The organism is Lentilactobacillus parafarraginis DSM 18390 = JCM 14109 (assembly GCF_001435895.1).
Taxonomy (GTDB): Bacteria; Bacillota; Bacilli; order Lactobacillales; family Lactobacillaceae; genus Lentilactobacillus; species Lentilactobacillus parafarraginis.
Genome location: NZ_AZFZ01000023.1, coordinates 1 through 41,551, shown reverse-complemented (window position 1 = coordinate 41,551; position 41,551 = coordinate 1). Strand labels below are relative to the sequence as shown.

The following is a 41,551-nucleotide window of genomic DNA, read 5'->3' as shown; positions in this document are numbered from 1 at the left end:
AAGTGTCCAACTTGCAGGGTTCACTTCACGGTTGGTTCCAGGCTATTTTATTAGGTGTAAATACTCTCTATAACTCACCATTTTCTTGGTAACTGTACAGAACGTTATTAGGATCCTTCTTCGGATCAAAATCGACGGTTAAATCATAGCCCTTGAAGAACCATTCGTCACCCTCATCAACAAAGTATTTAACCCCATCCGTATCCGTTTCGGTATAAACTTCCTCAGGATGGTCATCACGAGTTAATGCGAGCGAGAATCCGTCGTGAACGGGCGTTTTCCCATAAACTTTGCCATAGAAACGAACGCCGGTACCGTCCGAAAGCCCCATTTCATCTTGGAACCATTTGCTTGCTGAATCGCTAATGTTAATTTTCATGATTATCGCACGCTCCTCAAAAGTTTTCAGTGAATTCGCTTACATCATATTATATCATCGTTTGTGAAATTAACAAAGAAAGAGCAAACGGGCCAGGAACTTAGCCTTTCACTAAGTCTCTGGCCCGGCCGACAAATATGCTGTCAATGACGGTTATTCAACCTTTAAAATTTTCACCTGCATGTCGCCGGCTGGAATCTTAATGGTTACTTCTTCGTTTAAACGGTGACCTAATAAGCCCTTTGCAATCGGTGAATCATTAGAAATTTTTCCAGACATCGGGTCAGCTTCAGCGGCACCGACAATTTTGTAAGTTTCAGGTTCTTCATCCGGAAGCTCTTTAAAAGTCACTGATTTGCCAACGCTAATTTCATCCTTATCGGTCGCATTGGAATCGATAATTTGCGCGTATTGGAGCATGTGTTCAATCGTCGTAATCCGACTTTCAAGCATACTCTGCTCATCCTTAGCTGATTCGTACTCTGAGTTTTCGGATAAATCACCGTAACTGCGCGCGATCTTAATTCGATCAACAACTTTTGGCCGTTGGTTAACCTTTAAGTCTTCCAATTCGGCTTTTAATTTGTCCCGACCTTCCTCGGTCATTGGATATGATTCTTGTTCTGCCATCTGAAAATTCCCCTTTATTATAAATTAATCTAAATCGTTGCGTCCTGATTGTCATCGATTTGATGACCTCCCCGGCGCCGCAAAATTGAACGGGCCTTGGTCGTCAACAGATCGATCGCAACCTGATTTTGCCCACCTTCCGGTACAATAATGTCCGCATACCGTTTGGTAGGTTCAACGAATTGATGATACATCGGCTTCACGGTTGACAAATACTGGTTGATCACACTATCAAGTGATCGGCCACGTTCATTCATATCACGGCGAATGCGGCGGATCAATCGAATATCATCATCCGTATCCACGAAGACTTTAATATCCATTAAATCACGTAATCGGGCATCGTCAAGTATTAAAATGCCTTCCAAGATAATGACCTCCCGCGGTGGCTGATCAATTGTCCTGCTGCTGCGGGTTTTAGACTGGTAATCATAAACCGGTTTTTTAATCGTCTGATAAGCTAATAGCTGTTTCAACTGCTTGATTAACAAATCATAGTCAAAGGCCATGGGATGATCGTAGTTAACGGCATCCCGTTGCGCCATGGTCATATCGGCCTGATCATTATAGTAAGAATCCTGCTGCAAAATCATGATTGAATAGGCGGACAACTCATCGAAAATTTTCCGACTAACAGTCGTCTTTCCGCTGCCGGATCCGCCGGTCACGCCAATCACAATTGGCCGTTTGTTAGGCTCATTCATGAATAATGGGTCCCTTCACATTAAATAATTTAATTATTTGAAGCGTGTCTGTCAATCTGCTGCTGATGCTGCTCGTAAGTCTGTGAGTAATAGACTTTTTTGGTCTTGGTATTTGCAACGAAATACAAATAATTTTTCGAGCGGGCTAATGGATGCAGGACCGCTTTAACAGAGCTAATGCTTGGACTGTCAAATGGTCCGGGGCCGTATCCCGCGTATTTATACAAATTGTAAGGCGAATCATTCTGCAAATCCTTAGTGGTGAGGGCCTTGTTGTTTCGATGAATGGCATACAAAACGGCAACATCAGACTGTAACGGCATGCTGATATCAATGCGGTTTAGCAGGACGCCTGCCATTTTACGGCGGTCCGTTTGGTTGACGCCTTCACGTTCGATTAACGACGCCAAGGTCATAAACTCCTGCATTGTCATTTTCGATTTCTTAATTTGTTTATAGTAAGGCGTCATCATCTGATTGGTTTTAGCAACCATTTGGTTAACAAGACTCTTTAGAGACGTGTTCTTCTTAACTTCATAAGTTGCAGGGTACAAATAACCTTCGAGCCGGTACCGAACATCCTTAGCCTTCATGGCTGACGTTAATAATTCTGGATACGCGGCCCTTAATCGTGCCATGAAGGCTTTGTCCTTCATGACGTTGATAAAGTCCTGCTTGGAAAAATCAGTTGTCGCCTGAACTTGAGTGGCGATCTGATCAATATTAGCGCCTTCGCGTACCAACACTTTTCCCTTGGTACTCTGAATTGGCTGATCGGAACCACCCCGTTGAAGCCGCTTGGCAATGGTTTTGAGTGCCATTGACGGCTTTAATTGATAGTATCCAGCCCGAAAATCGCTCATGTTGTTGGATTTAACGTAGTAATCAAAAACCATCCCGCTTCTCACAATTTTCTTGTTTTGCAGAATCGATCCGATTTGCTTGTTTGACGCTCCCAATGGGATGTGAACCTGCGTCACATTCGTGTTCTGCGGGTTCATTGGCTTGAGCGCTTCTTGGAAGTAATGATATCCAAGAAGGCCAATTGCCACGGCCAATAACACTAAAATGGAAATAACGGAAATTATAATTTTTCGCCCTAAGCTACGGTTGGGTTTAGGGGCCCGTTGATTTGAGTTGTCACTCATGGAAAGCTCCTCCTATCGTCCGTCTTTATTATAAATTCGAAATTAACGAATTTCCGCATTTAGTTCATCAGTTAAGTGTTTTTTAACCTTTTCAAAAGCCGCTGTGACAACTTCATCCTTAAGCGTTTCCCGCGGATTGACATAAACGAGTGAGTAAGCCATTGATTTCTTTCCATTAGGGACGTTCTTGCCTTCATAAACATCAAACAACTGAATATCGTGAAGGAATGCGCCGCCACGTTTGTTCATCAATTCAACAACCTGGTCATTTGAAACCGAAGTGTCAACTAATAAGGAAATGTCCCGTTTAACAGATGGGTATTTGGAAATGGCCTGGTACTGATCGTCGGTCTTTGGCAAATCAATCAGCGTTTGCATATTCAGTTCAAAGGCGTAGGTTTGTTTAATCTTAAATTGCTTGGCAATCTTTGGATGAACCTGGCCAATAAAGCCAACGTAATGGCCGTGAACCGCAATATCAGCGGTTCTGCCTGGGTGCATTTCGGGATAACGATCGGTTGACGTATACGTGATTGCACCATTAACACCAAGATTCGTAATAAACTGATCAACAATGCCCTTTAACTGATAGAAATCAACTGGTGAAACGTGGTTATTCCAAGAAGGATCGGTTAAATTACCGGTTAAAACGCCCGCAATATGTTCAACTTCTTCTGGACGAACCTGATCATCACTGTCCTTGTAAAAGACCCGGCCAGTTTCATATAAGGCAACGTCATCGACCTTGTGGGCATGATTGTATGCGACATCGTCGAGCAAACCGCTTAAAATATTCATCCGCAACGTTGAATGATCCTGCGTCATTGGTGACATCAGTTTAGTCAGCTTACTGTCCCGCATCAAAAACATGCTGGCTTTGGCCTCGGTGGTTAATGAATATGAAATTGCCTGCGTGAGACCCAATCCTTCAAGAATCTGGCGGGATGCGCGTTGAATTTTTTGAGTGGGTGTCAGTGTCCCAATGGTTTGCCGGCCAGTTGGCAAGGTTGCCGGTAAGTTGTCATATCCGTATATTCGGGCCACCTCTTCGAACAGATCGGCCTCGATATGAATGTCCCAACGGCGAGCCGGAATTGTGACGTTTAGCCCATCTTTGACCGATTCACTTGAAAAACCAAGGCGATCGAAAATTTGCTTGATATCCTCTAAACTCAGATCCGTTCCCAACACGTGGTTGGTACGTTCAGCCGTGATAAAAATGGTCGGTAATTCCGGATGATACTCGCTTGCCGTCACGATTCCCTGAGCAATATGGCCGCCAGCAAGCTGTTGAATCATGTTAGCAGCCTCATTGACCGCCGCTTCAACCGTGTCCGGGTTAATTCCCCGCTCAAAGCGCTGGGAAGCCTCTGAGTGAAGAACGTGGCGCTGGGCGGTTTTACGAATGTGGAATGAATCGAAAATGGCGGACTCCAACACAACGTCTTTTGTGTTGTCATCAATTTGGGTGTTAAATCCACCCATGACCCCGGCAATTGCAATCGGCTGTTTCTGATCGGCAATCACCATATCCTCAGTGGATAACTCCCGCTCTTCTTCATCTAGCGTGGTGATCTTTTCACCTTGGTTAGCCAAACGGACGGTAATATCACCATCAATCTTATCCTGATCAAATGAATGTAGTGGTTGCCCATACTTCATCAAAATATAATTGGTAACGTCAACCACGTTGTTAATTGGGCGAACGCCGGCATTCCATAAGGTGATCTGAAGCCAAGCCGGACTTGGGGCAATTTTGACACCCTTAATTACCCGCAATTTATACGTTTTGGCGAGCTGGTGATCTGCAGTTGCATGAATTTCATCGTTAGCCCGAAGCGAGGGATCCTCGTTGACAACCGGGGCTTTAATTTCTGGATGCTGATTGTAAATAGCGGCTAATTCATGCACGGTTCCCAAAATGCTCAGCATGTCACCACGGTTAGGGGTCACATCCAAGTCAATGATCGGATCGTCCATTCCTAAATAGTGGTATACCGGTTCGCCAACCGGCACATCGTCATCGAATACATAAATGCCGTCAGCCCATTCCTTTGGAACGACATCCTTGCTAAACCCGATTTCATCAAGGGCACAGATCATCCCCTCGGATTCGACACCGCGCATTTTAGAACGTTTGATTTTGACATTGCCACCAATTCGAGAATTTGGCAAAGCAACGATCACTTTTTGCCCCGCGGCAACATTGGGCGCCCCGCAAACAATTTGCAGTGGTTGATCTTCACCAACATCCACTGAACAGATGTGTAAATGATCTGAATCGGGATGGGTCGTCATCGATAAAATGTGGCCGATCACGATCTTCTTCAGACCGTTATCTCCACGGGTCACCGAATCAACTTCAACGGCGGTCCGCTCAATTTTTTCTGCCAGGTCCTTGGCCGGCATATCAAGGTCCAAGTACTTTTTAAGCCAACTGTATGCTAGTCTCATTCTTTAAATACCCCTCTTATCAAATTGATCAAGGAACCGAACGTCATCTAAATAGAAGTCCCGGATATCATCAACCCCGTACTTCAACATTGCAAACCGGTCTGGGCCGACGCCGAAGGCAAACCCACCGTATACTTTAGAATCGACACCGGCCATTTCGAGAACGTTTGGATGAACCATTCCGGCACCAAGGACTTCAATCCATCCGGTGTGTTTACATACGTCACAGCCTTTACCCATACAATTAAAACAGGTCACGTCAACTTCCACTGATGGTTCGGTAAATGGAAAGTAGCTAGGCCGTAAACGAATATCAAATTTATCGCCAAAAATCTTTTGAGCCATTGTGATCAATGTGCCCTTTAAATCAGCCATGGTGATGTGCCGGTCAATGACTAAGCCTTCAACTTGATGAAATTGATGAGAATGGGTCGGATCATCAGTATCGCGGCGGTACACAATCCCTGGTGAAATCATTTTCAACGGTCCCTTTGAAAAGTCATGTTTTTCAAGTGCTCGAGCCTGCATTGGTGAGGTCTGTGACCGCATCAAATACTCACTGCTCAAGTAAAAGGTATCCTGCATATCCCGGGCAGGATGATTTTTGGGTAAGTTCATCATCTCAAAATTATACTTATCGGATTCAACTTCTGGACCCTGGAGAACTTGATAGCCCATCCCAAGGAAGAGATCGACAAATTCATCAATAATCTGTTGGATCACATGGGGCTGCCCCTGAGCAACGGGTTTTCCTGGTAGGGTCACGTCAATGGTTTCAGCAGCTAACTGCTTATTTAGGACCGCATTCTCCAGATTTTCACGATGATCGGCGACCGCCTGAGTAATTGCATCGCGAATTTTATTGGCATAGCTCCCAACTTCAGGCCGTTCGTCAACGGGAAGATCCTTAATGCCACGAAGGGCTGCAGTAATCGGGCCCTTCTTTCCCAATAAATGAACCCGAATCTCGTTGAGTTTCTTCAGATCAGTCGTCGAATCGATATCGGCTAATCCCTTTTGCTTAATTTCTGTTAATTGATCACGTAACGACATATTATTCCTCCACATTTTGATTTAAGATGCGTTCTTCAAACAACCCAAATTATGTAAATCAAGGCACAAAAAAAGCTTCGCCCACCCAGGGACGAAGCTTCGCGGTACCACCCTAATTTATCATTTTATAAAAAATGACACACTTAAGAATCATTAACGGTGATCACCGGAAAATTTTTGTGATGCTTAACTCCCATTTTCTGCTCGAAAAATGAATTCGCACTGTCAGCTTCCGTCACTCTCACCAGCCGCGACGTCTCTGAACAAGCCAATAGCCTACTACTTTTTTCTCAAACGCATTTACTTAATGAATGATAATCTAAAATAAAAAAATGGTCAAGCTATCTTTCAGCATTTGGATACCATTTTTCAGACCATGAATGAATTTCATGCATGATTGGGGCTAATTCTTTTCCCTGCTGGGTTAATGAATATTCGATCAACGAAGAATCCGGATATTCCTTTCGAACGACAACCCCGTCTTCTTCAAGTTCCCGCAGTCGTTCAACCAGCACGCGGTCACTACACTTAGGAATTTGACGAGCAACCTCCCGAAAACGGAGAGCCCCCTCCTGCAATAACACGTCAATAATTAATCCGTTCCACTTCTTCCCCAAAAATGAAAAGGTTTTTTCAAATTTAGGACACAGGAAGTAATCGACTTGTTCTCGTAATCCAATACTTTCTTTCATAAACTTCCCTCCTAATATTAGGTATCTCTTCAATCTCTTAATAATGATTATTTCGTGGTAACCATCCGTTCAAGACGACTCTTAACCTTTGTCCGAAACGGATTCATAAATTCCCGCACGGCTTCGTAGTCATCAACTAACGACACGATCACACTTTCTTCGTATTTGGGCCGGGCAAGCGTTAACCCCCACATATGCTTCAAAATAATATCCTTCTCAACGGGTGACAAGGTTGTGATTTTTTCTGCATTTCTAAGTGCAACCCGTGGGTGAATAAACGCATGCGAGCCAAGGTCAAACTTGGTTGTGCGCCAATCATAGAAGAATAGATCATGGAGAAGCCCTGCACGTGCAACTGCTCGATAGTCCAAGTTTCGGCGCTTAGCAATTCGATAACTGTCAAAAGACACAGCTAAAGAGTGTTCCAATCTGGTAGAATGATGGTGTTGCTTATAGTTCGCCATTTTTTGAACGGTTGGGTTTGCCAGTAAATCTCCAACTAGTTGAACGTATTCAGAATCATTTTTCCATTCATCTTTGCGCATATTGTACCCCTTTGCCCTTTATTACAAGACATCATACTAGATATTCGCCCAAATATCAACAAAATTGACCATTAGTTAACAAAATGAAAAATAACGATCCCGGTTGCCACGGCAACGTTTAGTGATTCTGCCTCACCCTTCATGGGAATGTATAAGTTCTGATCGGTTTTGGCAAGCAATTCGCTTGAAACGCCGTTGCCTTCGTTTCCAACAATGAGGGCAAATTGCTTGGTGGGCGCAGCTGAACTGTATGGAATGGCCTGGGGATTCAGTTCCGTCCCATAAATGGGCACGTTGTGCTTGGAAAAAGCTGTCAGCCACTCAGCTAAATCGCCTGAATACAGGCGAAGATGAAATTGGCTTCCCTGCATCGAGCGAACCACCTTTGGATTATAGATATCGGCCGACCCCTTGCCAAAGATAACCCCGTTCATGCCCGCAGCGTCAGCGGTTCTCACCATCGTCCCAATATTTCCGGGATCCTGAATATTATCCAACAGAAGCCAAGAACCACCCAGTTTTTCTGGAATCGATTCATGGTAATCATCCGTTTTGAGAACGGCAAAGACGCCTTGGGGGGTTTCCGTTGCGGAAATATGCTTGGCAACTTCAGGGGTTATCAAATAGGTTTCCGTCGTAGTAGAATCGATATTGAGTTCATCAAGGTAATTTGCGTCGGTCACCATGACTGCGTCAAGGGGCTTGTCATGACGAATTGCTTCGTCAACAATGTGCCAGCCCTCGATGACGTACTTACCGGCTTTTACGCGGCCCTTTTTGGTTTGCATTTTTCGCCATTCTTTAACCCGATTATTTTGATTTGAAGTAATATTTTGCATACATGTCTTCCTTACTTATAAAAATTGACGAGGTGATATCTGTGAATATAAGTAGCACCAAAACACTGGCGATCGTCGTCACCGGCATCGTTCAAGGGGTTGGCTTTCGTTGGGCCACTATCCAAATTGCCAATCAGCTGGCCATTTCCGGGTGGGTTAAAAACGAACCCGACGGCTCAGTGAAAATCATCGCCCAGGGCGACGACGATCAACTGACGCGTTTTATTGGTCAAATAAAAAAACCGCCAACCCCTTACGCTAAAATTAACGCTGTCGAGTCTCATTATATAACGAATTCACCGCTAAAAGGGTTTAAGGTAAAATATTAGGAAACTTAATCAAGATTAAATTGAAAACTTGGGCGGTTTCGAGTAAGATTTAGAATGTCTATGGATTAAACAAGAAAGGTCTTATTTGATGAAAAAACTTAAGCATATTGGAACGCTGGGGTTACTATCCTCATTAGCGTTACTCCTCAGTGGTTGTGTCCAGACAACCAAATCCGGCAAGCCTTACGGGGTCGTCTATGATTATCTGGCAAGACCGGCGCAGTCCATTATGGAAGCAATTGCGCAAATTGTCGGCAGTTATGGCTGGGCAATTGTTGTCTTGACCGTTCTGGTTCGGATGCTCCTATTGCCAATCATGGTTCGTCAGCTGAAAAGTTCCACCATTCAACAGGAACGCATGCAAATGATTCGCCCACAAATGCGCGAACTGCAGAAGCGCCAGAAGGCAGCCAAGACGACTGAAGAACAAACTGCCGCAAGTCAAGCGATGATGGCCCTATACCGTCAAAACGGGATTTCAATGACCGGCGGCATTGGCTGTTTGCCATTGCTGATTCAGATGCCGGTCTTTACCGCCCTGTATGCCGCAATTCGGTATTCGCCCGAACTTTCCCATACCGTCTTCATGGGCATCCAGTTGGGCCAATCCAGTTGGCTGCTTGCCGTGCTTTCATTTTTGTCCTATCTTCTTCAAGGATATATTTCACTTCTTGGCACCCCAGCAGCGCAAAAGAAACAAATGGGGGCCATGATGCTGATGAGTCCAGTGATGATTCTACTGTTTACCATTTCGGCACCGGCAGGACTGGGAATTTACTTCTTCATCGGCGGACTATTCGCCTGTGTTCAGACTTTGATCATCAATATGTACCGGCCAAGGATTCGAAAGAACATTGCCGCTGAAATGGCGGATAAAAAACCGGTAACCGTTGAAGATTTAATGCCAAGCCAACCGACTGCTGATCCGCAGAAGCAAGCTAGTCGAACCATTGATCACCGCAACCGACAACGAAATGCTGGCAAGCAGCGCAATGCCGGCCAACAACGGAATCCGCAAAAATTCGCCGAAAATGATCCTAAGAAACAGGTACCAGAAAACGAGTCGCCAAAGCCCAAGAATCAATCAACTAAACATAACCGGGGCCGCAATGCCGGCAAGCAGCACCGCCATCATTAAAAAGCTGTTTAACAACACTGCAGCTAAAAAGGGAACTTCAAATTCGAAGTTCCCTTTTTAGTATCATGATTTCGGCGTTGGTGAATCATCACTTGGATGGCCATCGCTTAAATGGTCATCAGATTGGTCATTAGGCTGGTCATCATCTTCCTGAGGCATATGTTGCATAATCGGTAGATTAACTTGAAAAATCGAGCCATACCCCAGTGAACTTTCAACCGTAATGTTGCCGTGATAGGCTTCAACCAGCCGATGGGCAATTGATAATCCCAAACCATTACCGCCCTTGTCACGGCTACGGGCCTTGTCAACTCGATAAAACCGATTAAACACTTTTGCCATGTCTTCTTGAGAAATTCCCTGGCCGAAATCTTGAATCGCAATATTGACGGTTGCCATTGACGTTGATAGCGACAAATGAACTTCCTTGCGTTTTTCAGAATACTTGATCGCATTATCCAGCAAAATGACCAGAACTTGTTCGAGATGATTACGATATATCTTAACGTAGATATCATCATTTGTGTCATCATCAACCGTGAATGTGAAGTCCGGATGAATCATTTTGAAATCGTTATAAACCTGATTGAAGACCTCACTGACATTGGTGATTTCCTCACCATAGTTCAGTTCAATTTGTTCAGCACGGGACAGATCCAGCATTTCTGAAACCAAGCTCTTCATCCGCTTGGTTTCTTGCAACGATGCCTTCAGTGACTCTTCCAAAACCTCAGGGTCATCCTTGCCCCATCGCAGGAGCATATCAATATGGCCCTGAATAACTGCCACTGGTGTTCGCAACTCGTGCGAGACATCTTCGACAAACTGCTGTTGCTGATCAATATAACGTTGCGTTTGATCAAGCATGCCATTCAATAGATCGGCCAAATCAGCCAATTCATCATGACTTTTAAGGTCAGGCACGCGGGCATCGGAATCAGGATCGGTTTTCACTTTATTGATTGTTGCCTGAATTTCATTGATTGGGCGTAACAACTCGGCAACCAATAAGTAACCCATGATCATCGCACTTAAAACGGCAATCAGAACCAGAATAATTAAGATAACCAATAATTTCCTGGAAGTCGAGTGATAGCTCCCAAGCTTATCGGTGACCTGCACATAGCCAATTAATGAACCGTTCTTCTTGGAGGATAGCGGTTCAATCCCCACTAAAGCATCCTTACCACTAATTTTGGTTGTCTCGATCTTTCGCTTGGCTGCCGTCTTAAATTTGACCGCGTTCTTTCGGGATTCGAAAAGTCGATGGCCCTTCAAGTCGTAAACGTTAACCAAAATGTTGTCTCGCGAAAGATTGACAATCAACGAATCAGAATAAATATTGTTGTCATTACTGCCAGTGACTTCGCTGGATAACTCGGGTCGTAAATATTTTTCAACATCCCCCTTCCTCAGGGGTGACGAATAATTTCCCAACCGCGAAGAAACCGTTGAAAGTGTATCATCAATGTGGATTCGCTCCTGTTGAAGCAAAACATTGGTAAACCGATTAAATAACAGCACAGAAAAAACGATCACAATAGCCAAAACGCCAATTGACGTGAAAAAAGCCCATTTCCACTTTAATGAAACCCTGCGTTTCTTAGATTTGTAATCGAATAATTTCATGACCGCATCACATACCCGGTTCCTCTGACTGTCTGAATGTAGCTGTTTTCGCCGGGACGATCAATCTTGTTACGCAGATAACGAATATAAACATCCACAACGTTGGTTTCAACTTCGGAATCGTAGCCCCAAACTTTGGTTAAAAGCACGTCCCGAGCCAACACAACGTCGACGTTCTCCATTAACGTGAGTAACAGTTCGTATTCCCGCTTCGTCAGGTTGATTACTTCATCGCCCCGGCGAACAATCCGGCTTTCCTTTTCAATGGTTAAGTCCTTAAAAGTGACCGATTTTTTACTACTCTTTTGCTGGTCATTTTCAATTTGAATCCGCCGTAAGAGTGCCCGAATTCGAGCAAGTAACTCTTCAATTGCAAATGGCTTCACAATGTAATCGTCGGCACCATGATCGAACCCAGAAACTCGGTCAATCACAGAATCCCGAGCCGTCATCATGATAATCGGAGTATTCTTCTTTTCGCGAAGCCGCCGGGCAACTTCCATTCCGTTTAATTCAGGCAACATTAAATCAAGTAAAATCACACCAAAATTATCATCCAATGCGGCCTGTAAACCAGTCCGTCCGTTGAGTTCAACCTGAGTGTCGTATCCCTCATGTTTTAGTTCCAATTCGACGAACCGCGCCAAATTCTTTTCGTCCTCAATTATCAAAATTCGACTCATAAATAATCAGCTCTCCTATAAATTATCTTAATTTGTTTATTATTATGCCTCAAAACATTTTAACATATTTCTCATTTTACCATAGTTATGGGAAAATTAGTGTAGTTCTTTCATAAAACGATAGAAACTTAAGTATTGAAAAAGGTTTTCACATTTTTTATTTTTGTGTAATTTTTCACTTGTAATAAACAGGCTTCGTGCTTATAATGAACTTGTTTGAAAATATATTACAAAAAGGATGATTTTTAAGATGAAAGCAGCTGTTGTAAGAGATCCCGTTGACGGATACGTCGACATTAAAGATGTTCAGTTACGCCCAATTCATCAAGGTGAAGCCCTTGTAAAAGTTGAATATTGTGGATTATGTCACACAGATCTTCACGTTGCTGCGGGTGATTTTGGTAAGGTTCCCGGCCGAATTATTGGTCATGAAGGCGTTGGCAAGGTCATCCAAGTTGCAGATGATGTCACAAATCTGAAATTAGGCGACCGGGTATCAATCGCTTGGTTCTACCGTGGCTGTGGCCATTGTGAATATTGTACAACTGGTCGCGAAACCCTTTGCCGAAACGTTCAGAATTCTGGATTCACGGTTGACGGTGCCATGGCTGAACAGGTCATCGTTCCCGCTGATTATGCCGTTAAGGTCCCTGAAGGTCTCGACCCAGTTGAAGCAACATCATTAACCTGTGCGGGCGTCACCATGTACAAAGCTTTAAAGGTTGGCCGCACGCGTCCAGGCCAATGGGTTGAAGTTGTTGGTGCCGGTGGTTTGGGTAACTTAGCCGTTCAATATGCGCACAACGTCTTTGGTGCCCATGTCATTGCCGTTGATGGCAATCCTGACAAGTTAAACGCCGCCAAGGAAAACGGTGCTGATATCACCATCAACCGGCATGATCCCGACGTTGCCGAACAGATTCAAAAGAAGGTTGGCGGGGTTCATAACGCTCAAATTACAGCGGTTACGACCGATGCCTTCACAACTTCTGTTAATGCTCTCCGTCCAGACGGCCGTTTAGTTGCCGTTGCCCTTCCTAAGGGAGATATGGCCCTGAACATTGACAAGACTGTTTTGGATGGTATTCAGGTTGCTGGTTCCCTTGTTGGAACTCGTCAGGACTTGAAGGAAACCTTCCAGTTCGGTGCAGAAGGCAAGGTTAAACCAATCGTTCAGACTCGGCGTCTCGACGAAGTCAATGATATCATTGATGAAATGAAAGCTAACAAGATCGTTGGCCGAATGGTTGTTGATTTCACCAAGTAATTAATCAATCCAGAACTAAAAAGATGGCTGGCAGTGAAAATTGTCAACCATCTTTTTTATACACCCTCATGAGCTAAAATGGAGGCACAAAAAAACAATTTAGAATCCATGGCGTTCTAAATTGTTTTTTAAATTACTTGTTTTTTAAAACCTTGCGGCCCTTGTACATTCCAGATAATGATACGTGATGTGGTAATGTATATTCGCCGGTCTTTGGGTCGAGACTCAAGTTAGGAGTCTGCAACTTAATGTGTCCGCGACGCATCCGCTTTCTTGCTTTTGAAGTTCTCCGTGCTGGTGTTGCCATAATTATCCCTCCTCTTACCTAAAAATATCCACTAGTGAATTTTTAAGTCCAGCTAATTAGAGCCTTGATCTTTAAAAAAGTTCTTTAACTTTGCTAGACGTGGATCAACTGTTTTTAACTCTGCCTTCTGATTTTCATAGTCATCAACCGAAAGGACTTCCCAATCGTGACCGCTTGGCATTTCTTTGCCGGCTTTTTCTTCAGGAGACAGAATGTGCATCGGAATGTGCAGAATCACGTTGTCAATCACTGCTGAACGAATATCAACTTCATCTTCCTCACCCAGAATGAAAACAACATCGTCCTTATCATATCTGGATTCGGCGGCCTTTGAAGGAACATAGTATTCCTCAATCGAGAAGTCTAATGGCAACTCAACGGGCGCCAATGACCTTGAAGATGGTACAACCAACTTACCAACAATGTGGGTATCAATAATGACGTCCCCACGATCCGCAAAGGCCGTCCCGTCGATTTGAAAATCAGTTGCGTCAATCACCTGATCTGCATAACGTTTGAGCAGCTCATCCTTAATGGCGAGGCGCTCATTAAACGTAAATGGATCTGTATCGGAGTACTTTTGCAAATCCTTAAAATACCATTTCAATGTAATTCCTCCAATGCAACAAAATTCATTATACCGGCAACAAAAACGCTTGTCAAGGTGTTTTCCTTGATAGGATCAAAGCTATTTTTCAAGAATAATTGGATGTCTATAAAAATCTTGATGAGCGCCGGTTACCATCTCCATCAACATCCCGGATTTAAAATCCATATTCAGATAATCAGTCACAACATCCTGATTAACCTTAGAAATCACCGGTAAGCTAAGGTCGCCCTTCACCTGGTTCAGGTATCTACGACCCACTTCAGTGAAGCCCAGCGGCCGAATATATTGCGGGGTGACCTGCATATCAGAAGTGACCGCATGCATCAACACGTAACTGCACAGCCGCTGAATTCTAGTGTAAGTATACCGCTTTGTTTTCACTAAATGTAAAAAATCTGAAAGCGTGGCTGCCGAGATTGCTGCTTGTTTCAGGCGATACTCAATACCCTCGGTCATCTGGTAAATCTTTTGAAGCTGACTAATTGGCGCTTCAATTAACTCAAAGCGCAACATCGGCCAAAAACGTTCGGCAAAAACCGGTTGATTAGTAGAAATCATTTCCCATGATGCCGTCGGGACGAAGTGCTTCAGTGAAGAAACTGGCCCCGCTTTAATCGCCGTCCGGATCGAAGATGCACTCGTTACGTTTCCAGCCGTCAATTCGTTATCGTTATGAGCTCCCCCAACCCGTTGAATTGGCATTAACTGTAAGGGAGATCCCAGCTGATGATTCGCATTGGCGTAACCGAAAGCCAAGATATCGTTTGGTTGATTCAATCGGATTCCGGTTTTTTCGTAGAGGTAATCCTGAAAAATTGAGGCATAGGGGCGGTCAAATTGCTTAAACGATGGGTCATGCCGTGGTTGATTATCGATCAGCTCCTGATAATTCATCGTTGGGTTTTCAGCCCCGAATGCTAACCACTGGCACTTTATGGCGGCAGCTAGTCGAACCGCACCGGCTGAAAATAAGTGTGACGGCTGAACGGCCGCGTAAAAAGGCAGCTCAATCACCAAGTCAACCCCGCTTAGAAGCGCTGAGCGGGCCCGTTGCCATTTATCATAAACGGCCGGCTCGCCGCGCTGCAGCCAGTTGCCACTCATAATCGCAATCACCACGTCCGCACCAGTGATTGCTTTGGCCCTTTCTAACTGATAGCGATGCCCATTATGAAATGGATTATATTCAGAAACGATCCCCACTGCGGATAACACCTTATCAAGACTCCTTTTTGGCCTCAAAGAACCACCGTTTGACATTTGGTTGATAGTCGGCGGCCCCAAAATCAGTCGTTACTCGAACATTTTCAAAGCCGACATCCTTCAATTGCTTTAAATAAGTTTCAACTGGATAGGTGCGCTCATGATGAAGCTCATGATACACATCATAAGCATCCTTTCCGGCGTTATACAAGAAAAAGCTGAGCTCATGTTCAACGGTGTGAGGGATTGTGTCGCCAGCGTAACTGGTCCACATAAAGGCCCGATCATCATCTTGAAAGTTATACATGTACCCGGGGTAAACCTGATCCGTTTGATACGGGCTAATAACGTCAAACAAGAATGTACCGCCGCCTGCTAAATGGTTGGATACCTCAGAAAACGTCTGGGCCAGATCTGCCGGGGTCTCCAAATAACACAGTGAATCGTCAAAACACGTGATCGCGTCATAGTCGCCCAAAATCCCCAAATCACGCATGTCAACCTGAAAAAACGACATCTGAACATTGGCTTGCTGCGCCAATTGATCAGCCATCGTTAACATATCTTCCGAAAGATCCGCCCCGGTAACTGAATAGCCACGATCTGCGAGGCGAACCGCCAACTTTCCAGTTCCACAGGCAAGATCCAAAACGCGATCGTTCGGTGATGTCCGCTCAATCGTGTAGGTTAACCACCGATCATACAAAGTATCATCGAAAAGATCGTCGTAGAACTTGGCAAATTCATGGTAAATCATGCTTCAACCCATGACGCAATGTTGACCAATGGCGCATCTGACCACAATTTTTCAAGATTGTAAAAATCACGGGTGTCCTTTTGGAACACGTGAACCACAACGTCGCCCAAATCAATCAAAATCCAGTTAGCCGTTTCCTTACCGGACACACTATAAACGTGAACGTCACTTGCCTGAACCTGGTCGACAATTTCGTCAGCAATCGCCTTAACCTGCCGATTAGAATTAGCATCAGCAATCACGAAATAATCAGCCATCAGGCTCACTTTTTCCATGTCCAGAACAACAATATCATGAGCCCGCTTACTATCGGCGGCTCGAACAACAATTTCTGAAATTTCTTTACTATCCATACTTACTCCTTATTTCAAATCAAATTGAGGAACCCAACTATTATAGGTCAAAATGGTCTGCGGAAAGACCGGCTTATTATGCTGTACTAAATACGAAAGCGTCTGCTTGGTTTGAAACGCCACGCCTTCTTGTAAATTGGCCTTTGTCACCCGTCTTGCTTCGTCGATCCCCGGAAAGTCACGGGCAGGTTCAATATAATCGGCCATGTAAACAATCTGTTCCAACGGCGTCATATATTGGTGGCCGACCGTATGGTAACGCACGGCGTTCAATACCTCAATATCATTAATTCCCAGTTCATTCTTTACGAATAACCAACCAACGACACCATGCCAAATTGCGTTGCCATAATCTAACAGAATCGGGTCCAAATGATATTGCTTGATCGCGGCAATAAAGTCCTCATCTGGCCGCTGTTTGGCGTAATCATGGACTAAGCCGGCGATGCTGGCCCGTTCGGGATCAACGTGGTTTAACCCCGCCAACTCTATGGCTGTCTGTTCCACTCGTAACACGTGGGAAAAGCGGCTATCACTTAAAGCCTCGCGAAGCTTTTCGACCAGTTCTGCTCGTGAAAATGGCACAATTTGTTCATGGTACGTTAACTGCTTATCTTTCATAAAGATGATGCTCCTTTATATATTTCAAAACAGCATCCGGGACTAAATAACGAATGGATTGATGCTGTCGAATTTTGGATCTGATTAGGGTTGACGAAATATCGATGTAGGGAACGTCTACCCAAATTATAGGATATTTTGACGCTGGCGTGTACCCGTCGCGTTTAACGCCGACAAACGACACCAGCTTGACCAGGTCGTCTATTCGGTGCCACTTCGGCAAATAGCTCACCATATCGCCGCCAATAATAAAATAATATTGATTTTCAGGATGTCGCCGAGTTAATTCCAGCATCGTATCGTAAGAATAACTGACACCGCCCCGAAAAATCTCGGTCATCTCAATGGCGAACTTTGGGTTGCCATAAATGGCAGCGTTCACCATGGCAACGCGATCGCGCGAATCAATCGCCAATTTTTGATCAACGTGGGGCGGATTGGCATCCGGCATAAAATAAACCTGGTCGAGACCTAATTGACTGCAAACCTGATCAGCAATGATCAAATGACCATTGTGGACCGGATTAAACGTTCCGCCAAGAATACCAACCCGTTTACGTTTATGGGTAGAGATAACCTTTGTTTTTGGAAGAATTTGGACTGTCCGACTGACATTCACCATGTTCAGATACCTCGAAACTACTTTAGATTGAAAAAACTTGTGATGACAACGCCCGATTATCCTCGTTAGAAGACTGCTTAAATAAAACCACTGTCTTACCTAACTTCTGGACAACCGTAATGTCACTACGGCTCATAACAAATTCCGCAACGTCACTGGGAGTGACCGACGCGTTTTGAAGAATATTAACTTTAATCAGTTCGCGACTATCCAGAGCTTTACTAATCTCATCAAGCCAAACCTTTGATAAACCGTTTTTACCAATCTCAAAAATTGGCCGCATCCGGTTAGCTGATGCGCGTAAAAATCGTTTTTGCTTTCCTGTTAATTCCATAAATACCTCTTCATTTTTAAATCATTGCGGGTCTGAGTAAAACAGCAACCCCTTTTGGTGCCCACCCGGCAACAACCACCCCAGCCGGAACGGTCACCCATCCCAAGCCTTCAAGGACAACGTCGCTTTTTTGGGTGGTTTTAAATTCGTGACGTTCTAAAGCCGGAAAATCAGCTTTTCGTTCCTCACTTGGTGGATTTAGTAATCCGCCCAGATGATCGGCATAGAAACTATCGGCGTTCTCAAGTTTCGTCCGGTGAAGGTACAGGTTATTTTCAGCATAAACTGTGAACCCTTCGCGATCATCACCGGTCACGTAATCAAAACGGGCAACTCCCGCGAAGAAAAGCGTTTGGGCCGGATTCAACTGGTAACCCTTTGGTTTGATTGTCTTTTGAGGGGTAACTAGATTTAATTCCTTGCCAACTAGATGATGAGCCATCTGCTCAGGCTGAATAATCCCGGGCGTGTCAACTAACGAATGGCCATCATCCAGCGGAATATCAATTCGATCAAGGGTTGTCCCAGGAAAGCGGGACGTGGTAATCAATTCCTTGATTCCGGTTGATTGGCGAATAATTCCGTTGATCAGGGTTGATTTACCAACGTTGGTCACCCCAACGACGTAAACGTCCTTACCATTGCGATACTTTTCGATCTGATCTAATAAGTGATCCACATCGTAATTTGTCTTTGCTGAAATAAGTTCGACATCAATTGGCCGAATGCCGACAGCGTTGGCCTGTTGACGCAACCAATCACGAACTTTACGCTTCTTAAGCGACTTCGGCAGCACATCTAGCTTATTTCCCACTAAAATAACCGGATTGTCGCCAACAAAGCGATGTAACCCAGGAATCATGCTACCATTCACATCAAAAATATCAACCACGTACAGTATTAATGAATCAGTTGCCGAAATACTGGTCAGTAATTTCAGAAAGTCATCGTCAGATAAGCTGACGGGGGCAATTTCATTATAGTGACGAAGTCGAAAACACCGTTGACAATAAACTTCACCATTCTGTAAGCCCTTCTCCAATGCCGACTTTGGCGTGTACCCCAACTCGGCTTTGTTAACCGTTTGAACCTTGGCGCCACACCCCACACAATGAACAACCTGCCCATCAACAATAATATCAGTTTCTGACATACTCTCCTCCTATTCCCAATGTAAATTAGGATATTTTTTGATTAATTTATTCCAAATAACCTTTTCCATCATCCGGTTAATCGTGGTGTTCCACGCATCATTATTCACAAGTGGTTTTACTAAAATACTACGGACTCGACAGCTATTGGCGGCAACCACATCGGTTAAAAGTTGGTCGCCAACCATCACCGTATTTTGCTTTTTAAGACCGAATTCTTTAATTGCGTGCCGGATCCCAATCGTGAGCGGCTTCATCGCTCGCGGAACAATTGGCAGCTGATAGTCCTTAACCGCTTTGTGAATTCGTCGGTGACTATTATTTGACACAACGATAACCTTAACCCCGTACTTTCGCGTTTCGTGAAGCCAGGACCGTAATTCTTCTGAGCCCTTCTTTGAATTCCAAGGAATTAACGTGTTGTCTAAATCGGTTAGAACACAGTTGATATGATTTTCCAACAGGAATTGAGGCGTGATACTAAAAATGCTTTCAATCATCCACGTTGGTTTAAATTTTGACAACATATGCTCCTCCTTAGGTATTGGTTTTTTTATTTAAAAAAACTTCCACCAAAAAGCATCGGTGAAAGTTATTTTAGCACATCAAAATTACTTAAGAGCTTTTTTAGCTTCGTCAGTTAATGCTTTGAATGCATCAGCATCGTTAACGGCTAAGTCAGCTAACATCTTCCGGTTCATATCAATGTTGGCTAATTTAAGACCGTGCATTAATTTGCTGTAGCTTAAATCATTCAAGCGAGCAGCAGCGTTGATCCGGGCAATCCAGAGTTTCCGGAAGTTCCCTTTGTTGTTACGACGGTCACGGAAAGCATAAACCTGTGACTTCATTACTTGGTCTTTAGCAGTCTTAAACAAGCGTGACTTGCCGCCGCGATAACCCTTTGCTAATTTCAATACACGTTTACGACGTGCGTGTGTAACTGTTCCACCTTTTACTCGTGGCATGTTGAATTCCTCCTATGATAAATATCAATTTAATTAATCTAGTCGCGTCGAATTACAAAAATTACTTGGAAAGTAACTTAGTGTAAGTCTTAAGATTAGTGTGATCCATCATATGTGTACCACGAAGTTGGCGACGCTGTTTCTTTGTCTTGCCGTGAAAACGGTGACTTGTATATGCATGGGCACTCTTAATTCCGCCGTTAGCAGTCTTCTTGAAACGTTTTGCTGCAGCACGGTTGGTTTTTTGTTTAGGCATTGGTAAAAATCCTCCTCAAAATTTTAAAAATTATTTTTTATCGGGTTCCTTAGGCGATAGCATTAAGAACATGCTTCTACCGTCCATTTTTGGCCGTTGGGTGACAACTGCAACATCGTCAGTTTCCTTAGCCATTCTTTCGAGAACGTTTCGACCAATTTCCTTATGTGTAATGGCACGTCCCTTAAACCGAATTGAAACTCGAACCTTTTCGCCCTTTGCCAAAAACTTCTTGGCGTTCTTCAATTTGGTATTAAAATCGTTAACATCAATTGTTGGACTCAGACGAACTTCTTTGACACTGATGACTTTTTGTTTCTTACGGGATTCCCGTTCCTTCTTTTGAAGTTCAAACCGGTACTTCCCATAATCAAGAATCTTGGCAACTGGTGGCTTTGCTTTTGGTGCAACAAGTACTAAGTCGAGTTCAGCGTCTTCAGCTAATTTAAGCGCCTCGTTCTTAGATTTCACACCTAATTGATCACCATTGGGCCCGATTAAACGAACCTCACGTGCTCGGATTCCATCATTAACCATCATATCTTTAGCTATGGTGCTTCACCTCCAAATAATTTGAACAAGCAGAAAGATGGCGGGTACAAACTGCACCCGCCATCATTAAAGAACCTATCGAACAGGTTCTTACTCGATATCATGCCCAGCGAATAGCTTCACTAAGGCGAGAAGCGGGTTGCTTCTGCTTTCATGTCAACTTCAATATCATATCATCGATTATCAAACGTGTCAACAATCGCTTTCTTATCCAAATTAATCGTTACGGGAGTATGAGGCAATATCCTTTTGAATCTCATCAACAAAGGCATCCAACGATTCAGATTGAGTATCCTGTTCGCCATAACGACGAACCGAAACACTCTTGCCGTTGACTTCTTCATCACCCACAACCAACGTGTATGGAATCTTGTGGGTTTGGGCATCCCGAATCAAGTAGCCCATCTTCTCACCGCGGGTTTCAACTGAGGAGCGGATCTTCAACTTACGCAGTTGGTCATTGATCTGCTTAGCGTAATCGCCATGCTTATCCTGTGAAACCGGGATAATTTTAACTTGGTGTGGGGCCAACCATGTTGGGAACGCTCCCTTGTAAATTTCAGTCAGGTAAGCCACAAATCGTTCCATTGTCGAAACCAAACCACGGTGAATCATGACTGGGCGATGCTGCTTGCCATCTTCACCAACGTAGTGCAGATCAAATCGGTCGGGAAGCATGAAGTCCAGCTGAATAGTTGACAACGTTTCTTCATTGCCCAAAGCAGTCTTGGTTTGAACATCCAACTTTGGACCATAGAAGGCGGCTTCACCTTCAGCTTCAGTGTAATCCAGGCCCATTTCATCCATGGCACCCTTCAACATGGTTTGAGCGCGGTTCCACATTTCATCATCGTCGAAATATTTTTCGGTGTTCTCAGGGTCTCGATAGCTCAAACGGAATGTATAATCGTTGATATCAAAATCATGATAAACATCGACCATTAAGTTCAAAATGTTCTTGAATTCTTCTTGAATTTGGTCAAGGGCAACAAATGTATGACCATCGTTCAAGGTCATTTCCCGAACCCGTTGCAAGCCACTCAGGGCCCCAGACTTTTCATAACGGTGCATCATGCCGAGTTCAGCAATTCGCAGCGGTAATTCACGATATGAACGAATGTGGTGATTGTAAATCTGAATATGACTTGGGCAATTCATCGGCCGTAATTCAAGCTGTTCGCCATCCCCCATATCCATTGGTGGGAACATGTCCTCACGGTAGTGATCCCAGTGACCGGACTGTTTGTAAAGGTCAAGGTTGGCCAAAACGGGGGTATAAACGTGTTCATAGCCGTTAGCGACTTCCTTGTCAACAATGTAGCGTTCAATGGTCCGGCGAATCGTGGCTCCGTTTGGCATCCAGTAAGGTAATCCGGCACCGACCTTTGGATCAACAAAGAACAGGTCCAACTGATTTCCAATTACCCGGTGGTCACGTTCATGAGCCTCCTGGCGCTTCTTAAGGTCTTCGTCCAATTCGGACTGCTTGTTGAAGGCCGTTGCGTAAATCCGTTGCAACATTGGGTTTGACGACTTACCCTGCCAATATGCCCCGGCAACTGACAACAGCTTGAAGATCTTAACTTTACCGGTTGATGGCAAAACAGCACCTTCAGCAACTGACTTAAAATCACCAATTTCAAAGAACTTAACCTTGTCGTTAGCGTCCTTTTCATTGACCAATTCGGTTTGGTAAGGATCGCCCTTAACCAATGCAAGCGCATCAGCCTTGCTCAAAAATGTCACGTTAATTGGCAGGTCCTGCTTAATCAACTTTTCCATTGATTTTGACAGATCCCCCAACTGGTCCACGCTGATCTGGGTATCTGCTTTATCAGTGTCAACGAAGAAGCCATCTTCATCAGCAGCGCTTTCCCCAAAGTAGATATTCTTGAAGTCTGCCGCAATCGCTGCCTTTAAAATCTGGGCGGCAGTTTCTCTTAAAACACTGAGACCATCGGCAGAATCGCCAGTCACGATTTCAATCTTACCGCCCTTATGTAACGGTTCGTTTTTATTGACAAACTTGCCGTCAACCTTGCCGGCAACCGCCTTTTTTCCTAAACTGATTGCAATTGACTTTGCAATGTCTTCTGCCGTAACGCCATCGTCAAATTCTTTGACGCTGCCATCGGGAAACTCAAATGAAAGTTTTGCCATATCTATTAACTCCTTTATATTTTCCAGGACCACAAAAAAATCCCTAGTGTACGAGTTGTACACTAGGGACGCAATTAGCGCGGTTCCACCCATTTCACCTTTTGAGAGGATCCCCCAAAAAGCACTCATGTGGTTGCTAACGGTACCAACCGGAATCGCATTTTCCGCAGTCCATTTCAAGGAGTGGTAACAATCATTTTCTAAACGGACAGCCTTCCAGTTAGTGGCCGTCCTCCCTGCGATGAGAAGTGATTGTCATGTCTCCTTGATTCATTGGTTTTAAGTATAGAATTGATTTTCATAGTTGTCAATCCGAAAGTGAAAATTTACATTGGTCGCCGATTTTTACCAGCCATTTCAACTTCTCTGGACAGGAAACGAATTCGCTGCATTAGTCGTTTGGCTTTCAGCGGTTCTTCATCCCCACGATTGTTATGGGCCAGCCATTCTGTTTCCAGCTGATCCATAGATAAATTGGAGCTGAAGAACATCGGCAGTTGCTGTTGCATCCGGTATTCCAAAATGACGCCGAGAACCTCGTCACGAACCCAAGAAGACAGCGTTCCGGCACCAATATCATCCAACATCAAAATCTGGGATTTTTTAACAGCGTCAATCTTTTCAAGATAACTATTGTCTGAAATAGACGCTTTCATTTCACTTTCAAAGCTTGGAAAATGAACGAGTGTGGTCAAAACATTGTGATCAGCCAAATCATTGGCCAACGCGCCCAACAAATACGTTTTGCCTACCCCAAACGGCCCATAAATATAATACCCGGGTTCAAATTGCTGGCGTTTAACATAGTCGTCAGTAAAGAGAACCACTCGACCAAAGGCATCGTATCGTTGTTGGTCGGACTGGTCAAAATTCTGAAGGGATGCATTGCGAATGTCTTTAGGCATTGAAATGGTCGTGACACGCCGGGCAAGCTGTTCGGATTTCTGCTTGGCAATGGTTTCAGGAGACGGCGCGTAAGAAATTTCAATCATATGGTCGCTGACAACCAGCTGGGGAATATAGCCAGGCGCGAACGGCTGCTTATCGCTTTTTAAATCATCGCGAACAATCAGGTATTCTCGCAGCTTGGGAATGGAGCGCAGCACGGCATCACTTGCAAGCTGCGACTGGTGATCCTTGACAAATTGAACGATTTCCGGATCGGATTTAATCTGATCAACGGCCTGCTTATAACTCTCGTGAGCCCCCTTGCCGTTAATGCTGCGATCTTTCAAAAATTGCTTCACATACTTACTAACCGGTTCCATCCTTTTTCACCTCACTGATCCTCTTTTTTCTGCCGTAAACGGGCTAAAGCTTCGTCTACCCGCTTGTGCTCAAGGGCTTGTTGGGCCTTGGATTTCTTCTTATTAGTTGATTGAGCAGCGGCCTTCTTAGACGTCGCGGAACCGGGTTGGTCGGCCTTGGCCCAATCCGGAAGGGTTTCCTTGATTTGGCCACGACCACCGGAGTAGCGGCGATTCTGACGTTTAGTACGGGCCGCTTCCTGCTTTTTAACCCGCTCTTGAAGCTGAGAAATCGCGTCTTCAGCCGTCGCCACATGGTGTTGCGCCCAATCATCGGCAATGGTCGCCATCAAGTTCTTATTGAGAGTTGAATGTTGATCATCAGCCAATAAATAATAAATTAACATGTTAATGACTTCCGTTGGGAAAATCCCCCGGGCCACTAAATCGCGAACGGCCCGCTGTTCACCCTCAGTGACCATTCCGTGACGTTGATCCTTAATTTGTTTCAGCAGCGCTATCGGCGCATTGTTTTTAGCAATGTCAATGACTTCTTGAAGTTCGCGGTCTTTGGGCAATGAATCAGCCTGCTTGCCAGTTTCAGTTGCCGATTGCGTATTTTGAGGTGCCTGAAGCCGATCAGTAACGTCAGGCTGCGTGTAATCCCGATTAATAATAAACTTCAGGTTTCGCTGAATTAATTTGTTGGTATTCAGATTAGTCGCTCGCTTAATAAAGTCGGCCATCTTTAATTCATCGATGCCGTAAAGCTCATACTCGGACATAATGAGATCCGACGCTGCTTTGACACTTGTTAAATCAACGTAGGAATTGTCAAGAATGTCCAGCAACAGGTCGAAATCAAAATCATGTGCCCGTGGTGTAAGACGAGAAACGTCAGCCAAATTTTGCCGGTTGCTGATCGTCCGCTTGGCCTCGTTAACCGAGCCGGGTAACGACTTAAGATCACTACTTGGTACCTGAAAAACGTCCAACAACGACGCCGAAACGTCTTTAACTCTACCCACGTCTGGCTTTGGCAGAAATAGCCGGGCGACAATCTGATTATAAGTCTCTTCGCCAACCTTCCCCAATAACAAAATTGAGAGGATGTCGGTTTTTAAAAATTCCGATGCGCTGCACGGGACCTTTAATTCATAAACATAACTATCTGCAGAAGTTAAGGAGATAAATGTCTTCAATAAATTGACACCCTCAAGTTTTCGGCGGTACCGCAATAACTTATCGCTGCCAACGTCCAGCATACTTTGGAGTTCATAGTGCTTGTGCAGGATCAACCGATTATGGTCGTTGATACTAAGACTCCACAGCAACTCATACAGCTCGAGGGCTCCCCGACCAATAATTGGCAGGTACAAGTTAGTCAGAACACTGTGATCCAAGCTCCTGTTCGCACTACTATTCAAAAGAATGTACTTTGAATCGGGGGTCAATTTATTTTCCGAATTTAACATTACTTCTCCTCCGGATGCTTGGCATTCTTTTTCTTATCCTTCTCCATAATTTCTTTTAATTCTTCATAAAATACAGACATATCTTTAAATTGCCGGTATACGCTGGCGAACCGGATGTAAGCAATTTCATCCAGATTGACCAGCTCTTCCATGACGTATTCGCCGATTTGGCGACTCGTCACTTCGTTGTCACCGGCAGAACGGACCTTGTTTTCAACCCGATCCACTAAATCTGTGATGGCGTTCATCGATACGGGCCGTTTTTCGGCCGACCGAACCACCCCTTTGAGAATCTTCTCCCGGTTGAATTCTTCACGATTGCCGTTTTTCTTAATAACCAGCAGGGGCGTTGCTTCAACCCGCTCAAAAGTTGTGAATCGAAATCCACAGTGTTCACATTCCCGCCGCCGCCGGATAACCCGGCCGTCGTCAGTTGGCCGACTATCAACAACCTTTGACCCGTTATAACCACAATGAGGGCATTGCATGGATTTCACCTCGATTATTCCATTTCATTTTCTAACCACTTATCAATTTGTTCGTTTGTATGTGCCAAACTTCCTGAATTATAAATAATTGTATCAGCCAAATCGCATTTTGTCTGCAATGGCCACTGACTCTTCATTCTGGCAGCCGCTTGGGCAATCGTCAAATGATTACGCTTCATCAGTCGCTTCATCTGGGTTACTGGGTCACAATAGACCACCATGATTTCAGCCGCTAAATAGGTATAGCCGTTTTCAAACAGGGTTGGGGCGTCAATAACAACCAGTTTGTGGTCGTGGTAGCGCGCCAACTGGTTTAAAATGGTTTCTCTGATATACGGGTCCATGACCGAAACAAGCTGATTTAATCGTTCTGGATGACCGAATACCAACTGTCCAAGCCGTTTGCGGTCTAAGCTCCCATCAGAAGTTAAAACTGCCTTGCCAAATGCCCTGACAATTGCTGCCAACCCTGCTTGCCCAGGCTGCTGCACCTGATGAGCGACTTTATCTGCATCGATAATTGGAATTTGCTTGGCCGCCAAATACTGACTAACAGCGGATTTACCGGTCGCAATTCCGCCTGTCAAACCAATAATTTTACTCATGGCGATCACCGTGAAGTACTTGACATTTCGGGCAGAAATGCGTTCCTCGCTGGGCCAGCTTAATCTTTTTGATCGGAGTTCCGCATCGTAAGCACGGCTCACCTTGGCGGCCATAAACGTTCAAGTGATTTTGAAACTGGCCGGCTTCCCCATAAGCGGTTGAGTATGAGTGAACCGTCGTGCCATGGCCAGCAATTGCGATCTGAATTTCATGAATGATATTTTTGCGTAGCGTTTTCAGTTCTGACAGTGACAGGGTATTTACCGGCTGTTTTGGATTGATTTTACTTAACCATAGCACCTCATCAGCGTAAATATTGCCCAACCCGGCAATTTTGCTTTGATCCAGCAAAAACGGTTTGATCACCTTGCGACTCTTACTAAAGATTTTTTTCATATAATCCAACGTTAAATCAGATTCAGTTGGTTCAGGGCCGATTGTTTTTAATCCGGCAACCGTCATTTCCTGGCCGGTTTCAACGAGCGTCATTCGGCCAAACTTGCGTGAGTCGTTGTATCGTAACTGCCGGCCGTCTGCCAGGTGAAACACAATGTGCGTGTGCTTGGTGAGCGGCGTGCCCTCAGGCTGCACGTCATAATTGCCCTCCATCCGCAGATGGGAGACGATTGTTTGGTGACCCGACATCCGCAAGAACAGATACTTGCCCCGCCGATCAATTTGTTCAATTGTCCGGTCTTTAAGGGCGGCCGCAAAGTCTTCTGGCGGCAAATTAACCATTTTGGGGTAAAGGACATCCACCGATGTCACTTGACTACCAGCGACCAGTTCGGTGAGCCCGCGGCGGACCGTTTCAACTTCAGGTAATTCGGGCATAGCATCCTCCTAAAAATATTTAAAATTATTTGGCATCGTACCACGTTTTGCCATAGTGGCTTTCAACTTTTAACGGGACATGCAGCTTAATCGCTGAATCCATAACTTTTGGAATCAAATTTTTGACAGTTTCAAGTTCATCACTGGGAACTTCAAAGATCAATTCATCGTGAACTTGTAAAAGCATCCGGGTTTTAAATCCCGCCAATGCTTGATCCATATTGATCATGGCAATTTTAATAATATCAGCAGCACTACCCTGAATTGGGGTGTTCATGGCAGTCCGTTCAGCAAACGACCGTAAGTTGAAGTTGCGGGAATGAATATCCGGTAAGTAACGCCGCCGATGGGCAATTGTTTCAACGTAACCGTTGTCCTTGGCGAATTTCACGATATCGTCCATGTATTTTTTCACGCCGGGATACTCTTCAAAGTACCGGGTGATAAACTGATGGGCCTGCTTTCGGGAAATTCCGGTGTTATTGGCCAGTCCGTAATCACTAATCCCATACACAATTCCAAAGTTAACCGCCTTGGCCTGCCGTCTCAAATCGCCGGTAACTTCTGTATTCGATGACAATCCAAATATTCTCCGGGCAGTTGTTGCGTGAATATCTTCGCCTTCCCGGAAGGCTTCCTGCATATTGGCATCGCCAGTGATGGAAGCCAGCACCCGCAATTCGATTTGCGAATAGTCGGATGACCAAATCAGCCAGTCATCATGCGAGGGCACAAATGCTTGCCGAATCAGGCGACCCTCTTCAGATCGAACCGGAATATTTTGCAAGTTCGGATCAACCGACGACAGCCGGCCGGTCTGGGTCAGGGTTTGTAAATATCTGGTATGAACCTTGGAGTCATCTTTATGAATGACTTTCAATAAGCCATCAATATAGGTCGATTGCAGCTTAGAAATTTGGCGATAATTCAAGACGTTTTGAACGATTGGGGCATCAGGTGCCAACTTTTCAAGAACGTCCACCGATGTTGAATATCCCGTTTTTGTTTTCTTGAGAACCGGTAACTTCATCTTTTTAAATAAAATTTGGCCCAACTGTTTCGGTGACCCGATGTTAAATTTTTCACCGGCCTCATTGAAAATAGTTTGCTCAATTTCTGCCAAGCGTTCTTTAAACTTACTCCCCATCTGTTCAAGGGTTTCTGGGTTTACCTTAATGCCGGCAATTTCCATCTTTGCCAGGACAAAGGCAATTTTGATTTCAATATTCCGGTACAAATCGGTTTGATTGTGATCGTCAAGTTGCTTAAACATCTCATCATGAAGAGCATCAATGGCTTTTGCCTTGTGAACGATATGGTCGAGAAATACCGGTGATTTGGGATCAATTGATCGCTTGGCGCCCTTACCATAGACTTCTTCATCGGTTTTAATATTGCTAAAGCCGTGAAGTTTAGCAACGGTACCAACATCGTTACTGTTATTAGTTGTGTTAAGCAAATAAGAAACCAGCAGCATATCGAAATCAACATTGGCTAAGGTGATGCCAACCCGATTCAAACCAACATAGGTCCGTTTGGCATCAAAAACGTTCTTCTTAATCACGTCACTGGTTAACAGCGACTTTACTGGCTCAGAATTTAACAGGTCGATATTATTTGTCACATACCACTTGTCATTCCGTCCCAAAACAAAGCCGCAAAGATCAGCGGTGTGATAATTTTCGTCACTCATTTCCAGATAAAAGGTGACTTCGTCCTTAAATTGGTTCAAGTCAGCGGCGTTTTTGGCAGTCAGTGTTTGATATGAAATGGATTCAATTTTGTCCGCCTGGGTCGATTCAACACCGAGATTGGCCAAAAATGACTTAAATCCCATCCGTTCATAAAAATCAGTTAGGGCATCCAAATCGTCACCCTGATACGATAAATCGTTAAGGGATATGGTGATCGGCGCATCACGCTTAATCGTGGCCAATGTCTTGCCCCGCTCAGCTTTATCTTTGTCAGCCAAAAGATGTTCCTTTAACTTTTTGCCGGAAACGTCATCGATCTGTTGGTAAATATTTTCAATTGAACCAAACTGGCCAATTAACTTCATGGCCGTCTTTTCGCCAACCTTTTCAACTCCCGGGTAGTTATCAGAATTATCGCCCATTAAGCCCTTGATATCGATAATCTGAGAAGGCGTGACTCCCAACTTTTCCTTCACATGTTCAGGGGTATAAGTTTCTAATTCGGTGACCCCTTTTTTGGAAACCTGAACGGTGGTCTTATCAGAGGTCAACTGGGTGAGATCCCGATCCCCCGTCACAATCACGACCTGATAATCGCCCTTATTTTCGGCTTCCCTGGCTAAGGTGCCGATAATGTCGTCAGCTTCGTAGTCTGCAAGCTCATATGACTTGATTCCGCGAGCCTTAACCAATTCCCGAATAAATGGAAACTGCTCAGATAGTTCCGTTGGCGTCTTGGCCCGATTCCCTTTATAATCAGAGAACATCTTTGTTCGGAATGTGGTTTTTCCCGCGTCAAATGCAACCAACACATCAGTCGGATTTTCGGCTGCCAACACTTTGTCAAGCATCCGGTTAAACCCAAAAATAGCCGAGGTATGCAACCCAGAACTGTTAGTGAACCGTTCCAGCGAATTATACAACGCATAAAAGGCTTTAAACGCAATGCTGTTTCCATCGATTAATAATAATTTTTTAGTCATTAAATTCTCCTCGCAAAATAAACGCTTATGCTAATTTTACCACTCGAAAGGCGCAATAATAAGGCCTTGACACCGGAAAATTCACCATGAACAACCGCTAATTTAGCCATGATTAACACGAAAAAACCGGGGAACTTTTCCCCGGCTTCTAACCAACATGGTGATTAACGATCATCACTCATTCCAAAAATTTGAAGTAACTGTAAGAACAGGTTAACGAAGTCCAGATAAAGCTGAAGAGCCCCGAAAACCGCAAGCCCATTGACAGAAACCTGACCAGTACTTCCAGCCTGATTGTACATTTCTTTCATCTTCTGGGTATCATAAGCGGTTAACAGCGTGAAGATGACCACCGCAATGATTGAAAAGACAAACGCAATCATTGAACTATGCAGGAACCAATTGATCACCATCGCAATGATAAGGGCAATCAAGGCAGCGGTTGCCTGCCGACCAATCTTATCAAGATTTTTCCTCGTAACTAACCCAAAAACCGTCATGGTAATAAAGATTGCCGATGCGGAAACAAACGCAGCCGCAATCGATGCCCCGGTATAACGGTATGCAATTGCGGTAAAGACATAGCCGCTTAAAATTGCATAAACCATTAACGCGCCAAATGCTAATGACGGCCGCTTAAGGGACTGCAGTGATACAACAAACGGGAGAATAAACCACACGATTAAAGCGATCCACATGCCACCGCCGGCTAAGGTTTGTCGTGAAACCGTTGAGTACGTCAGAAAGGCAGTTGCAGCCGAAACCAAAACTGCGAGGCTCATCCAACCGTACATCTTGGTTAGAAAAGCGTTCAAGCCTGCGGCGTTATTAACAATCCGCCGTTCACTCTGTTCATTTGAATAATTGTTCATTAATTTCGCTCCTTCTTTCGAAACACTATCCGAGGTCATTTTCCCAAATAGCTTGCGGAATTTATCCATCTCTTACTAGATAATCTTATCAAACAAAAGCCATTAATCAAGCAAAATATCTCGATTAATGGCTTTCGCTATAAATTCTTAATTATTATTTTTGCTTAAATGACTCAGTAAATCTTCATACGTTTTTTCATACTTTTGAATGTCACCGGCACCCATGAAAATGATCACGTCATTATCATAATCGAGCAGTGGCGACATATTGTCGGCAGATAGGATGCGCCCACCCTTGGTGATCTTCTTGGAAAGATCTTCACTGGATACCTTACCAGAACTTTCTCGCGGCGAACTATAAATTGACGTTAAGAACACTTCATCAGCCAGATTCAAACTTTTCGCAAAGTCATCCATTAACGCAATTGTTCGACTGAACGTATGGGGCTGAAAAACCACGGCAATTTTCTTGTTTGGATATTCCTGACGGGCAGCATCAATGGTTGCCTTAATTTCGGTTGGATGATGAGCGTAATCATCAATAATCGTCATCCCGGAAATTTTACGCTCGGAGAACCGGCGTTTGACACCATCAAAGGTTTTCAACTCCTTGCGAATCTCATCAAGATCCACATCTTCCGAGTAAGCAACGGCAATAACAGCCAACGAATTAAAGATGTTATGCTCCCCAAACAACGGCACCGAAAATTCACCAAGATCCTGGCCCTTAAACTTAACGTGAAAGCTTGAACCCTTGGTGGTCCGCTTGACATCGAACGCTTGAAAATCGTCGGTATCCTTAAGACCATAATAATAAATTGGCACCTTGGCCTTCAATTGACGTAACCGCTTGTCATCCCCCCAAGCAAAGATTCCTTTCTTGGTCTGGTTGGCAAACGTCTGAAAGGCATCCTGCACATCGTCAATGCTCTTATAGTAATCTGGATGATCAAAATCAATGTTGGTCATAATCGCATAATCGGGTTCAGTTGCCAAAAAATGCCGCCGGTACTCATCGGCTTCATAAACAAAGAACCGGGCGTTTGGAACCCCCTGGCCACTGCCGTCACCAATTAGAAAATCAGTCGGGGCAATCCCTGACAAAACATGTGACAAAAGACCGGTCGTGCTGGTTTTACCATGAGCCCCTGAAACCCCAATGCTAGTCTTGCCCTTAATCATTTTTCCGAGAAATTCATGATAACGGTACACCGTCAAGCCCATTTCACGGGCCTTCTTAATTTCTGGATGATCATCGGTAAACGAATTACCGGCAATCACCGTCAAGCCTTCATGAATGTTGGCGGGATCAAATGGCAGAATCTTGATGCCTGCCTTCTCCAATCCTCGTTGAGTAAATGTATACTGCTCAATGTCGGACCCTTGAACCTTTTCACCCCGGTCATGAAGAATTAACGCCATTGCACTCATACCTGTTCCCTTAATACCTACAAAATGATATACCGTTTCTGAGTTCATATTACATCCTACCTATCCAATCAATTTTAGATTTTCACTCTTTGGCGTCCTCTGATTCGTCGCCGGAATCATCGCCGGAATGATAGTAGACCGTCCGCGGTTTAGACCCCCGTTGTTCGGAAATCAAATTTCGATCCTGCAAACTGTCAATAATGTTTGCAGCTCTATTATACCCGATTGAAAATACCCGTTGTAGCTTTGAAGTAGAAATTATGTCTTCTTGAGCAATAAATTTCATCACCTGGGGCACTAATCGGTCCTGAGACTCGTGATCATCAGCCGCTTTTTTCAGTGAATCCGGGGTAAACAAATATTTGGGATGCCCCTGCTCACGAACAAAGTCGATGACCTTTTCAAGCTCTTGATTGGTGACAAACGCTCCCTGAAGGCGAACTGGCTGATTAGCGCCATTACCAAGGTAGAGCATGTCACCACGACCAAGGAGCCGTTCAGCCCCGGCACTATCAAGAATCGTTCTGGAATCAATTTGACTGGAAACCATGAACGCAATCCGTGAAGGAATATTATTTTTGATGGTACCGGTCACAATATCGACACTTGGACGCTGGGTTGCGACAATTAAGTGAATGCCGGCCGCCCTGGCTTTCTGGGTAATTCGGACTATGTAATCCTCAACTTCACTGGATGCAACCATCATCAAATCAGCTAATTCATCGATAATCACCAGAATATACGGCATCTTTAACCCGTATTCACCAGACTGGTTGGCCTTTTGATTGAATTGTTCAATATTTTTTACACCAGCAGCCGATAATTTTTCGTAGCGCTCATCCATTTCTTCAGTTACCCAATGCAGGGCAGCTGATGCAGACTTTGGATCAGAAATAACTGGTGACAAAAGATGCGGAATCCCATCATACGGTGCCAACTCAACGGCCTTTGGATCAATTAACAGCAGCTTCAATTCAGCGGGGGTCGCCTTATAAAGCAGCGACACCAGCAGACTGTTAATGAACACACTTTTTCCCGAACCAGTTGCCCCGGCGATCAAACCGTGGGGCATTTTCCGAACGTCCGCAATCCGCGGATTCCCGGATAAATCAACCCCCATCGCCGTGGTTAAAGGCGACCGATTCTGCTTGAAGTTTGGCGCCGAAATAATTTCCGAAAGTAGGACCGGTCGCGGATGGGGATTCGGAATTTCGATCCCGACGGTGGATTTTCCAGGAATTGGAGCTTCGATTCGAATATCCTTTGCAGCCAACGCCAACTTCAAATCATCGGTTAAATTGGTAATCCGGCTGACCTTCACGCCAAGTGCAAGCTTTACCTGAAACTGGGTAACCGTTGGCCCGTTTGTCCAGTCGACCACCTGGGCATCAACTTTAAAGGCGGCCAGCGTTTTATCCAAGGTGTCAATTTGGCCTTCAATCCAGTCATCCAAGGCATCTTCATCAACCGTTTGCGGCTGACTCAAAAGTGTGGGGGACGGAAAATGATAGCCAGCAGCATTCTCATCGGAAACCGTCGTAGCCAAATGCTTTTGGGCGTCATTCGTCCGGGCCGGAACCGGTTGGCTAGCCGAACCGATCTGATTCATTTTGCTGGTCTGATTATTGAAAGTTCTTGTCGTTAACGAACGCGACGGTTGAACCGTTGGAACCCGCGGCGATCTCGGCTTCTCAGCATCAGTGGCTGAATTGGGTGCTTTTGAAAACAAGGCAATATCTGGTGCAACCGCTTTTTCATTCTTAACAATTGCATTCAAAGACTGCCCCAATCCTTTGTGAGCGTGGTTAGCAGCTGAAGATGCTGGCGTTGAGTCATTTGACGTGACTGCTGGGGGTGTTGAAAAGTCATGCGATTTACTTTCAGTCTTCGTTGACCAATCTGTTGATTCGACCTTTTCAGAACGTTGATGATCTGACGGGGCATCGTCATGATCATTAGCAGAATGGGAATTGCTACCCAGGTTGGGAACTTCCTGCCTGATCGATCGCGGTTGAAGATCTCGTTGATCCGTTAATGACGGTTCATGGGCGTCATCGGGTACTTTTGGTCGCGCCGTTTGAGAGTTTAAAGCGGTTGCTTGAATTTCTTTAGAATCACTTGCCCCGTCATCCTGGTTGGGAGCTAGGACGATCAAATCGTCATCAGAGATCCTAAGAGCATCAATGATCCGCGCGTAACGACTCGTCCGCCGTTGCTTCTGGCTTTTAACGTAATTCGTCTCAATCTGGCGTTTTTGTTTTCGCCGGTTCGTGTTGACATCATGGGTGTGCGGTACGAAATTGCGAATTTCCTTCAAAAATGCCGGGGTGTTATCATCGGTAACCCGACTATCAGTAAATTTAGTTGACGACGTGCTTAAATCCCGCGGCTTTGTGGGTCTTCGCGGCACTTTTTCCTGTTCGTTTTTAACCTTTTTAGGTGTCCGTGATTGAATTAAATCACGGCGACGAAAAAAGGCGGGTCCGTCATAATACTTCACGATTACTCACCTTTTAATATAGTTTTTAACTGAATAAATGCTGGGCTTTATCGAAGTCAAACGGTTCGCCGACCTCTTGGAAATCATCCGGTAAAATGAGCGCACCCGGAACTTGAGGGGCATTTGGCAATTTAAGTTCTCTGCCTGAGCAAATCATTCCGTCGCTTTCGGTTCCGCGCAATTCCCCCGGCCAAATAATCATTCCATCCGGCATCATAGCGCCAACTTTTGCAACAACAACCTTGATGTCAGCCCGCATATTCGGCGATCCGCTGACGATTTGAAGTTCCCTGCCCCCATCAATCTCAGTTTGGGTAATCTTCAGGTGATCTGAACGGGGATGATCCGTCATTGATTTTACATAACCAACCACGAATCTTGGCTCATTATCAAGCTGAATGTCGCCAGGAAACTCATGGGTTTGCAAGTAGGCGTTCAGCTTGGCCACATCATCAGCACTCAAGTGGACCCGGCCATTTACTTTTACAACGTCGGGAAGAATAACGCTTGCCTGTAAAAAGTTGTACCCCAGTGTTGTGTCGTCCGCCGGATTAAAAATGCGGGCAACATGATCATGGATCGCGACTTCTTGGTCGGCAACATCTTGGCTCATAATGACAACCATGGTATCACCGGTATTTTTAGGGTTATAACTTGCTATTAACATCACTTTATCCTTCCAAATCTAATTATCTTATTTTTGTAGTGAATCGATGAAGCTTTCAACTTCCTGCTTTGTTTTTCGATCAGCGTTTGAGAACCGACCAATTTCTTGACCGTTGTCATAGGCAACGAAGCTTGGGATCCCCATGATATTCATTTCGCCTGCCAAATCGATATTTTCGTCCCGATCAACCTTTAAAAATTGGTAATCGGAATACGTTTTTTCAATTTCAGGCATTGCTGGTTTAATAAACCGGCAGTCTGGGCACCAATCCGCGGTAAAAAACAGCATATATTTGCCAGCTGAGATATCTTTTTTAAGAGTTGCAAGGTCGGTCTTTGGTAAATCTTTCATAAATCGTTCATCCTTTCCCACTTCTTTTTAGTAAGTAAATTATAGCGCAAATTTCTCATTTACCGGCAATCTTTGCTCATTAACCATCCTTATATTAAACTATAATTAGTCTCAAACAAAAGGGTGAAGAAAATGACAAACAAAATAATGCGTTATAGTTTAACAGCAATTGGCCTCCTGCTCAGTATGAAAACAATTGCCGATCTCCATAAAGATTACCAGAAAAATCAAACCGCGGAAAGGTCCTTAAGCCAAATAATAAGCGACCAGCGAAAACTTTCAGGTAACGGTACATATCTTGGCAGCTGGCAAGTTGCTGATTCAGATGGTCAATATCATTTCGGTCTTAACTATCGAAATGCCGATGGCCAAGTCTTGGTAAACGAATACTGGGCCGATCGCCAATCCGGTACGATCAGCAATCAGCGCGCTTACGCATTAAAATGAGCGACCAGCTTGTAAATTGGCCCGTTGGGACTGAACTTTTCCTCATACTCGGTTTGAATATTGGTTTCATTTTCTGGCGAATGATGCAAATCCAGCGACACATAGTCAAAGGTCATCGGATAATGGTTCATGGTGACCAGCGTATACTCGAAAAGCCCCCGATTGTCGGTTTTAAATTCAATCGTCCCAGCCGGATCCAGTACCGTTTGGTAAGTCTTCAAAAATCCTGGCGACGTCAAGCGGCGCTTAGCATGGCGCTTCTTGGGCCATGGATCAGAAAAATTGAGAAAAATTTTATTAACTTCGTCTGGATGAAAGAATTCGTCCAGATTAGCCCCGTCTGTCAGAACAAATTGGAGATTGGGGAGTGGTGCGGTCATGAATTTCCGCAATGCGGTTGCAATGACGGATTTTTGGAGTTCAACGCCAATAAAGTTAATGTCTGGATGGGCCTTGGCCATTTCAATAATGAACTGGCCCTTTCCAGTGCCAACCTCAACGTCGAGAGGTTGGCTTTTTTCAAACCGGCTTTGCCACTTTCCCAGCCAGTTCTGGGGATCAATCACAATGTAGTCGGCGTGAGCTTTAATATACCCATCGGCCCACGGCTTGTTTCGTACGCGCAAAAAATTCACCTCATAATTTTAACGACTGAATTCACTCTTACGAATTCTTCTAGGAACATACATATAAACAAAGTAACCAATTTCAACGGCTTCACAAACGACCACCCCAATCACGGTGACCGGATTGGTGATGTTCACGATAATGACAACGATCGCAAAGATCAACGCAACGATACTCATCATCGTGAGCAAAACCCGTTGGAAATTCTGAAGCTGATGGTCGGTTGTGATCGGATAAATATGAACAAACGCGTTATCTTCATAATGAAAATAAAACGGAATCATTTGAAAACCGATCAGATAGATGAATAAAAGACACAGGATAATCGGCAGCGCCTCGCCCTTAATGAAGATTAAAAACAGCGTGCCGATGACCGTCAATCGCATAAACAACCCGCTCATCTCACTGTCGCGGACAATCCCGTGGGCGTAGAGATAAAGATAGGTATTCTTAGGCAGCAACCGAATCAATCGCAACAGGCCGTCAAAGTATCGCCGGCGCTTGATTGCCCCATTTAATGATGGGACGTCCGTAAACAGATTAAAAAATTGGTAAATTGAATGCATTCGACTATTTTCATCAGCGATTGCGGTCTGCCAGTCCAGTGACCGACTAGCCCAACTTCTTCGACTCACCAATCCAATGATCATAACCACGGCTGCTAAACCGGCGCCGACATAGACATTAACGTAAACACCGAGCGCCAGCACAATCACCGGCACTACCAATCTAAACAGCAGCCGATTGCCCAGCCACTGGTGATTGAGATGGTATTTCCGGGCAAAGTCGGCATTTAACCATGTGACTTTCAAAAACAGAATGGTTGCCAATAGCCCGAATAATTCGGGAACCGATGCGCCGGCAGTTACCTGAACAAATGGCATCAATACGACCCAAATTAACAATTGAATCAAGCATGCCAACAGCGCACTATAATTAAAAGCCCGTCTGAGATAACCAATCATTTCCGCCTCTCGCGGCAGTAAAAAAACGTAGTCCGGATCTTGAAGCATCGTTGCCAAACGACCACATTGAAGGCCCATTAAATACACAGCGATAATGACAAGCGGCGCCCACCAGAGACCCGTTTTAAGCTGCTTGAGTGCATTGGAATAGTAGTAGCCCAGCCCGCCAATCATGAAGACCAGGGCCAGGACAAAGTAGTCGTTAAAGACAAACCGTAAATACTTGAGCAGTTCGGTTAAATGCGCGCCAAGACGCTTCTTGAATAAGTTTGTCATGATGCGTCGCCTTCCCTTGCAAGGGTGAGGTAAATATCATTTAAGGACTCGCCGGCATCGGGGAATAATTGCCGCAGTTCCTCGATGGTGCCCTCTGTGCGAACCTGCCCATCATGAAGGAGGACAAACCGGTCACAGTACCGCTGAGCGGTGTCCAAAACGTGAGTCGACATTAAAATGCTGGCACCGGCTTTTTTTCGTTCGGAAATCAGATTCAATAGGTCATTGACAGCCAAGGGATCTAGTCCCAGAAAGGGCTCATCAATAATAAACAGCTTGGCGTCAGTTAAGAACGCGCAAACGATCATGACCTTTTGCCGCATTCCTTTGGAAAAATTATCCGGAAACCAGTCGAGCTTATTATCAAGCCGAAACAGCTTCAACAATTTGTCGGCCCGCTGCCAGGCAGTTTTTTGATCCAAGTCATAAGCCAACATCGTCAACTCCAAGTGTTCCTTCAAGGTAAGTTCCTTGTAAACAATTGGCTGTTCCGGAATATACGCAATTTGTTTTTTATACTGCTGAACATCGTCATTAATCGTGACGTCGTTAATCTTAATCGATCCTTTAAAAGGCGTTAGTAGACCAATGATATGGTTGATGGTCGTGGACTTTCCGGCACCATTAAGGCCGATTAAACCGACCAATTCACCGTCCTTAACATCAAACGAAACATCTTTTAAAACGGGGACTTGAGAATAGCCACCGACCAAATTTGACACTTGTAAGGCCATTATTTCACTCCACAATTCTTATTATTAGTTGATCGTTTCAATATGCTTCAAAAATAGATACAGAATTGATTATAACATACTAAACCAGACTTTGAATGAGTTCCCTGAGACATTGATGTTATAATAATTGTTAGTATAAACAGAAAGAAGGTAACGCATTTGAAAGATTGTATTTTTTGTAAAATCGTGCGAAATGAAATTCCCAGTTACACCGTTTATGAGGACGACGTGGTCAAAGCATTCTTAGATATTTCTCAGGGAACGCCCGGCCACACCCTGGTCATTCCCAAGAAACATATTGCCAATATTTTTGAGTATGACCCACAACTGGCTGCCGAAGTCTTTTCACGGATTCCAAAGATTGCCCGGGCCGTTAAGGCATCTAACCCTGACATAAAGGGAATGAACATCTTGAATAACAATGGTCAGGTCGCCTACCAGTCGGTATTTCACTCCCACTTTCACCTAGTTCCCCGTTACACAACCCATGATGACTTCTCGATGACTTTCAAGGATAATTCCAATAAGTACACCGCCGAAGATCTCAAGCAGATTCAGAATTCAATCGTTGACCACATGGGAGATTAATCATGAAAACATTCTTTAAAGTCGCCGGCGTCGGCGCCTTTCTTTTTGGCGCCCATCTTTATTACCATAAGGAAACCCCGGCAGAATTCGTCCAACGGGTTCGTCATTATTTTCTCGTCAAGAAGCAGGCTTATGGGGATTTAAAAACGGCTCAAAAAGCTTTTAGTACCGCAATGGCGGAATTAAAGGCCCAATTGCCTGAACTCCAAGAGGCCATTAGTGACCTTCAGCGTGACATTGATGAGGCGAGATTTCAAATCCAACCAAGGATTGACGAGATCAATAAATATACCGATAAAATGAAAAAATCATAATCACTATTTTATGAAATTTTGTTTAAATTGACCACGAGTTCCTTTATAAACCCGAGAATATGTTATTATTGTACGGAACGTTTGCTTCGCAGACGAATACTATTGTAGAAATGGATGTGTTTTTGTATGAAAAAATGGCTAATCGTTTTAGCCGGAGTACTGATGAGTTTTACACTTGCAGCGTGTGGTAGTAAATCAGTTGCTACGACCGATGGCGGTAAAATTACGGAAAGTGCTTATTACAGCAGCTTGAAGGGTACGTCAAGTGGTAAAGCAGTCTTACAGCAAATGATTCTTAACAAAGTATTGGAAAAGCAATATGGGAAAAAAGTTAAGGATTCTCAAGTTAATAACGAACTTAAGAAGTACAAGAAGCAATACGGCTCGTCATTTAACGCTGTCCTTCAGCAAAACGGAATGACTGTTTCTCAATTAAAAGATTCGATTCGTTCAAATCTCTTATTGCAGCAAGCCGTTCGTGCCAACACCAAGTTTACTGATGCCCAGTTGAAGAATCAGTTCAAGTCGTACCAGCCAAAGGTAACTGTAAACCAGATTTTGGTTTCGAAGAAATCAACTGCTGAAACGGTTATCAAACAACTTAAAGCTGGTAAGAGCTTCTCAAGCTTAGCTAAGAAGTACTCAACTGATACCGCAACTAAAAACAAGGGTGGCCGGATCTCACCATTTGATAACACTAACACGTCATTGGATGCCAACTTCCGTAAAGCTGCCTTCCAGCTGAAGAATGGTGAATACACCAAGACCCCTGTTAAGACACAGTATGGTTACCAGGTTATCCAAATGGTTAACCACCCAGCAAAGGGCACTTACAAAGACCATGAAAGCGAATTAAAGACACAAATCGTTAACAAGCGATTGTCTGATAGTGATACCTTACACTCCGTTGTTGCTAAGGTATTGAAGAAGGGTAACGTTTCAATTCAGGATAAGGATCTTCAAAACGTCTTGTCTGATTACCTTGCAAGTTCTTCAAAGAAGTAATTTAAATCACTTCATAGAAAAAACGACTGGAATTGAGGTGTACCCCCAAAGTTAAAGTAAATA

46 protein-coding genes and 2 other annotated features are annotated in these 41,551 nt (G+C 44.4%); of the genes, 7 read left to right on the top strand and 39 right to left on the bottom strand.

Annotated elements, in window-relative coordinates:
• Positions 1–67 precede the first annotated feature (67 nt).
• The 9 genes from FD47_RS07050 to FD47_RS07010 form a co-directional block, all read right to left on the bottom strand.
• Entirely contained in the window at positions 68–379 is a 312-nt protein-coding gene (locus FD47_RS07050; RefSeq protein WP_054734249.1) for a HesB/YadR/YfhF family protein, read from the bottom strand.
• 153 nt (positions 380–532) lie between these two features.
• Complete coding sequence (gene greA, locus FD47_RS07045) at positions 533–1,009, bottom strand: transcription elongation factor GreA (protein WP_008211623.1); 477 nt, start codon at positions 1,007–1,009, stop codon at positions 533–535.
• 29 nt (positions 1,010–1,038) lie between these two features.
• Complete coding sequence (udk, locus tag FD47_RS07040) at positions 1,039–1,713, bottom strand: uridine kinase (RefSeq protein WP_008211621.1); 675 nt, start codon at positions 1,711–1,713, stop codon at positions 1,039–1,041.
• Positions 1,714–1,742: 29 nt separating this feature from the next.
• A complete protein-coding gene (gene mltG / locus FD47_RS07035) occupies positions 1,743–2,861 on the bottom strand; it encodes an endolytic transglycosylase MltG (RefSeq protein ID WP_054734246.1) in 1,119 nt (372 codons plus the stop codon).
• A 42-nt stretch (positions 2,862–2,903) separates the two neighbouring features.
• Entirely contained in the window at positions 2,904–5,315 is a 2,412-nt protein-coding gene (pheT, locus tag FD47_RS07030; RefSeq protein WP_056980346.1) for a phenylalanine--tRNA ligase subunit beta, read from the bottom strand.
• Between the two features lie 3 nt (positions 5,316–5,318).
• Positions 5,319–6,368, bottom strand: coding sequence for a phenylalanine--tRNA ligase subunit alpha (locus FD47_RS07025; RefSeq protein WP_040537627.1), 1,050 nt, complete (start codon positions 6,366–6,368; stop codon positions 5,319–5,321).
• A gap of 84 nt (positions 6,369–6,452) precedes the next feature.
• Positions 6,453–6,672: a binding site (T-box leader), on the bottom strand.
• Positions 6,673–6,709: 37 nt separating this feature from the next.
• Complete coding sequence (locus FD47_RS07020; RefSeq protein WP_008211613.1) at positions 6,710–7,060, bottom strand: winged helix-turn-helix transcriptional regulator; 351 nt, start codon at positions 7,058–7,060, stop codon at positions 6,710–6,712.
• A gap of 47 nt (positions 7,061–7,107) precedes the next feature.
• Positions 7,108–7,605, bottom strand: coding sequence for an HD domain-containing protein (locus tag FD47_RS07015; RefSeq protein WP_054734244.1), 498 nt, complete (start codon positions 7,603–7,605; stop codon positions 7,108–7,110).
• Between the two features lie 71 nt (positions 7,606–7,676).
• Complete coding sequence (locus FD47_RS07010) at positions 7,677–8,444, bottom strand: TrmH family RNA methyltransferase (RefSeq protein WP_054734240.1); 768 nt, start codon at positions 8,442–8,444, stop codon at positions 7,677–7,679.
• 2 nt (positions 8,445–8,446) lie between these two features.
• On the opposite strand from FD47_RS07010, the gene FD47_RS07005 reads away from it, so the two are divergent.
• Both FD47_RS07005 and yidC read left to right on the top strand, forming a co-directional pair.
• Entirely contained in the window at positions 8,447–8,773 is a 327-nt protein-coding gene (locus FD47_RS07005) for an acylphosphatase (RefSeq protein ID WP_056980344.1), read from the top strand.
• Positions 8,774–8,861: 88 nt separating this feature from the next.
• Complete coding sequence (gene yidC / locus FD47_RS07000) at positions 8,862–9,911, top strand: membrane protein insertase YidC (protein ID WP_056980342.1); 1,050 nt, start codon at positions 8,862–8,864, stop codon at positions 9,909–9,911.
• A 63-nt stretch (positions 9,912–9,974) separates the two neighbouring features.
• On the opposite strand, the gene FD47_RS06995 is transcribed toward yidC, so the two are convergent.
• Positions 9,975–11,540 carry a HAMP domain-containing histidine kinase gene (locus tag FD47_RS06995; protein WP_054734237.1) on the bottom strand — a complete coding sequence of 522 codons (1,566 nt, stop codon included), beginning with the start codon at positions 11,538–11,540 and terminating at the stop codon, positions 9,975–9,977.
• Positions 11,537–12,223 carry a response regulator transcription factor gene (locus tag FD47_RS06990; protein WP_054734234.1) on the bottom strand — a complete coding sequence of 229 codons (687 nt, stop codon included), beginning with the start codon at positions 12,221–12,223 and terminating at the stop codon, positions 11,537–11,539. The genes FD47_RS06995 and FD47_RS06990 overlap by 4 nt, the downstream gene beginning before the upstream one ends.
• A gap of 250 nt (positions 12,224–12,473) precedes the next feature.
• Between FD47_RS06990 and adhP the strand changes: the two genes are divergently transcribed.
• The gene (adhP, locus tag FD47_RS06985; protein WP_054734232.1) at positions 12,474–13,490 is read left to right on the top strand and encodes an alcohol dehydrogenase AdhP; all 1,017 of its coding nucleotides are present in this window, start codon (positions 12,474–12,476) and stop codon (positions 13,488–13,490) included.
• A 133-nt stretch (positions 13,491–13,623) separates the two neighbouring features.
• Here adhP and rpmF read toward each other — a convergent pair whose 3' ends face one another.
• The 25 genes from rpmF to FD47_RS06860 all read right to left on the bottom strand — a co-directional run bounded on the left by rpmF (position 13,624) and on the right by FD47_RS06860 (position 36,532).
• Positions 13,624–13,797 carry a 50S ribosomal protein L32 gene (gene rpmF, locus FD47_RS06980; RefSeq protein WP_040537437.1) on the bottom strand — a complete coding sequence of 58 codons (174 nt, stop codon included), beginning with the start codon at positions 13,795–13,797 and terminating at the stop codon, positions 13,624–13,626.
• 52 nt (positions 13,798–13,849) lie between these two features.
• Positions 13,850–14,404, bottom strand: coding sequence for a DUF177 domain-containing protein (locus FD47_RS06975; protein ID WP_054734229.1), 555 nt, complete (start codon positions 14,402–14,404; stop codon positions 13,850–13,852).
• A gap of 81 nt (positions 14,405–14,485) precedes the next feature.
• A complete protein-coding gene (locus tag FD47_RS06970; RefSeq protein WP_054734227.1) occupies positions 14,486–15,622 on the bottom strand; it encodes a nucleotidyltransferase in 1,137 nt (378 codons plus the stop codon).
• 4 nt (positions 15,623–15,626) lie between these two features.
• Positions 15,627–16,367, bottom strand: a complete 741-nt coding sequence (locus tag FD47_RS06965) for a class I SAM-dependent DNA methyltransferase (protein WP_054734226.1) — start codon at positions 16,365–16,367, stop codon at positions 15,627–15,629.
• Complete coding sequence (gene rsfS / locus FD47_RS06960) at positions 16,364–16,720, bottom strand: ribosome silencing factor (RefSeq protein ID WP_054734221.1); 357 nt, start codon at positions 16,718–16,720, stop codon at positions 16,364–16,366. Before rsfS ends, FD47_RS06965 begins: the two co-directional genes overlap by 4 nt.
• Positions 16,721–16,729: 9 nt before the next feature.
• A complete protein-coding gene (gene yqeK / locus FD47_RS06955; RefSeq protein ID WP_054734218.1) occupies positions 16,730–17,341 on the bottom strand; it encodes a bis(5'-nucleosyl)-tetraphosphatase (symmetrical) YqeK in 612 nt (203 codons plus the stop codon).
• Positions 17,331–17,963, bottom strand: a complete 633-nt coding sequence (locus FD47_RS06950) for a nicotinate-nucleotide adenylyltransferase (RefSeq protein WP_054734215.1) — start codon at positions 17,961–17,963, stop codon at positions 17,331–17,333. Before FD47_RS06950 ends, yqeK begins: the two co-directional genes overlap by 11 nt.
• Positions 17,964–17,985: 22 nt before the next feature.
• Entirely contained in the window at positions 17,986–18,297 is a 312-nt protein-coding gene (yhbY, locus tag FD47_RS06945) for a ribosome assembly RNA-binding protein YhbY (RefSeq protein WP_054734212.1), read from the bottom strand.
• Between the two features lie 16 nt (positions 18,298–18,313).
• Entirely contained in the window at positions 18,314–19,450 is a 1,137-nt protein-coding gene (yqeH, locus tag FD47_RS06940) for a ribosome biogenesis GTPase YqeH (protein WP_054734208.1), read from the bottom strand.
• A 9-nt stretch (positions 19,451–19,459) separates the two neighbouring features.
• Complete coding sequence (locus tag FD47_RS06935; RefSeq protein WP_054734205.1) at positions 19,460–19,975, bottom strand: YqeG family HAD IIIA-type phosphatase; 516 nt, start codon at positions 19,973–19,975, stop codon at positions 19,460–19,462.
• 84 nt (positions 19,976–20,059) lie between these two features.
• Positions 20,060–20,416: a 50S ribosomal protein L20 gene (rplT, locus tag FD47_RS06930; protein ID WP_008210314.1), complete on the bottom strand. Its 357-nt coding sequence runs from the start codon at positions 20,414–20,416 to the stop codon at positions 20,060–20,062.
• Positions 20,417–20,477: 61 nt separating this feature from the next.
• The gene (gene rpmI / locus FD47_RS06925; protein ID WP_008210317.1) at positions 20,478–20,672 is read right to left on the bottom strand and encodes a 50S ribosomal protein L35; all 195 of its coding nucleotides are present in this window, start codon (positions 20,670–20,672) and stop codon (positions 20,478–20,480) included.
• A 30-nt stretch (positions 20,673–20,702) separates the two neighbouring features.
• Complete coding sequence (infC, locus tag FD47_RS06920; protein WP_008210318.1) at positions 20,703–21,212, bottom strand: translation initiation factor IF-3; 510 nt, start codon at positions 21,210–21,212, stop codon at positions 20,703–20,705.
• Between the two features lie 38 nt (positions 21,213–21,250).
• Positions 21,251–21,381: a sequence feature (ribosomal protein L20 leader region), on the bottom strand.
• A gap of 59 nt (positions 21,382–21,440) precedes the next feature.
• Positions 21,441–23,384 (bottom strand): threonine--tRNA ligase, encoded by a 1,944-nt coding sequence (gene thrS / locus FD47_RS06915; protein ID WP_056980340.1) that lies wholly within the window; start codon positions 23,382–23,384, stop codon positions 21,441–21,443.
• 326 nt (positions 23,385–23,710) lie between these two features.
• Positions 23,711–24,652: a primosomal protein DnaI gene (gene dnaI / locus FD47_RS06910; RefSeq protein ID WP_054734202.1), complete on the bottom strand. Its 942-nt coding sequence runs from the start codon at positions 24,650–24,652 to the stop codon at positions 23,711–23,713.
• Positions 24,653–24,663: 11 nt separating this feature from the next.
• On the bottom strand, positions 24,664–26,106 hold the full coding sequence (locus FD47_RS06905) for a DnaD domain protein (protein WP_056980338.1): 1,443 nt from the start codon (positions 26,104–26,106) through the stop codon (positions 24,664–24,666).
• Entirely contained in the window at positions 26,106–26,594 is a 489-nt protein-coding gene (gene nrdR / locus FD47_RS06900) for a transcriptional regulator NrdR (RefSeq protein ID WP_008210322.1), read from the bottom strand. Before nrdR ends, FD47_RS06905 begins: the two co-directional genes overlap by 1 nt.
• Before the next feature lie 14 nt (positions 26,595–26,608).
• A complete protein-coding gene (coaE, locus tag FD47_RS06895; RefSeq protein WP_056980337.1) occupies positions 26,609–27,199 on the bottom strand; it encodes a dephospho-CoA kinase in 591 nt (196 codons plus the stop codon).
• Complete coding sequence (mutM, locus tag FD47_RS06890; RefSeq protein ID WP_054734199.1) at positions 27,192–28,034, bottom strand: DNA-formamidopyrimidine glycosylase; 843 nt, start codon at positions 28,032–28,034, stop codon at positions 27,192–27,194. Before mutM ends, coaE begins: the two co-directional genes overlap by 8 nt.
• Positions 28,035–28,059: 25 nt before the next feature.
• Positions 28,060–30,711, bottom strand: coding sequence for a DNA polymerase I (polA, locus tag FD47_RS06885; RefSeq protein ID WP_056980334.1), 2,652 nt, complete (start codon positions 30,709–30,711; stop codon positions 28,060–28,062).
• A gap of 164 nt (positions 30,712–30,875) precedes the next feature.
• Complete coding sequence (locus FD47_RS06880; protein WP_056980332.1) at positions 30,876–31,583, bottom strand: Bax inhibitor-1/YccA family protein; 708 nt, start codon at positions 31,581–31,583, stop codon at positions 30,876–30,878.
• Between the two features lie 147 nt (positions 31,584–31,730).
• Positions 31,731–33,062 (bottom strand): UDP-N-acetylmuramate--L-alanine ligase, encoded by a 1,332-nt coding sequence (gene murC, locus FD47_RS06875; RefSeq protein WP_008210327.1) that lies wholly within the window; start codon positions 33,060–33,062, stop codon positions 31,731–31,733.
• 34 nt (positions 33,063–33,096) lie between these two features.
• A complete protein-coding gene (locus tag FD47_RS06870; protein ID WP_056980331.1) occupies positions 33,097–35,514 on the bottom strand; it encodes a DNA translocase FtsK in 2,418 nt (805 codons plus the stop codon).
• 25 nt (positions 35,515–35,539) lie between these two features.
• A complete protein-coding gene (gene ytpR / locus FD47_RS06865) occupies positions 35,540–36,181 on the bottom strand; it encodes a YtpR family tRNA-binding protein (protein WP_054734196.1) in 642 nt (213 codons plus the stop codon).
• 27 nt (positions 36,182–36,208) lie between these two features.
• Positions 36,209–36,532, bottom strand: a complete 324-nt coding sequence (locus tag FD47_RS06860) for a thioredoxin family protein (protein ID WP_008210332.1) — start codon at positions 36,530–36,532, stop codon at positions 36,209–36,211.
• A 132-nt stretch (positions 36,533–36,664) separates the two neighbouring features.
• On the opposite strand from FD47_RS06860, the gene FD47_RS06855 reads away from it, so the two are divergent.
• Entirely contained in the window at positions 36,665–36,979 is a 315-nt protein-coding gene (locus FD47_RS06855; RefSeq protein WP_054734192.1) for a hypothetical protein, read from the top strand.
• Here the strand turns inward: FD47_RS06855 and trmB are convergent.
• The 3 genes from trmB to FD47_RS06840 are packed head-to-tail and all read right to left on the bottom strand — an operon-like array spanning position 36,964 to position 39,581.
• Positions 36,964–37,605, bottom strand: a complete 642-nt coding sequence (gene trmB / locus FD47_RS06850) for a tRNA (guanosine(46)-N7)-methyltransferase TrmB (RefSeq protein WP_054734188.1) — start codon at positions 37,603–37,605, stop codon at positions 36,964–36,966. The genes FD47_RS06855 and trmB overlap by 16 nt on opposite strands.
• A gap of 18 nt (positions 37,606–37,623) precedes the next feature.
• Positions 37,624–38,847, bottom strand: a complete 1,224-nt coding sequence (locus FD47_RS06845) for an ABC transporter permease (RefSeq protein ID WP_054734186.1) — start codon at positions 38,845–38,847, stop codon at positions 37,624–37,626.
• The gene (locus FD47_RS06840) at positions 38,844–39,581 is read right to left on the bottom strand and encodes an ABC transporter ATP-binding protein (protein ID WP_056980329.1); all 738 of its coding nucleotides are present in this window, start codon (positions 39,579–39,581) and stop codon (positions 38,844–38,846) included. The genes FD47_RS06845 and FD47_RS06840 overlap by 4 nt, the downstream gene beginning before the upstream one ends.
• Positions 39,582–39,740: 159 nt before the next feature.
• On the opposite strand from FD47_RS06840, the gene FD47_RS06835 reads away from it, so the two are divergent.
• The 3 genes from FD47_RS06835 to FD47_RS06825 all read left to right on the top strand — a co-directional run bounded on the left by FD47_RS06835 (position 39,741) and on the right by FD47_RS06825 (position 41,488).
• Entirely contained in the window at positions 39,741–40,169 is a 429-nt protein-coding gene (locus FD47_RS06835) for an HIT family protein (protein ID WP_054734181.1), read from the top strand.
• Positions 40,170–40,171: 2 nt separating this feature from the next.
• The gene (locus FD47_RS06830; RefSeq protein WP_054734179.1) at positions 40,172–40,483 is read left to right on the top strand and encodes a hypothetical protein; all 312 of its coding nucleotides are present in this window, start codon (positions 40,172–40,174) and stop codon (positions 40,481–40,483) included.
• A gap of 126 nt (positions 40,484–40,609) precedes the next feature.
• On the top strand, positions 40,610–41,488 hold the full coding sequence (locus tag FD47_RS06825) for a peptidylprolyl isomerase PrsA (RefSeq protein WP_054734176.1): 879 nt from the start codon (positions 40,610–40,612) through the stop codon (positions 41,486–41,488).
• Positions 41,489–41,551 lie beyond the last annotated feature (63 nt).

Bases quoted from the DNA above. Each gene is read 5' to 3' on its own strand.
- yhbY (WP_054734212.1), bottom strand. From the start codon at position 18,297: ATGGAATTAACAGGAAAGCAAAAACGATTTTTACGCGCATCAGCTAAC.
- FD47_RS06860 (WP_008210332.1), bottom strand. From the start codon at position 36,532: ATGAAAGATTTACCAAAGACCGACCTTGCAACTCTTAAAAAAGATATC.
- pheT (WP_056980346.1), bottom strand. From the start codon at position 5,315: ATGAGACTAGCATACAGTTGGCTTAAAAAGTACTTGGACCTTGATATG.
- yqeK (WP_054734218.1), bottom strand. From the start codon at position 17,341: ATGAAAGATAAGCAGTTAACGTACCATGAACAAATTGTGCCATTTTCA.
- FD47_RS06995 (WP_054734237.1), bottom strand. From the start codon at position 11,540: ATGAAATTATTCGATTACAAATCTAAGAAACGCAGGGTTTCATTAAAG.
- yqeH (WP_054734208.1), bottom strand. From the start codon at position 19,450: ATGTCAGAAACTGATATTATTGTTGATGGGCAGGTTGTTCATTGTGTG.
- FD47_RS07015 (WP_054734244.1), bottom strand. From the start codon at position 7,605: ATGCGCAAAGATGAATGGAAAAATGATTCTGAATACGTTCAACTAGTT.
- infC (WP_008210318.1), bottom strand. From the start codon at position 21,212: ATGATGGTTAATGATGGAATCCGAGCACGTGAGGTTCGTTTAATCGGG.
- FD47_RS07005 (WP_056980344.1), top strand. From the start codon at position 8,447: ATGTCTTCCTTACTTATAAAAATTGACGAGGTGATATCTGTGAATATA.
- FD47_RS07010 (WP_054734240.1), bottom strand. From the start codon at position 8,444: ATGCAAAATATTACTTCAAATCAAAATAATCGGGTTAAAGAATGGCGA.
- FD47_RS06855 (WP_054734192.1), top strand. From the start codon at position 36,665: ATGACAAACAAAATAATGCGTTATAGTTTAACAGCAATTGGCCTCCTG.
- coaE (WP_056980337.1), bottom strand. From the start codon at position 27,199: ATGAGTAAAATTATTGGTTTGACAGGCGGAATTGCGACCGGTAAATCC.
- FD47_RS06880 (WP_056980332.1), bottom strand. From the start codon at position 31,583: ATGAACAATTATTCAAATGAACAGAGTGAACGGCGGATTGTTAATAAC.
- nrdR (WP_008210322.1), bottom strand. From the start codon at position 26,594: ATGCAATGCCCTCATTGTGGTTATAACGGGTCAAAGGTTGTTGATAGT.
- FD47_RS06935 (WP_054734205.1), bottom strand. From the start codon at position 19,975: ATGTTGTCAAAATTTAAACCAACGTGGATGATTGAAAGCATTTTTAGT.
- murC (WP_008210327.1), bottom strand. From the start codon at position 33,062: ATGAACTCAGAAACGGTATATCATTTTGTAGGTATTAAGGGAACAGGT.
- adhP (WP_054734232.1), top strand. From the start codon at position 12,474: ATGAAAGCAGCTGTTGTAAGAGATCCCGTTGACGGATACGTCGACATT.
- FD47_RS06965 (WP_054734226.1), bottom strand. From the start codon at position 16,367: ATGATTTACCATGAATTTGCCAAGTTCTACGACGATCTTTTCGATGAT.
- FD47_RS06830 (WP_054734179.1), top strand. From the start codon at position 40,172: ATGAAAACATTCTTTAAAGTCGCCGGCGTCGGCGCCTTTCTTTTTGGC.
- mltG (WP_054734246.1), bottom strand. From the start codon at position 2,861: ATGAGTGACAACTCAAATCAACGGGCCCCTAAACCCAACCGTAGCTTA.
- ytpR (WP_054734196.1), bottom strand. From the start codon at position 36,181: ATGTTAATAGCAAGTTATAACCCTAAAAATACCGGTGATACCATGGTT.
- FD47_RS06905 (WP_056980338.1), bottom strand. From the start codon at position 26,106: ATGTTAAATTCGGAAAATAAATTGACCCCCGATTCAAAGTACATTCTT.
- FD47_RS06950 (WP_054734215.1), bottom strand. From the start codon at position 17,963: ATGGTGAATGTCAGTCGGACAGTCCAAATTCTTCCAAAAACAAAGGTT.
- FD47_RS07020 (WP_008211613.1), bottom strand. From the start codon at position 7,060: ATGAAAGAAAGTATTGGATTACGAGAACAAGTCGATTACTTCCTGTGT.
- rpmF (WP_040537437.1), bottom strand. From the start codon at position 13,797: ATGGCAACACCAGCACGGAGAACTTCAAAAGCAAGAAAGCGGATGCGT.
- yidC (WP_056980342.1), top strand. From the start codon at position 8,862: ATGAAAAAACTTAAGCATATTGGAACGCTGGGGTTACTATCCTCATTA.
- rsfS (WP_054734221.1), bottom strand. From the start codon at position 16,720: ATGGATAGTAAAGAAATTTCAGAAATTGTTGTTCGAGCCGCCGATAGT.
- rplT (WP_008210314.1), bottom strand. From the start codon at position 20,416: ATGCCACGAGTAAAAGGTGGAACAGTTACACACGCACGTCGTAAACGT.
- FD47_RS06825 (WP_054734176.1), top strand. From the start codon at position 40,610: ATGAAAAAATGGCTAATCGTTTTAGCCGGAGTACTGATGAGTTTTACA.
- FD47_RS06845 (WP_054734186.1), bottom strand. From the start codon at position 38,847: ATGACAAACTTATTCAAGAAGCGTCTTGGCGCGCATTTAACCGAACTG.
- FD47_RS06990 (WP_054734234.1), bottom strand. From the start codon at position 12,223: ATGAGTCGAATTTTGATAATTGAGGACGAAAAGAATTTGGCGCGGTTC.
- FD47_RS06840 (WP_056980329.1), bottom strand. From the start codon at position 39,581: ATGGCCTTACAAGTGTCAAATTTGGTCGGTGGCTATTCTCAAGTCCCC.
- FD47_RS07050 (WP_054734249.1), bottom strand. From the start codon at position 379: ATGAAAATTAACATTAGCGATTCAGCAAGCAAATGGTTCCAAGATGAA.
- dnaI (WP_054734202.1), bottom strand. From the start codon at position 24,652: ATGGAACCGGTTAGTAAGTATGTGAAGCAATTTTTGAAAGATCGCAGC.
- rpmI (WP_008210317.1), bottom strand. From the start codon at position 20,672: ATGCCTAAACAAAAAACCAACCGTGCTGCAGCAAAACGTTTCAAGAAG.
- polA (WP_056980334.1), bottom strand. From the start codon at position 30,711: ATGACTAAAAAATTATTATTAATCGATGGAAACAGCATTGCGTTTAAA.
- greA (WP_008211623.1), bottom strand. From the start codon at position 1,009: ATGGCAGAACAAGAATCATATCCAATGACCGAGGAAGGTCGGGACAAA.
- thrS (WP_056980340.1), bottom strand. From the start codon at position 23,384: ATGGCAAAACTTTCATTTGAGTTTCCCGATGGCAGCGTCAAAGAATTT.
- mutM (WP_054734199.1), bottom strand. From the start codon at position 28,034: ATGCCCGAATTACCTGAAGTTGAAACGGTCCGCCGCGGGCTCACCGAA.
- udk (WP_008211621.1), bottom strand. From the start codon at position 1,713: ATGAATGAGCCTAACAAACGGCCAATTGTGATTGGCGTGACCGGCGGA.
- FD47_RS07025 (WP_040537627.1), bottom strand. From the start codon at position 6,368: ATGTCGTTACGTGATCAATTAACAGAAATTAAGCAAAAGGGATTAGCC.